At 58.8% G+C, this 57,671-nt stretch carries 42 protein-coding genes (2 of these 42 only partly in view); 28 read left to right on the top strand and 14 right to left on the bottom strand.

Annotated elements, in window-relative coordinates; all coding sequences use genetic code 11:
- From AC07N8_RS05505 to AC07N8_RS05490, 4 genes are all read right to left on the bottom strand, one after another.
- Positions 1 to 596, bottom strand: the 5' portion of a protein-coding gene (locus AC07N8_RS05505) for a phosphatidylinositol-specific phospholipase C domain-containing protein (RefSeq protein WP_493141628.1). Its footprint begins 286 nt before the window's first position; only the first 596 of its 882 coding nucleotides appear in the window; it begins with the start codon at positions 594 to 596; its stop codon lies beyond the left edge, outside the window.
- Positions 597 to 723: 127 nt separating this feature from the next.
- Positions 724 to 1,590, bottom strand: a complete 867-nt coding sequence (locus AC07N8_RS05500) for a phosphatidylinositol-specific phospholipase C domain-containing protein (RefSeq protein ID WP_493141630.1) — start codon at positions 1,588 to 1,590, stop codon at positions 724 to 726.
- A gap of 148 nt (positions 1,591 to 1,738) precedes the next feature.
- The gene (locus AC07N8_RS05495) at positions 1,739 to 3,034 is read right to left on the bottom strand and encodes a glycosyltransferase (protein ID WP_493141632.1); all 1,296 of its coding nucleotides are present in this window, start codon (positions 3,032 to 3,034) and stop codon (positions 1,739 to 1,741) included.
- Between the two features lie 62 nt (positions 3,035 to 3,096).
- A complete protein-coding gene (locus tag AC07N8_RS05490; protein WP_483842034.1) occupies positions 3,097 to 3,456 on the bottom strand; it encodes a response regulator in 360 nt (119 codons plus the stop codon).
- A gap of 260 nt (positions 3,457 to 3,716) precedes the next feature.
- Here AC07N8_RS05490 and AC07N8_RS05485 point away from each other — a divergent pair, with 260 nt between their 5' ends.
- The 5 genes from AC07N8_RS05485 (at position 3,717) to AC07N8_RS05465 (ending at position 10,261) form a co-directional block, all read left to right on the top strand.
- Entirely contained in the window at positions 3,717 to 7,208 is a 3,492-nt protein-coding gene (locus tag AC07N8_RS05485; RefSeq protein ID WP_493141634.1) for a response regulator, read from the top strand.
- Positions 7,208 to 8,041 (top strand): CheR family methyltransferase, encoded by an 834-nt coding sequence (locus AC07N8_RS05480; RefSeq protein WP_483842032.1) that lies wholly within the window; start codon positions 7,208 to 7,210, stop codon positions 8,039 to 8,041. Before AC07N8_RS05485 ends, AC07N8_RS05480 begins: the two co-directional genes overlap by 1 nt.
- Complete coding sequence (locus AC07N8_RS05475) at positions 8,038 to 8,631, top strand: chemotaxis protein CheB (RefSeq protein ID WP_493141637.1); 594 nt, start codon at positions 8,038 to 8,040, stop codon at positions 8,629 to 8,631. Before AC07N8_RS05480 ends, AC07N8_RS05475 begins: the two co-directional genes overlap by 4 nt.
- Positions 8,625 to 9,806, top strand: a complete 1,182-nt coding sequence (locus AC07N8_RS05470) for a hybrid sensor histidine kinase/response regulator (RefSeq protein ID WP_493141639.1) — start codon at positions 8,625 to 8,627, stop codon at positions 9,804 to 9,806. The genes AC07N8_RS05475 and AC07N8_RS05470 overlap by 7 nt, the downstream gene beginning before the upstream one ends.
- Positions 9,807 to 9,883: 77 nt before the next feature.
- Complete coding sequence (locus AC07N8_RS05465) at positions 9,884 to 10,261, top strand: response regulator (protein WP_483842029.1); 378 nt, start codon at positions 9,884 to 9,886, stop codon at positions 10,259 to 10,261.
- Between the two features lie 28 nt (positions 10,262 to 10,289).
- Here the strand turns inward: AC07N8_RS05465 and AC07N8_RS05460 are convergent, their stop codons facing one another.
- From AC07N8_RS05460 to AC07N8_RS05450, 3 genes are all read right to left on the bottom strand, one after another.
- Positions 10,290 to 11,942: an ATP-binding protein gene (locus tag AC07N8_RS05460; protein WP_493141989.1), complete on the bottom strand. Its 1,653-nt coding sequence runs from the start codon at positions 11,940 to 11,942 to the stop codon at positions 10,290 to 10,292.
- Positions 11,943 to 11,956: 14 nt separating this feature from the next.
- Positions 11,957 to 13,459, bottom strand: a complete 1,503-nt coding sequence (locus AC07N8_RS05455) for an ATPase domain-containing protein (protein ID WP_483842028.1) — start codon at positions 13,457 to 13,459, stop codon at positions 11,957 to 11,959.
- Between the two features lie 114 nt (positions 13,460 to 13,573).
- Positions 13,574 to 14,629, bottom strand: a complete 1,056-nt coding sequence (locus tag AC07N8_RS05450) for a tetratricopeptide repeat protein (protein ID WP_493141642.1) — start codon at positions 14,627 to 14,629, stop codon at positions 13,574 to 13,576.
- A 184-nt stretch (positions 14,630 to 14,813) separates the two neighbouring features.
- On the opposite strand from AC07N8_RS05450, the gene AC07N8_RS05445 reads away from it, so the two are divergent.
- The 3 genes from AC07N8_RS05445 to AC07N8_RS05435 are packed head-to-tail and all read left to right on the top strand — an operon-like array spanning position 14,814 to position 18,109.
- Entirely contained in the window at positions 14,814 to 16,949 is a 2,136-nt protein-coding gene (locus tag AC07N8_RS05445; RefSeq protein WP_493141645.1) for an FUSC family protein, read from the top strand.
- On the top strand, positions 16,939 to 17,139 hold the full coding sequence (locus AC07N8_RS05440) for a DUF1656 domain-containing protein (RefSeq protein WP_007949274.1): 201 nt from the start codon (positions 16,939 to 16,941) through the stop codon (positions 17,137 to 17,139). The genes AC07N8_RS05445 and AC07N8_RS05440 overlap by 11 nt, the downstream gene beginning before the upstream one ends.
- A 4-nt stretch (positions 17,140 to 17,143) precedes the next feature.
- Positions 17,144 to 18,109, top strand: a complete 966-nt coding sequence (locus tag AC07N8_RS05435) for an HlyD family secretion protein (RefSeq protein ID WP_483842025.1) — start codon at positions 17,144 to 17,146, stop codon at positions 18,107 to 18,109.
- Between the two features lie 208 nt (positions 18,110 to 18,317).
- Here the strand turns inward: AC07N8_RS05435 and AC07N8_RS05430 are convergent, their stop codons facing one another.
- The 4 genes from AC07N8_RS05430 to AC07N8_RS05415 form a co-directional block, all read right to left on the bottom strand.
- Entirely contained in the window at positions 18,318 to 19,739 is a 1,422-nt protein-coding gene (locus AC07N8_RS05430; RefSeq protein ID WP_483842024.1) for an efflux transporter outer membrane subunit, read from the bottom strand.
- A complete protein-coding gene (locus AC07N8_RS05425) occupies positions 19,736 to 22,930 on the bottom strand; it encodes an efflux RND transporter permease subunit (RefSeq protein WP_493141649.1) in 3,195 nt (1,064 codons plus the stop codon). The genes AC07N8_RS05430 and AC07N8_RS05425 overlap by 4 nt, the downstream gene beginning before the upstream one ends.
- A gap of 15 nt (positions 22,931 to 22,945) precedes the next feature.
- Positions 22,946 to 24,199 (bottom strand): multidrug efflux RND transporter periplasmic adaptor subunit MexE, encoded by a 1,254-nt coding sequence (gene mexE / locus AC07N8_RS05420; RefSeq protein ID WP_059182991.1) that lies wholly within the window; start codon positions 24,197 to 24,199, stop codon positions 22,946 to 22,948.
- 310 nt (positions 24,200 to 24,509) lie between these two features.
- Positions 24,510 to 25,427, bottom strand: coding sequence for a LysR family transcriptional regulator (locus AC07N8_RS05415; RefSeq protein ID WP_059182990.1), 918 nt, complete (start codon positions 25,425 to 25,427; stop codon positions 24,510 to 24,512).
- Between the two features lie 267 nt (positions 25,428 to 25,694).
- Here AC07N8_RS05415 and AC07N8_RS05410 point away from each other — a divergent pair, with 267 nt between their 5' ends.
- The 4 genes from AC07N8_RS05410 to pgm all read left to right on the top strand — a co-directional run bounded on the left by AC07N8_RS05410 (position 25,695) and on the right by pgm (position 31,960).
- Positions 25,695 to 26,717 carry a zinc-dependent alcohol dehydrogenase family protein gene (locus tag AC07N8_RS05410; RefSeq protein ID WP_493141652.1) on the top strand — a complete coding sequence of 341 codons (1,023 nt, stop codon included), beginning with the start codon at positions 25,695 to 25,697 and terminating at the stop codon, positions 26,715 to 26,717.
- Positions 26,718 to 27,274: 557 nt separating this feature from the next.
- On the top strand, positions 27,275 to 28,735 hold the full coding sequence (locus AC07N8_RS05405; RefSeq protein WP_483842021.1) for a hypothetical protein: 1,461 nt from the start codon (positions 27,275 to 27,277) through the stop codon (positions 28,733 to 28,735).
- 67 nt (positions 28,736 to 28,802) lie between these two features.
- Positions 28,803 to 30,203: an aminotransferase-like domain-containing protein gene (locus AC07N8_RS05400; RefSeq protein ID WP_483842020.1), complete on the top strand. Its 1,401-nt coding sequence runs from the start codon at positions 28,803 to 28,805 to the stop codon at positions 30,201 to 30,203.
- Between the two features lie 110 nt (positions 30,204 to 30,313).
- Positions 30,314 to 31,960: a phosphoglucomutase (alpha-D-glucose-1,6-bisphosphate-dependent) gene (gene pgm, locus AC07N8_RS05395; protein ID WP_483842019.1), complete on the top strand. Its 1,647-nt coding sequence runs from the start codon at positions 30,314 to 30,316 to the stop codon at positions 31,958 to 31,960.
- Positions 31,961 to 32,023: 63 nt separating this feature from the next.
- Here pgm and AC07N8_RS05390 read toward each other — a convergent pair whose 3' ends face one another.
- Complete coding sequence (locus tag AC07N8_RS05390; RefSeq protein ID WP_493141655.1) at positions 32,024 to 32,719, bottom strand: pirin family protein; 696 nt, start codon at positions 32,717 to 32,719, stop codon at positions 32,024 to 32,026.
- Positions 32,720 to 32,953: 234 nt separating this feature from the next.
- Between AC07N8_RS05390 and AC07N8_RS05385 the strand changes: the two genes are divergently transcribed.
- A complete protein-coding gene (locus AC07N8_RS05385; RefSeq protein WP_493141657.1) occupies positions 32,954 to 35,428 on the top strand; it encodes a UvrD-helicase domain-containing protein in 2,475 nt (824 codons plus the stop codon).
- Between the two features lie 61 nt (positions 35,429 to 35,489).
- On the opposite strand, the gene AC07N8_RS05380 is transcribed toward AC07N8_RS05385, so the two are convergent.
- Entirely contained in the window at positions 35,490 to 35,765 is a 276-nt protein-coding gene (locus AC07N8_RS05380) for a DUF1652 domain-containing protein (RefSeq protein ID WP_483842016.1), read from the bottom strand.
- Positions 35,766 to 36,029: 264 nt separating this feature from the next.
- On the opposite strand from AC07N8_RS05380, the gene AC07N8_RS05375 reads away from it, so the two are divergent.
- The 12 genes from AC07N8_RS05375 to AC07N8_RS05320 all read left to right on the top strand — a co-directional run bounded on the left by AC07N8_RS05375 (position 36,030) and on the right by AC07N8_RS05320 (position 52,324).
- On the top strand, positions 36,030 to 36,845 hold the full coding sequence (locus AC07N8_RS05375; RefSeq protein WP_493141660.1) for a helix-turn-helix domain-containing protein: 816 nt from the start codon (positions 36,030 to 36,032) through the stop codon (positions 36,843 to 36,845).
- 50 nt (positions 36,846 to 36,895) lie between these two features.
- Entirely contained in the window at positions 36,896 to 38,302 is a 1,407-nt protein-coding gene (locus tag AC07N8_RS05370; protein WP_493141662.1) for an NAD(P)/FAD-dependent oxidoreductase, read from the top strand.
- Positions 38,303 to 38,332: 30 nt separating this feature from the next.
- The gene (locus AC07N8_RS05365) at positions 38,333 to 38,674 is read left to right on the top strand and encodes a cupin domain-containing protein (protein WP_483842013.1); all 342 of its coding nucleotides are present in this window, start codon (positions 38,333 to 38,335) and stop codon (positions 38,672 to 38,674) included.
- Between the two features lie 47 nt (positions 38,675 to 38,721).
- Positions 38,722 to 39,807: a polyamine ABC transporter substrate-binding protein gene (locus tag AC07N8_RS05360; RefSeq protein WP_483842012.1), complete on the top strand. Its 1,086-nt coding sequence runs from the start codon at positions 38,722 to 38,724 to the stop codon at positions 39,805 to 39,807.
- Positions 39,808 to 39,910: 103 nt separating this feature from the next.
- On the top strand, positions 39,911 to 40,162 hold the full coding sequence (locus AC07N8_RS05355) for a hypothetical protein (protein WP_483842011.1): 252 nt from the start codon (positions 39,911 to 39,913) through the stop codon (positions 40,160 to 40,162).
- A gap of 404 nt (positions 40,163 to 40,566) precedes the next feature.
- On the top strand, positions 40,567 to 41,997 hold the full coding sequence (locus AC07N8_RS05350) for a serralysin family metalloprotease (RefSeq protein ID WP_493141664.1): 1,431 nt from the start codon (positions 40,567 to 40,569) through the stop codon (positions 41,995 to 41,997).
- A gap of 98 nt (positions 41,998 to 42,095) precedes the next feature.
- The gene (locus AC07N8_RS05345; protein ID WP_483842009.1) at positions 42,096 to 42,518 is read left to right on the top strand and encodes an AprI/Inh family metalloprotease inhibitor; all 423 of its coding nucleotides are present in this window, start codon (positions 42,096 to 42,098) and stop codon (positions 42,516 to 42,518) included.
- A gap of 211 nt (positions 42,519 to 42,729) precedes the next feature.
- On the top strand, positions 42,730 to 44,505 hold the full coding sequence (locus AC07N8_RS05340; protein WP_483842008.1) for a type I secretion system permease/ATPase: 1,776 nt from the start codon (positions 42,730 to 42,732) through the stop codon (positions 44,503 to 44,505).
- Positions 44,502 to 45,851 carry an HlyD family type I secretion periplasmic adaptor subunit gene (locus AC07N8_RS05335; RefSeq protein ID WP_483842007.1) on the top strand — a complete coding sequence of 450 codons (1,350 nt, stop codon included), beginning with the start codon at positions 44,502 to 44,504 and terminating at the stop codon, positions 45,849 to 45,851. Before AC07N8_RS05340 ends, AC07N8_RS05335 begins: the two co-directional genes overlap by 4 nt.
- A 2-nt stretch (positions 45,852 to 45,853) precedes the next feature.
- Positions 45,854 to 47,218: a TolC family outer membrane protein gene (locus tag AC07N8_RS05330; RefSeq protein ID WP_483842006.1), complete on the top strand. Its 1,365-nt coding sequence runs from the start codon at positions 45,854 to 45,856 to the stop codon at positions 47,216 to 47,218.
- Positions 47,219 to 47,340: 122 nt separating this feature from the next.
- The gene (locus tag AC07N8_RS05325) at positions 47,341 to 50,388 is read left to right on the top strand and encodes an autotransporter domain-containing protein (protein ID WP_493141666.1); all 3,048 of its coding nucleotides are present in this window, start codon (positions 47,341 to 47,343) and stop codon (positions 50,386 to 50,388) included.
- 91 nt (positions 50,389 to 50,479) lie between these two features.
- Positions 50,480 to 52,324, top strand: coding sequence for a polyurethane esterase (locus tag AC07N8_RS05320; protein ID WP_493141668.1), 1,845 nt, complete (start codon positions 50,480 to 50,482; stop codon positions 52,322 to 52,324).
- A 133-nt stretch (positions 52,325 to 52,457) separates the two neighbouring features.
- On the opposite strand, the gene AC07N8_RS05315 is transcribed toward AC07N8_RS05320, so the two are convergent.
- Complete coding sequence (locus AC07N8_RS05315; protein ID WP_483842003.1) at positions 52,458 to 52,682, bottom strand: YgdI/YgdR family lipoprotein; 225 nt, start codon at positions 52,680 to 52,682, stop codon at positions 52,458 to 52,460.
- A 171-nt stretch (positions 52,683 to 52,853) separates the two neighbouring features.
- Between AC07N8_RS05315 and AC07N8_RS05310 the strand changes: the two genes are divergently transcribed.
- The 3 genes from AC07N8_RS05310 to AC07N8_RS05300 all read left to right on the top strand — a co-directional run.
- A complete protein-coding gene (locus tag AC07N8_RS05310) occupies positions 52,854 to 54,521 on the top strand; it encodes a VRR-NUC domain-containing protein (protein ID WP_493141670.1) in 1,668 nt (555 codons plus the stop codon).
- Positions 54,518 to 56,797 carry an ATP-dependent DNA helicase gene (locus AC07N8_RS05305; RefSeq protein WP_493141672.1) on the top strand — a complete coding sequence of 760 codons (2,280 nt, stop codon included), beginning with the start codon at positions 54,518 to 54,520 and terminating at the stop codon, positions 56,795 to 56,797. Before AC07N8_RS05310 ends, AC07N8_RS05305 begins: the two co-directional genes overlap by 4 nt.
- A gap of 128 nt (positions 56,798 to 56,925) precedes the next feature.
- Positions 56,926 to 57,671, top strand: partial view of a zeta toxin family protein gene (locus AC07N8_RS05300; RefSeq protein ID WP_483842000.1) — the 5' portion only. The gene runs 154 nt beyond the window's last position; only the first 746 of its 900 coding nucleotides appear in the window; the start codon lies at positions 56,926 to 56,928; its stop codon lies beyond the right edge, outside the window.

The following is a 57,671-nucleotide window of genomic DNA, read 5'->3' as shown; positions in this document are numbered from 1 at the left end:
GCGCGGCCGTTCCACTTATGAGGAATCTGCGGCCAGAAATAGTCACTGTCCAGTCCGGGTTTCGCCTGTGCCGCCAAGACGATGCGACGCTGGGAGCTGGCGCGCTTGAGCTGTTCCACAGTGCTGAATGCATCGGTAGAGGGGATCAGGCGCGACCCCAGGCGTCGCATCAACACATCGTTGAATTGTTGGTAATCGAAAGGCCTGGACGCATCTCCCAATTGATGGAAGTCGAAGATGATGAACTCATCCGGATTCTGAGTGAGGAATGTCGTCACCGCGTCGATCAGTTCATCCAGAATGCGGTGGGACTGAAAGCCGTTGTGATGAAAGTAGTAAACCGGTGCTTCAGGGCCAGCGGTATAACCGAGCCGGATATCGAATGCCCGTGCGCCGTTGGCCAATTGCCAGGCAAATGAATCGTTCTGGCAGGTTGTCCAGTTGCCGATCACCACCTCATAGTTGGGCGCTTGTTTGTCCATCCCGGCGTTGTGCGTGCCAGGCCACACAATATCGGTCAGCTTCAACTGACCTATATCGAGCACGGTGCTCATCCATTTCTGCTTGTCGAGCGTGACTGTTGTGTTACGGGGCATGACTGTTTCCTTGTCGTTGATTCGCCCCATCCGTGGGGTGACTTTCATGACCCAGCGTAGAAGTGACTGGCAGTATTGCCAGTCACGGAAACACCTGCACAAAAATAGCCATTTAATGGCATCGAAACTAAGGTTTTCGCTGACTGGCTTTTGTCAGATTGACCATTCGGCAATAAGAAACCAGTCGGGACTCGTCAATGAAGTCGACATTAATAATGCTGCACTGCTGCGCCCAGTTGCTTTTCGTTGGGTCAAACCAGGCATCAAGTTTTTCGTGAATATCGACCGGGCCGCCGAGCGCTGTATAACTGGTAGCGGAAAGCGACCAAGGCGCCCAAGTTCCCGGTGGGTATTTCAGTACATCAATAATGTGCTTTTCCAGCTCGGCGGTATTGGTAATGCCGTTGCCAGACCATTTATGTTCTATCTGTTCAAAAAACACGTTTTTATCCAGCGCTCTGTGCCAAGGGGCCGCGACCAGGATTCGCTGTAGCGGACTGATTTTTTTCAGCTGGGCCAGGCTCATGGACCGGTTTTGGGTAGGGATGATGCGCGCGCCGAGAAAGTGCACCACCATGTTGTTGAAGTAAACGAAATCAAACTCATCGCCCTGTAACTCATGAAAGTCGAGGATGACGAATTCGTTGGGGTTCTCTACAAGAAAACTCCTCACGTCAGTGACAAGGTGCCCCAGGGTACGGTCGTTGCGGTAGCCATTGTGATGAATGCGGAATTTCCCCAGGCCCGGTGCGTCGGCGTCGTAGATCAAGCGAATGTCGAGCGCTCGAGCGCCGTGTTTCAACTGGGTATGGAACGAATCGTGTTGGCAGGCCAGCCAGTGCGCCCCCGGAATCAGTGGCCATGAGGCTTTCCAGTCGCTGCCCGCATTATGGCTGCCTGGCAACGTTAATTGACTCATCGACAATGTATCAATCGCCGGCGTAGCGGACATCCAGTTATTAAGTGCGTAGCTGTTTTGAGCAATACTGTCCATTCAATGCATCCTTGCATTAGTTGGTGAGTTGAAAGAGTTGTGCCGAACATAAACTAATCGAGTTGATGTTCGGCTGCGTATTTATAGAGAGCCTGTCTGGCGTGGTCAATACGCCCGGTTGTGCAAAATGTTTATTGTCGAGAAAGCTCTACACTGGGTTGCGGTTCTTCGCTTCAATCCATTGAGCCATATACTGCGTGCTTTTATGGTGGTGGTGACGCAACATGCTGCCTGTGAAGTTAGCCCTTCTAAGTTGCGTCAGATTTTTTTGGCAATACAACAACTTTTCGATCAGCGCCGGACCATGTTCCGACTGTCGATAACGATCGGCCAACAACGTCTGCCCCAGGGATTGGGCGTCTGTCCAAAGTGCCTCATCCTTGTACAGTCGAACCGCGCTGTCGGCGAACGCCTGAGCTGTTTGGGTCACTGCGCCGGGCCATAGATGTTCGCCATGCATCGCTTCAGCTCCGATGGGTGTCGTGACCGTGGGCGTGCCGCACAGCATGGCGTCAACGATCTTGCCTTTGATCCCTGCACCGAACCGCAGCGGCGCCAGGCAAATCCGCGCGGCGGACATGACTTGCAAGGCATCTTCAGCCCAGTTCATCACATGAAAGCCCTGCGCCGGGTTATGAAGCGCGGTGGCCTTGGGTGGCGTGTAAGCGCCATAGATGTGCAATTGCGCCGTGGGCAGTTGCTCGCGAATCAATGGCCAGAGCGTGGTTTTCATCCAGAGCACCGCGTCCCAGTTCGGCGCATGGCGAAAGTTGCCGATACTCAAAAAATGCGCCCTGTCTGCAAACGGCGTTGGCGACGAATTCGGCAGATCGACCATCAGCGGACACCAGTGCAGCAAGTTGCGCGGTAGTTTGAACTGCTCGACCAGCAACTCGATTTCCACTTCGGAGATCATCAGGTTCAAATCGCAGCGGTACAGCGCGGCAATCTCGCGTTTGGCCAGGTCTGTATCGGCCATCAACTCGAACTCTTCACGCAATGCAGGGGCAAACAACTCGCGGAAGTCATTGGCGTCGTCACGGTCTTTCAGTCGGTCTTTCAGTCGTTGATGCCGGGCATGACGCAGACTTTGCAAATCGGAGGTTTCGAGCACGCGCAACGCGTCGGGGCAATGTTTTTCGACGCGCCAGCCAAACTGCTCCTCCATCATGAACTGATCGAACAGCACGATATCCGGTGCCAACTCAGTGATGAATTCATCGAAGCTGCTGTTGTTCAACTCGATGGCGACTTCACGGATACCCAGCGACGTCAGGTCCGCCCGGTGTTCACCGGTGCCGGCCGGGCTGCTGAACGTGATGTCCCAACCTTGCTGCAAGAACGTATCGAGGATTTGCATGACATGCCCGCTGGCCGCTGAAGAGCGGGGCTCGGGCCAAACGTAACCAATAACCAGAACTTTGGTTGCGCGGGGCTGACTCATTAACGGGTATTCCTTGGTGCGGGTAATGGAGAGGGGCAGTACTGAGAAGTAGTACGAAGAAGTCAGGCGAGCATGCCCTTGACCTTGTCCCGCAGCTGATCAATCGAGAACGGTTTGCCGATCACGTGCATGCCGGCAGGTACATCAATGCTTTCGGCATAACCGCTGGCGAACAGGATCGGTAGTTCAGGGCGCAGCATCCGCGCCTGGATGGCCAGTTCCCGGCCGTCCATCACGGGCAGACCGACATCGGTCATCATCAAATCGATGTATTGATCTTCATCGTTGAGAAATTCCAGTGCCTGTTCGCTGCCATCCGCCTCAAGAACTTTGAACTCCAGCTCCTCCAGCACGTCAACGATCAGCATGCGCACGATGGCATCGTCTTCGACTACTAAAATGATGGAGGCCTCGGTGGACATAGTGGTTACTCACAAAGATTGGATTCAGGGTGCCGGTCGATAGAAATCACCGGGCTCTTGCATGAGTAAGTGGCGGATCCCGACAAGTTCCCAGCGTTGTGCAAAAAAGAATAGCTGTACAAGACGGCAAGGATAACCGCTCCCTTCGCGCTCGCGCAGCTAAATGCGGGGAATTACCCTGATACGTGGCAGAAAATTGGATCAACACGCCCTGTTTGGGGCAAACTCCATCATTTCGAACAGTTCGACAAGGCCTCCACATGACCACTGCGTCTTCGGTTGATGAGCAACGATTCCGCAAACTCCTGAGCCGCAACGTCAGCCTTCCATTGGGCGTCGGTGTCATCAGCGCAGTATTTTTTGTTTCGCTGATCACTTATCTGTTGTCGGTAATCCAGTGGGTCGAGCACACCGACCGGGTGATCAATAACGCCAATGAAGCGGCCAAGCTGACCATCGATCTGGAAACCGGCATGCGCGGTTACCTGCTGACCGGCGACGACCACTTTCTTGAACCTTACGAAACAGCCAAGCCGAGAGTAGCGGTCGCGATCAGTACCTTACTCGAACTCACTGCGGACAACCCGACGCAGACCGATCGTTTGCGTCGCCTGCAGGCGTTGCAGACCGAGTGGGCGACTTATGCGCAATCGATGATCGATTTGCAGCGTAGCAGCGGCGATTACCGTGGCGCGGTCAAGGCCGGGCGTGGCAAGCGGCTGACGGATGAAATTCGCAAGCAGTTCGAAGACGTGATCGACATGGAGCAACAGTTGCGCGCCACGCGCAACGATGACGTGCGCCGTACCACGATCTGGAGCATCGCCCTGTACCTGCTGTTCGTCGCCGGCATCAGTGCCTTGCTGGCTTACATTGGCCGTCGCGATCTGCTCAACCTTTCGCAAAACTACAGCGCCAACCTTGCGGCGCAACAAGCCAGCGCCCGGCGCCTGGAGCAGCAGGCGTGGCTGCGTAATGGCCAGACAGAACTCGCCGAACAAGTGTTGGGGCAGTTGAGCCTCAATCTCCTGGGGCGCAACATTCTGCAGTTCTGCGCGCAGTACCTGGGCACCGCCGTCGCCGCCATTTATGTTCGAGAAGAACACGGCGGCCTCAAGCGCATTGCTTCTTATGGTTTCTCCCGTGAGCAGGAGGAGCGCGATCAGCAGATTTACAGCGATGAAGGCATTGTCGGCCAGGTCGCGAGCCAGGCTCGCCTGATTCGTCTGGATCACGTTCCGAGTGATTACTTCAAGGTCAGTTCCGGCCTCGGCGAAGGCCTGCCGCACAGCGTGCTCGTAGTGCCAACCAGTGACGACGACCGGGTCAACGGGGTGATCGAACTGGGCTTCCTGCGCCCGCTGAATGATCGTGACATCGAGTTGCTTGAGTTGATTGCCGGCAACATCGGCACCTCCATCGAAGCTGCGCGCTATCGCCAACGTTTGCAGGAAGTGCTCGGCGAAACCCAGCAGCTCAATGAAGAGCTGCAAGTTCAGCAAGAAGAGCTCAAGACCGCCAACGAAGAACTCGAAGAACAGTCGCGGATTCTCAAGGAGTCTCAGGCGCACCTGGAAACCCAGCAGGTGGAGCTTGAGCAGACCAACGAGCAACTCGCCGAGCAGGCGCAGATCCTCGCAGACCAGCGCGATGCCATGGATCAGAAGAACACCGAGCTGAACCTGGCTCAGGTGCAGCTTGAGGACCGTGCCCTGGAGCTGCAGCGCTCCAGCAAGTACAAATCCGAGTTCCTCGCCAACATGTCTCACGAACTGCGCACGCCGCTGAACAGCTCGTTGATCCTGGCCAAATTGCTCGCCGAAAACCCTCAGGAAAACCTCAGCGCCGAGCAGGTGAAATTCGCCGAGTCGATTTATTCCGCCGGTAATGACTTGCTCAACCTGATCAACGACATCCTCGACATTTCCAAGGTCGAGGCCGGCAAGCTGGAGATGCGTCCGGAGAACGTCAGCGTCGAACGTCTGGTCGACGGCTTGCGCGGGATGTTCGAGCCGATGGCGGCGGACAAGCACCTCGACTTTCACCTTGAGTTGCAACCCGGTGCGCCGAAGATACTTTTCACCGACCGCCAGCGTCTGGAGCAGGTGATCAAGAATCTGCTGTCGAACGCGGTGAAATTCACCGAGAAGGGCTCGGTCAGCTTCACCGTGGCAGGGCAACCGAATGATGGCGTGGCCTTCATCATCCGCGACTCGGGCATCGGCATCGCCGAAGACCAGCAGGAAGGCATTTTCGAAGCGTTCCGCCAGGCTGACGGCACCACCAATCGCCGTTACGGCGGCACCGGCCTGGGCTTGTCGATTTCCCGGGACCTGGCCGCGTTGCTCGGTGGTTCGATCAGCGTCAGCAGTGAGCCGGGGCAGGGCAGTGTGTTCACGCTGGTGTTGCCTCAGCAATACGTCGAACCGGGCGACGAGCCTGTCGAGCCGATGAAGGCGTCACCCGTCGCAATCAGCCACCGCGCGGCACCGGCAGCGTTGGCGCCACTGGTTGCCCCGGTTGATATTCCTCGTTTCAACGACGACCGCGGTCAGGCGCCGTTCAAGACGCGCTGCATTCTGATCGTTGAGGATGAGCCGAATTTTGCCAACATTCTTTTCGACCTCGCGCATGAGCTGGGCTATCAGTGCCTGGTCGCCCACGGGGCCGACGAAGGCTATGACCTGGCCAAGGAATTCATTCCCGACGCCATTCTGCTGGATATGCGCCTTCCGGATCACTCCGGGCTGACCGTGTTGCAGCGTTTGAAAGAGCACGCCGAAACCCGACACATCCCGGTTCACGTGATTTCCGTTGAAGACCGGGTCGAGGCAGCCATGCACATGGGCGCCATCGGTTACGCGGTCAAGCCGACGACTCGCGAAGAACTCAAGGATGTGTTCGCCCGCCTCGAAGCCAAGCTGACCCAGAAGGTCAAGCGCGTGCTGTTGGTGGAAGACGACGATCTGCAGCGCGACAGCATTGCCCGGCTGATTGGCGACGAGGACATCGAAATCACGGCGGTAGGCCTGGCTCAGGACGCGTTGGACCTGCTGCGCACGACGATTTTCGATTGCATGATCATCGACCTGAAACTGCCGGACATGCTCGGCAATGACTTGCTCAAGCGCATGTCCACCGAAGACATCTGCTCGTTCCCGCCGGTGATTGTCTACACCGGGCGCAACCTGACCCGCGATGAAGAGACCGAACTGCGCAAGTATTCGCGCTCGATCATTATCAAAGGCGCGCGCTCGCCTGAGCGTTTGCTGGATGAGGTCACACTTTTTCTGCACAAAGTCGAATCGAAGTTGTCCCATGACCGGCAGAGGATGCTCAAGACCGCGCGCAGCCGCGACAAGGTCTTCGAGGGTCGCAAAGTGCTGCTGGTGGACGACGATGTACGCAACATCTTCGCCCTCACCAGTGCACTGGAGCAAAAGGGCGCAGTCGTGGTCATCGGCCGAAACGGTCGTGAAGCGATTGAAAGGTTGAATGAAGTCGAGGACATCGATCTGGTGTTGATGGACGTGATGATGCCGGAGATGGATGGCTTCGAAGCCACTATCGAGATCCGCAAGGACCCGCGCTGGCGCAAGCTGCCGATCATTGCGGTGACGGCCAAGGCCATGAAGGACGATCAGGAGCGCTGCCTGCAGGCCGGCTCCAATGATTACCTGGCCAAGCCCATCGACCTGGACCGCCTGTTCTCGCTGATTCGTGTGTGGTTACCGAAGATGGAACGCATTTAGTGGAAGGCATTTATTCCGTGGAGCGAAACAGCGACATCGAATTGCGCTTGTTGATCGAGGCGATTTACCTCAAGTACAGCTACGACTTTCGCGACTACTCCGGCGCTTCGATCAAGCGCCGGGTGAATCATGCGCTGGTTCAATTCGAGTGCAATACCATCTCGGCCTTGCAGGAAAAGGTGCTGCACGACCCGACGGCATTCATGCAGTTGCTGCAACTGCTGACGATCCCGGTCAGCGAGATGTTCCGCGACCCTTCGCACTTCCTCGCGATCCGCAACGAAGTGGTGCCGCTGCTCAAGACCTATCCATCGATCAAGATCTGGATTGCCGGGTGCAGTACCGGTGAGGAGGTCTATTCGATGGCGATTCTGCTGCGCGAAGAAGGCTTGCTGGACCGCACCATCATTTATGCCACCGACATCAACCCGCGCTCGCTGGACAAGGCCAGGCAAGGGATTTTCTCCATGGAGAATGTCCGCGCCTACACTGCTAATTACCAGCAGGCAGGTGGCCAGTGCTCTTTCGCCGATTACTACACAGCGGCCTATGGCTACGCCATTTTCGACAAGAGCCTTTGCGAGAACGTGACCTTCGCCGACCACAGTCTGGCGACGGATAGCGTCTTCTCAGAGACTCAATTAATTTCGTGTCGTAACGTTTTGATCTATTTCAATAAAAAACTTCAGGATCGTGCGTTTGGATTGTTTCATGAGTCCCTGTGCCATCGCGGATTCCTGGTGCTCGGCAGTAAGGAAACACCGGATTTTTCGGCCTTTGGCAACCAGTTCGAGCCACTGGTCAAACAAGAACGGATCTACCGTAAATCATGAACGACGCTGCAGCTGTTCCTTCAATTGAAGCCATCGTGATCGGCGCTTCGGCCGGCGGCGTAGAGGCGTTGCTCACGCTTCTCAGCCCTCTGCGCGAAGGCTTCGCGCTGCCGATCATTGTCGTGTTGCACCTGCCCGACGAGCGTCGCAGCCTGTTGGCCGAAGTGTTTGCACGCCGGGTCTCGATGCCTGTTCGGGAAGCGAGCGATAAAACCCGGATTGAAGCCGGCACTTTGTATTTCGCCACCCCCGGTTATCACTTGTCGGTGGAGCATGACCGCAGCTTCTCGTTGAGCCTGGAAGATCGCGTCCACCATTCGCGACCCGCCATCGATTACCTGTTCGAGTCCGCTGCCGATACCTACGGTTCAGCCTTGGCCGCTGTGTTGCTGACCGGGGCCAACCGTGACGGCGCCCGAGGTCTGTCTCACGTTAAAGGTCGCGGTGGAATGACCATCGTGCAGGACCCGAATGAGGCGCAGGTCGCGACCATGCCCCAGGCGGCGCTGGATATTCATGAGCCAGACCATATTCTCCCTATCTGCGGCATCGGCCGTCTGCTTGTCGAGCTGGAACGAATAGCATGCTAAGTAACATCCAAGCCAAACTGCTGATCGTCGACGATCTGCCGGAGAACCTGCTGGCGCTCGAAGCGCTGATCAAGCGTGAAGACCGCATGGTCTACAAAGCCTTGTCCGCCGATGAAGCCTTGTCGTTGCTGCTGCAGCACGAATTCGCCATGGCGATTCTCGACGTACAGATGCCCGGCATGAACGGCTTCGAGCTGGCCGAATTGATGCGCGGCACGGAAAAAACCAAAAACATCCCGATTGTGTTCGTCAGCGCTGCCGGCCGGGAGTTGAACTACGCGTTCAAAGGCTACGAAAGCGGCGCGGTGGACTTCCTGCACAAGCCGTTGGACATTCATGCGGTGAAGAGCAAGGTCAATGTGTTCGTCGACCTGTATCGCCAGAGCAAAGCGATGAAGCAGCAGGTTGAAGCGCTGGAGCAGAGCCGCCGCGAGCAGGAAGCGTTGCTCAAGCAATTGCAGAGTACTCAACTGGAGCTGGAGCAAGCGGTGCGCATGCGCGATGACTTCATGTCGATTGTCGCCCATGAAGTGCGCACGCCGCTCAATGGCCTGATTCTCGAAACCCAGTTGCGCAAGATGCACTTGGCCCGGGATAACGCCTCGGCGTTCACCCTGGACAAGATGCACGCCATGGTCGACCGTGACGAGCGGCAGATCAAAAGCCTGATCCGCCTGATCGAAGACATGCTCGATGTGTCGCGCATTCGCACCGGCAAGCTGTCGATCCGTCCGAGCCGATTTGACCTGGTGCAACTGGTCAGCAACCTGCTGGATAACTTCAAGCCACAAGTCGAGGCCGCCGAGTGTTCCACGCGCTTTACTGCCGAGCAGCCAGTGGTCGGCAACTGGGATGAATTTCGCATCGAGCAAGTGATTTCAAATCTGCTCACCAACGCCTTGCGTTATGGTGGCAAAAGCCAGATTGATGTGCGGGTTTACGTACAGGACGGTCAGGCGCGGGTTGAGGTGCAGGATCAAGGGATCGGCATCAGTGAAGAAAACCAGAAGCGTATTTTTCAACAGTTCGAGCGTGTTTCCGCCAAGACCGTGGTTGCGGGGCTGGGCCTTGGGCTGTTTATTTCCGAGCAAATTATCGCCGCCCATGGCGGTTCCATCGCCGTCGAGAGCAAAATCAACGAAGGCGCTCTATTTCGCGTTTGTCTGCCGCTTTAGGAAATGAGCCAGATAAACGCAACCTCTGAGCGACCCCACGGTCGTATCAGCAGCTATTGACCGAACAAAGGCTTCCCATGAGTGAAGATGCGCAAGATGTAGTACTCATTGTCGAGGATGACCCCTCGATTCTGATGGTGTTGTCCGCTTACTTGTCGGGTGAAGGTTACCGGGTGCTGCAAGCCGAAAACGGCGAGCAGGCCTTTGAAATTCTGGCGAGCAAGCCGCACCTGGACATGATGATCACCGACTTTCGCCTGCCCGGCGGGATTTCCGGCGTGCAGATCGCCGAGCCCGCAGTGAAACTGCGACCGGAACTCAAAGTGATTTTTATCAGCGGCTATGCGCAGGAAGTCCGCGAGACGGACAGCCCTATCACCAAAAAAGCGCCGATCCTGGACAAACCGTTCGACCTGGATGAACTGCAAGAACTCATGCAGCAAATGCTGTCCTGAGCTCTTCGCCATAGGCCCTCGGGGCGCATCAGATACTGATCATCTCCCGCACCTTGGCCGTCAGCAGGTCAAAGGTGAAGGGCTTGGTGATCATCTGCATGCCGGGGTCCAGAAACCCTCCGCGCACAGCCGCGTGTTCGGCATAACCGGTGATGAACAGCACCTTCAGGTCAGGCCGATACTGCCGACCGATTTCCGCCAGTTGCCGGCCGTTCATGCCCGGCAGCCCGACATCGCTGATCAATAGATCAATCCGCTGCGCAGAGTCGAGAATCGGCACCGCGCTGTCAGCGTCACCGGCCTCGACGAAGGCGTAACCCAGCTCACTCAAGACGGCACTGACCAGCACGCGAACTGCCGGGTCGTCTTCGACAATCAGCACGGTTTCACCGTCCTGCGCGTAAGGCGCCTGCTGGATGTCGATCAGGTTTTCCTCGGCCAGGTCGCCACTGTAACGCGGCAAATACACACTCACCGACGTCCCTTGACCCACTTCGCTGTCGATCGTGACGTGACCGTGGGACTGCTTGCTGAACCCGTAAATCATCGACAACCCCAACCCGGTGCCCTGACCAATCGGCTTCGTCGTAAAGAACGGGTCAAAGGCGCGGCTGATGGTGCTTTCCGGCATTCCGCAGCCGGTGTCGGTAACGCGCAGCACCACGTAATCACCGGGCAGTAGATTGCCTTGGGCCGCAACGAACCCCGAGTCGATTTTTTGATTGGACGTGTTGACCACCAGCGTGCCGCCTTCGGGCATGGCATCGCGGGCGTTGAGCACGAGGTTGAGCAGGGCGCTTTCGAGTTGATTGGGGTCGGCCTCGGCCACCCACAAGTCATCGCTCAACTGCATGTCCAGATGAATACTTTCATTGATGCTGCGTTGCAGCAGTTCGCCCATGGACACCACGAGGGTGTTCATTTCCACCGGTTTGGAATCGAGTGACTGACGGCGCGAAAACGCCAGCAGCCGATGAGTCAGGCCGGCGGCGCGGTTGGCCGAGGTCACGCCAAGGTCGATCAAGCCGTCGAGGTCCTCGGTGCGTCCTCTTGCGAGGCGCCGGCGCAGCAACTCAAGGCTGCCGATGATGCCGGTCAGCATGTTATTGAAGTCGTGGGCAATGCCGCCGGTAAGCTGGCCGACCGCTTCCATCTTCTGGGATTGTCTGAGGGCTTCTTCGTTGTGGCGCAACTGTGCGGTGCGTTCCTCGACTTGTTGTTCGAGGGTTTCCAGGGTGTTTTGCAGGCGCAGTTCACTTTGGCTCAGATCGATCAATCGGTCCCTGGCTTCGTACTGTCGTCGACGGCCGCGCAATGCGGTGGTGACGAGGCTGATCAAGGTTACCGGATGGAAAGGGCGCTCAAGGAAGGTGACGTTGCCTAATTGCGGACCCAGTCGCGATGCCGGGTTTTGCTCCGGGCCGCCGTGGTGGGTCAGCAAGACGATCGGCAGGTCGGACCAGGCGGGTTGCTGTTCGATCAGACCCCGTAGAGGGTCAAGATCACAGCCCATCAGGGCTTCCGAAGAAATCAGCAGCAGACCCGCACCTTTGACCAACTCGCCGCACAGTGCCACCAGATCCCGGGTGACAATGCCCTCGAATCCCGCCTCGTTGAGCATCATCAGCGCAATCTGGCTGTCGCGTCCCAAGGGCGCGAGGATGATCGCGCGCTCGGACATCGCCTCGACAATACTCACCGGACATCGTCCTGGAGCAGTGGCTGGCTGGCGCCGAGATAGGTCGGCACGCCGCGTAATACACCCTGGAACGCATCCAAAGGTTCACCGATGGTCATGCCCCGGCTGCCGATGCGGTATTCGCGAATGGTTGATTCATGGCTGCCGGTGCGTTTCTTGATGATCGAGATCGCCCGGCGAACCTTGCCCAGGGCTTCGAAGTAGCGCAACAAAATCACCGTGTCGGCCAAGTACGTGATGTCGACCGGCGCTTGCATGTCACCGACCAGCCCGTGTTGGGCGACCGTCATGAACGTCGCGGCGCCCCGGCGATTGAGGTACAGCAGCAACTCGTGCATGTGCAGCACCAGCGCGTTTTCCTCAGGCATCGCAGCCTGATAGCCGTTGATGCTGTCGATCACCACGGTCTTGATTTGACGCTCATCGACACAGCGACGCACCCGGTGGGAGAACTCGCCGGGGGACAGTTCGGCTGCGTCGACTTGCTCGATCAGCAGGTTGCCGGTGTCTTGCAGGGCCTGCAGGTCGATGCCCATGTTTTTCATGCGTTCGAACAGCAGCCCCAGCTCTTCATCGAAAATGAACAGCGCGGCTTTTTCGCCACGGGCCACGGCGGCAGCGGCGAAGATCATCGAGATCAGCGATTTACCAGTACCGGCCGGCCCCAGGATCAGCGTGCTGGAACCGGTCTCGATACCGCCGCCGAGCAGAGCGTCCATTTCCCTGATGCCGCTGGTCAACTGTTGGCGGATATAGCCACCGCGGTGTTCGGCTGCAACCAGACGCGGGAATACATGCACGCCGTCGCCCATGATGGTGAAGTCGTGAAAGCCGCCGCGATACTTCTGGCCGCGGTATTTCACCACGCGGATGCGTCGGCGTTCGGCGCCATAGTTCGGTGTGAGCTCTTCGAGGCGAATTACGCCATGCGCGACGCTGTGTACGGTTTTATCGAGGGATTCGGTGGTCAGGTCATCCAGCAACAGCACAGTGGCGTCGTAACGCACAAAGTAGTGTTTGATCGCCAGGATCTGCCGCCGATAACGCAGTGAGCTCTGGGCCAACAGGCGGATTTCGGACAGGCTGTCGAGCACCACGCGCGTCGGTTTGACCCGCTCGACCACTTCGAAAATCTGTTTGGTAGCTTCACCCAGTTCCAGGTCCGAGGAGTACAGCAGGCTTTGCTGGTGTTCGGCGTTGAGCAGGCTCTCTGGCGGGGTCAGCTCGAAGATGTGGATGTTCTCATCCAGCTCCCAGCCGTGGGACAGCGCGCCTTGACGCAGCTCACGCTCGGTTTCTGACAAGGTGATGTACAACGAGCGTTCGCCGGCTCGAGCGCCGGCCAACAGGAAATGCAAAGCAACGGTGGTTTTGCCGGTACCGGGTTCGCCCTCCAGCAAAAATACATGTCCACGAGACAAGCCTCCGGCCAGGATGTCATCCAGACCTTCGATGCCGGTGGCGGCTTTTGCACTGAACAGCTCGGTTGATGTAGACAAGAAAAACCCTCTCATGACCAGGGGAAGCGAGACAGCAGGCTTGAGGTGCCTGTTTGGACTGCCTTTTCTCTTGACCCTTGGCCGTGCCGACGGTTCAACGAAATTTCGTGGTGATTAAAGCCCTTGCTGCAACGCGGGGTCATCCGGGTTGAGCTGTTCCAGTTGCGCCAACAGGATCTGCACGTTCTGCAACTGTCCGCTTTCTTTCCAGTAATTGATCAGCAGCACGCGCGCCTTGCGGTCGGACGGGTGGCGCTGGACGATCTCTTGCAGCTGTTTCTGTGCGGCTTCCAGCTCCTGTTCAAGGTGCAGGGTGGTCGCCAGGTCGTAGCGATAATCCTTGTTGTCGGGCTCCAGCTCCACGGCTTTGGAAAGCCCGAGCACCGCAAACTCACTTTGCCCGTGGTGCAGCAACCAGAGCCCCAGGGCATGTTGCAGGTAGGCCGAGTCGGGTTGCGCTTTCAGCTGTTTCGCCAGCAATTGGCGGGCGGCATCGCTTTGACCTTGCCGGTCGAGCACATCGATCTGCATCACCAGCGCCGGCAGATTGTTGGGGTCCAGTTGCAATGTGCGCTCCAGCGCCGCCTGCGCCTCTTTCAATTCAGCGTTGTGCAGGTGCAGACGCGCCAATTGGTACTGGTTTTGCGCGCTCGGCGGCTGACTTTTCAGGGCCAGTTCCCAGGCGTCAATGGCTTGCTCCAGCGGCGCGAAATACAGGCCCAGGTCATCCGGCGACAGTCCCAGCAGTGTATTGACCGCTGCAAATCGCACGCTTTCTACGCTGTCGTCGAGCAACGGGCCGATCAACAGGCTGCGCTGCCCGGAGGCCACCAGGCCGCTGATGCTTTTGATCGCAGCGATTCGTACGTTTTCATCGGGATGTTGCAGGTCCGCGTCCGCCAGTTTCAGCGCCAGCGGGCTAGGGTAGTTGGGGAGTTCGGCATGCAGCCAGATGCGCCGCTTGGGCGACAGATCAGGGCGAGCCAATTGCTGGTACAGCACCCGTGCGGCCCCCGGCTGACCGGAGCGTGCCTGGGTCAACGCTTCGCTGTAACCGCGTTTGATCGCTTCGGGCACCTCAGGCGTTGTGCTGCGCAGGAGCAACCAGGCAATAACGAGGGCAAACAGCACACAGAGACTGATGAGCAAGTAGCGGCGGGACTGGGGCATGCAGGAATCCGGGAGCTGGCAAGCTTTTGCAAAGGTCGTCAGCTTCGGTCAGGTGGGGCTGTGAGTCAAATCCTGAGGTGGCTCGATGTCGACGATTTTGCCTACGGGCTCCGTCGACATTGAAACCTGTCGAGGCCTTGAAGCAGTGACTACGCTTGCTGAAGGTGAATCGAAGAGTGCTCCCATGCAACCGCTGCTTCAATACTTCAAGGCAATCCTGAACCCCGGGCCCGGTGTGCTGCTGTTTGCCTTGAGAACCATTGTGGCCGGGTTGCTGACCCTGTACCTGGCCTTCCTGTTCGACCTCGATCAACCCAAGTGGTCGATCATGGCGGTGGTCATCGTCAGCCAGCCGTTGGGCGGCATGGCACTGGCCCGCAGTCTCGGCCAGGTCATCGGCACCACCCTGGGCGCTGTCGCGGCGGTCGTGATCATGGCGATCTTCCCCCAGGCGCCGTTGCCTTTCATCATCACCCTGGCGCTGTGGCTGGCACTGTGCACCGCCGGTGGCACCCTGTTGCGCTACACCAGTTCCCAGGCGTTTGTGCTCAGCGGATACACGGCGGTGGTGATTGCACTATTGGCCGTGCCTGATCAGGACGGCACCTTCCTGCTGGCGGTGACGCGCTTGACCGAGACGCTGCTGGCAGTGGCATGTGTCTGCGTCGTCAGCCTGCTGACCGCACGCCCCGAGACCGTGGCCCGGAGCTACTTCGCCAAGATCGATCAGGTCATCAAGTTGCTGGCGACCCACGCCGCGGCGGTCATTCGAACCGAAGAGAGCGAGGCCGATTTTCATCGCCGGCAAATGCAGCTGTTAGGCGAAATCAGCGTCCTTGAAGGATTGCGCCGGCATCTTTATTACGATGCCCCCCGATTACGTAGCGCCGATGGCCTGGTGCAACTGCTGGGCAACCAACTGGTGTTGCTGACGTCCCGGCTGACGGCGCTGCGCCACCAGCGTGAGTTGCTGGCCGAGCGCTGGAAGGGTGATCTACCTCTGGAAATACAACTTTTACGCGCCGAAGAACTTACGTTTCTGGATGAACTGGCCGAAAAGGGTCGCTCGCTGTCGGCCGATGCTCGTCATCATTTTTCGGCGTTGCAACAACGATTTGATGATCAGGCTTACAAGGCAGAACAACTGACCGAAACAATGCCGGCCACATTGCGCTCGCTGGCGTGGGCCCTGCGCTGGGAGCAGGCGCGGTTGTTACAGCAACTGGAACAGATTCTGGAACTGAGCGACGCCATTCAGGAGGAACGCCAGGCCAGCTGCGTCTACCGGGGGCAGGAGAATCCGCTGCATCTGGATTTCACCCTGGCGGGGATGAACGCCATCCGGGCCTTCACTGCGTTGCTGGTCGCCGGGCTGATCTGGGTCGAGACCGGCTGGGACGGAGCGCGAGCCGGGATGGTGCTGGTCGGGATTCTTTGTTCGCTGATGGCAACGTTCCCCAGACCGCTGCTGGCGGCGCAAAGCTATGCAAGGGGGCTATTCCTGGCGTTGATTGTGTCGGCGCTTTATCAATTCATGCTGGTGCCCATGATCAGCGATTTCGAGCTGATGGCCTTGTTGTTGGCGCCGTTGCTGTATGCGGTCGCGGTAGGTCTCTCCGCGCCTGCGACCACCGGGACAGGCATCGGTCTTGGGTTGTCGACCTTTCTACTGTTGGGGCCACAGAACGTGGGTATCGGGCAGAACACCGCGTCTCAGTGGTTCGAATTTGCCGGTGGCTATATCAGCGCAACGGTCCTGGCATTGAGCGTCTTCGCCTTGATCTTCCCGTTCCGGCCCGTTCTGCGGATTCGCCGGCTGTTCAAGGAAAACGCTGAGCAGGTCTACGCCTTGATGAAGACGCCGGCCACCGATGAACAGCAATTTGCCTTCGAAAGCCGCATGGTCGATCGACTGACCATGATGCTGGGGTTACTGCCGGCGACCAGCGACAAGCAGTCCGGCGAATTATTTCAGGTCAGCCTCGGGTGCATGGCCCTGGGCGTTGCATTGAACCAGCTCAGGCAACAGGGGCAGGGCAATACCTTGTTGAGCTCGGAGCAACAGCAACGTTTGTTGGCTGCGGTCCGCGATTGCGCAAGATGGGCAGCCGGGCGGCCCGGGACAGACGCCGATCGGCTGCTGGGGGAATTGCGCGTCCTGGGCGACGAATTGGACGATTTGCACCTGATGGTTCACGAACACCTGTGGTCGGTGTTCCGAATGCGCGTGGCGCTGCTGATCGTGGAGTCGTTCGTGCGGCGATATCGCGAATATTTTCAACCCGTCGTCGCAACAGGAGTGCCGGCCCTTGCCCATTGATTTTGAACTGGGTGGCGTGTACTTGCCGCCCATCGCCCAGGCTCTGTTGTTGGCGCTGCCGATTTTTCTGGCACTGGATTGGGGATTGCGCCGCCTCGGCGTGCTGCGTTTCGTCTGGCATGAAGCTTTGTTCGAGGGCGCATTGTATGCCTGCGTGTGCGCGACGCTGATTCTGGTAATGGGAGCTTGATGCCTTGAAGAAATACCTTCCCCGACTCGCCACACTGGTCGTTGTGTTGCTGGCGTTCATTCTTGGCTGGTTTGCCTGGGAGCATTACACCCGGGCCCCATGGACCCGGGATGCACGGGTTCGCGCTGACGTGGTGACGCTGTCTGCCGATGTCTCGGGGCGCATCGTCAAACTGGGTGTACAAGACAACCAGCATGTTGAGAAAGGCCAGTTGCTGCTGGAAATCGACCCGGCCCGCTACACCCTGGCAGTGGATCGTTCCAAACGCTCGGTGGAAGTGGCGAAAGCTTCACTCGGGCAGTCGCAGGCGTCGATTGTGGCCAGCGAAGCATTGCTCAAACAGCGGCAGAGCGAGGAACAACGCCGGCGCACGCTGAAAGAACGCTCGGCCGTCTCTGGCGAGGAATGGGAAAAAGCCAGCACGGAGGTGTCTGTGGCTCAGGCCGATCTGCTGCGTAACCAGGCCATCCTGGTATTGGCCGAGGCCAACGTGCAACTGGCCATCGCGGCATTGACCCAATCCGAACTGGACTTGCAACGCACGCGCGTCGAATCGCCCGTCACCGGTTTTGTCACCAACCTGCTGACCCGTCAGGGCGACTACGCCACCGCCGGCGGCCCGTTGTTGGCACTGGTGGACAGCGATTCGTTTTATGTCAGCGGTTACTTTGAAGAGACCAAGTTGCCGCGAATCGCAGAAGGCGACCGGGTCGACATCGAATTGATGAGCGGCGAAAGCTTTGGCGGCACCGTGCAAAGCATCGCTTTCGCGATCGCCGACCGGGAAAACCTGCCCGGTGGCCGCTTGCTGGCCAACATCAACCCCAGCTACACCTGGGTCAAACTGGCGCAACGGGTGCCGGTACGGATAAAGATTGATGATGACTATGCCGGCAAAAACCTCTTGCGCGCCGGCACAACCGCCACCGTAACCGTCCGCGAAAACCGCAATGACAAGGCAACCCACTAAGCCATGTGGGAGCGAGCCTGCTCGCGAAAGCAGAGTCTCTGGCGACATTGATGTTGAATGTGCCGGCGTCTTCGCGAGCAGGCTCGCTCCCACAGGGGAATTGTGGTGGGTTGGAGGATCAGCAGGCGAAAAAAAGCCCCGCGACCGAATGAGACGCGGGGCTAAAAAACTGGTTGGTTGCGACCAACCAAAGGAGCTCTTTAACAACTTACTTGCTGGCGACTGTTTCCGGTTGCCAGCCACCGCCAAGGGCTTTGTAAATCGCGACAATGCCGCTATACAGCTCGGTTTCGGCCTGTGCCTGGGTGTCTTCCGCCGCCAGTCGCTCGCGCTGAGCGTCCAGCAGAACGAGGAAGTCGGTACCGCCTTCGCGATAGCGAATTTCGGCCAGGTCGGCGGCGGCGCGGCTCGACTCGCTCTGACGAATCAGTGAGATCAAGCGTTGCTGACGCTTGCCGTAATCGCTGAACGCGTTTTCCGACTCTTCCAGTGCCAACAGCACTTGCTGCTCGTAGCTGGCCAGCGCGCCTTCCGCATCCGCATCCGCACCGCGAATACGGGCCTTTACACTGCCCAGGTCAAACGCGGCCCAGGTGATGCTTGGGCCCAGTGCCCAGGCATTGGCGGCCGAGGAACCGATTTGCGAACCGCGTCCTGCCGTAAAACCGAGGAAGCCGCTGAGGCTGACCTGTGGGAACAAATCAGCCGTGGCCACGCCGACACGGGCGGTGGCAGACGCCAGTTTGCGCTCGGCGCTGAGGATGTCCGGACGACGTTGCAGCAGTTGACCGGGATCACCAATTGGCAGCGCTTTGGCGATTGCCGGAAGGTTCTTGGGACTCAGGTCGACCGTCAGCTTGTCCGGGCGCTCACCCAGCAGGGTGGCGATACGGTTTTTCTGCCGAACCTGTTCGGCCTGCAATTGCGGCACGCTGGCTTCGACGGACGCCAGGCGCGCGTCGGCGCGCTCCACATCCAGCTGATCGCCCACGCCGGCATCACGCAGGCTGATGGTGATCTTGCGCGACTCCTGTTGGTTCTCCAGGTTCGCCAGGGCGATTTTTTCGCGCAGTTGGGCACCGCGCAACTGACCGTAGGAATCCACCAGTTCGGCAATCATGGTGACTTGCAGTTGGTACAGGTCGGCCTCGATGGCTTGCTGTTCGGCGTTGGCCGATTCCAGGTTGCGCTGGATACGGCCAAACAGGTCGATTTCCCACGCCATGTCCAGGCCCAGGTCATAGCGTTCGCTGTTGACCCGTTTGGTGGTCTGGCCTGGGATTTGCCCCTTGCCCAGGTCGCTGCTGGCCCGGCTGGTGATGGTTGGCATGGCGTCATTGCTGATGTCGTCGCGAATCGCCCGAGCCGCTTTCCAGCGGGCGAAGGCCACGCGCAAATCACGGTTGCCTTGCAGGGATTGAGTCACCAACTGATTAAGGGTCGGGTCTTCGAACTGCTGCCACCAGATGCCTTCGAAGTGCGAACGGTCGAAGTTTTTCTGGCCGGCAGCGCCATCGGTAGCGGTGGTGATATGGGCTGGTTCAGTCGCAGGGGTCTTGTAGTCCGGGCCGACGGCACAGGCACTCAGGGCCAGTACCAGCAGGCTCGGAAGAAAGGCTTTCAAGCTCATTGTTGCGACTCCAGTTGCTTTTGAAGATTCAGCGCCTTGGCCGCTTTGCGCTTATCACCGCGCTCCACAAAGTTGCGAATCAATACGTAGAACACCGGCGTCAGCAACAGACCGAAGAAGGTCACCCCGAGCATCCCGGAGAACACCGCCACACCCATGGCATGACGCATTTCGGCACCGGCACCGCTGGAGAACACCAGAGGCACGACACCCATGATGAACGCGAAGGAGGTCATCAGGATCGGCCGCAGACGCAGTCGGCAAGCTTCCAGCACCGCAGCGAGCGGGCTCATGCCTTCGTCCTGCTGTTTGTCCTTGGCAAACTCGACGATCAGGATCGCGTTCTTACACGCAAGTCCCACCAGTACGATCAAGCCGATCTGGGTGAAGATGTTGTTGTCACCACCCGAAGCAATCACACCGGTAATGGCCGACAGCAAGGTCATCGGTACGATCAGGATCACCGCCAGTGGCAGGCTCCAGCTTTCGTACTGAGCCGCGAGTACCAGGAACGCCAGCAGCACGCAGAGCGGGAACACGAACAGCGCAGTGTTGCCGGACAGAATCTGCTGGTAGGTCAGGTCGGTCCATTCGTAGGTCATGCCGTTCGGAAGTTCATCCTTGAGCAGTTTCTCGATGGCTTTTTCGGCCTGGCCAGAGCTGTAGCCTGGGGCGGCGGCGCCGTTGATTTCAGCGGTGATGAAGCCGTTGTAGTGCATTACGCGGTCCGGCCCCGAGGTGTCGCTGACCTTGATGAAGGTCGCCAGCGGGATCATCTCGCCTTTGTTGTTGCGCACTTTCAGCTGACCGATCTGGTCCGGTTCAAGACGGAACTGTTGTTCAGCCTGAACGTTGACCTGGTAGGTACGACCGAAGCGGTTGAAGTCGTTGGCATACAGCGAACCCAGGTAGATCTGCAGGGTGTCGAAGATGTCACTGACAGCCACGCCATGAGTCTTGGCTTTTTCCCGGTCGATGGCGGCATCGACCTGCGGCACGTTCACGGTGTAGCTGGTGAACAGGCCGGCCAGTTCCGGCACATTGTGGCTTTTGTTGATGATGTTCATGGTTTCTTTGTACAGCTCGTCGTAGCCGAGGTTGCCCTTGTCTTCGATCTGCAGGCGGAAACCACCGATGGTGCCCAGACCCTGTACTGGCGGCGGCGGGAAGATCGCCATGTAAGCTTCCTGAATCCCGGCGTACTGACCGTTCAAGGCACCGGCAATTGCACCGGCCGACATGCTCGGGTCTTTACGCTCGTCGAACGGCTTCAGGGTCACGAACACGATGCCGGCGTTAGGACTGTTGGTGAAGCCGTTGATCGACAGGCCCGGGAAGGCCACGGCGCTTTCCACGCCTGGCTGTTTCAGGGCCAGGTCGGACATGCGTTTGATCACGTCTTCGGTACGGTCCAGGCTCGAAGCGTCCGGCAGTTGCGCGAAGGCCACCAAGTATTGTTTGTCCTGGCCGGGTACGAAACCTGTCGGGGTGTGGGCGAAACCGAAGAAGGTCAGCACCATCAGGCCTGCGTACAACAGCAGGGCAATACCGCTGCTGCGGATAACCCGGGCTACGGTGCCGACATAGCCATGGCTGGCGCGTTCGAAGAACCGGTTGAACGGACGGAACAGCCAACCGCCCAATAGTTTATCAAGCACTTTGGTAAAGCGATCTTTCGGCGCATCGTGGCTCTTGAGCAGCACAGCGGCCAGGGCAGGGGACAGTGTCAGCGAGTTGAACGCCGAGATCACGGTCGAGATGGCAATGGTCAGGGCAAACTGTTTGTAGAACTGGCCGGTGAGTCCGGAAATGAACGCCGCCGGGATAAATACCGCACACAGCACCAGCGCCGTCGCGATGATCGGCCCGGTCACCTCTCGCATAGCTTTCTTGGTGGCTTCTACGGGCGTTTCTCCCAGCTCGATGTGCCTCTCCACGTTCTCCACCACCACAATGGCGTCGTCCACCACGATACCGATCGCCAGTACCAACCCGAACAGCGACAGGGCGTTCAACGAGAAGCCGAACAAGTGCATCACCGCGAACGTGCCGATCAGCGACACCGGCACGGCTACCAATGGAATGATCGAGGCGCGCCAGGTTTGCAGGAACAGAATCACCACCAACACAACGAGAATCAGTGCTTCGAAGAGGGTGTGAACAACGGCTTCGATGGAGCCGCGAACGAAGATCGTCGGGTCATAGACGATGCTGAAGTCCATGCCTTCCGGGAAGTTCTTCTTCAGCTCGGCCATCTTGTCGCGCACTTCGTTGGAGATTTCGATCGCGTTGGAACCAGGGCGCTGGAAGATCGGGATCGCCACCGCCGGTTGGTTGTTCAGCAACGAACGCAGGGCGTATTGGCTGGAACCCAGTTCAACGCGGGCAATGTCTTTCAGGCGAGTGATTTCACCGTTATCGCCGGAGCGAATGATGATGTTCTCGAACTCTTCTTCAGAAACCAGACGACCTTGAGTGTTGACCGACAGCTGGAAAGCGGTGGCGTTCGGCGCCGGTGGAGCACCCAGTGCACCGGCTGCCACTTGACGGTTCTGCTCACGAATCGCGCTCACCACGTCGGTGGCGGTCAGGTTGCGTGAAGCGGTCTTGTTCGGATCGAGCCAGACGCGCAGCGAATAATCGCCCATGCCGAACAACTGCACATCACCAACACCGCCCAGACGCGCCAGCTCATCCTTGATGTTGAGCAGGGCGTAGTTGGAGAGGTAGAGCATGTCGTAGCGTTTGTCCGGCGAGGTCAAGTGCACAACCATGGTCAGGTCGGGCGAAGCCTTGTCGACGGTGATACCGATGCGCGTCACTTCTTCTGGAAGTTTCGGCTCGGTACGGGTTACCCGGTTCTGTACCTGCACCTGCGCGTTGTCCAGGTCAGTGCCCAGTGCGAAGGTGATGGTCAGGGTGATCTTGCCGTCAGCGGTGGACTGCGAGGACATGTACAGCATGTTCTCGACGCCGGTGATGGCTTGCTCCAAAGGAGCGGCCACGGTTTCACCGATGACTTTAGGGTTGGCACCCGGGAAGTTGGCGCGGACCACAACGGTCGGCGGCACGACTTCCGGGTATTCGCTGATTGGCAACTGGAACAGTGAGATGGCGCCGGCGATCAGGATCAGCAGCGACAGCACCGCTGCGAAGATCGGCCGTGAAATGAAGAATTGGGAAAAATTCATCGGAGTCGTTGTCCCTTAACCGCGTGGAGTCGCAGCAGCCAGTTTCACAACCTCACCCGGCGCAACCTTGGCAGGTGCGACTTGGGGCAGGTTGCTGGCTTCCAGCGCTTGTCGTTGTTGAGCCAGGGCCGCGAGGGTTTGTTCGCTGGCCATCGGGATCACTTCAGGGGTAACCGGCGAGCCTGGGCGAACCCGTTGCAGACCCTTGACGATGACGGTGTCATCCTTGTTCAGGCCGTTGCGCACGATACGCAAACCTTCGATCTTCGGTCCCAGTTCGACGGCGCGGTAGGCCGTCTTGTTGTCGGCGTCCATCACCAGTACGAATTTTTTACCCAGATCGGTACCGACGGCTTCATCGTTGATCAGAACGGCGGAGTAGGTGCCGCTGCCGACCAGTTTCAGGCGAGCATAAAGGCCCGGGGTGTAGCTGCCGTCGGCGTTGTCGAAGACTGCACGACCACGGATGGTGCCGGTTTTCGGATTGACCTGGTTGTCGACGAAGTTCATCACGCCCTGGTGCGGGTTGCCGTCTTCGTTGGACAGACCCATGTAAACCGGGGTGGTGGCGCCGCGTTTGCCCTGGCGAGCGAGTTGGGTGTACTTGAGGAATACGCGTTCGTCAGCGTCGAAGTAAGCGTAGACCTTATCGGTGGAAACGACGCTGGTCAGCGGCGTGGTGTCGGCGGTCACCAGGTTGCCCGCGGTGATTTCCGCACGGCTGACACGACCACTGATGGGTGCGGTAACACGGGTGAAGCTCAGGTTCAGTTTGGCCAGGTCCAGTTGCGCCTGCAAGGCACCGACAGCGGCGCGGGCTTCTTGAGCGGCGCTGGTGCGCGAATCGGCCAGTTCGGCAGAGATCGCGTTGCTGGTGCGAAGACGTTCGCCACGCTGGGCTTCGTTTTCACTGCGAGTGGCGTTGGCGCGGGACTGGGCAACCAGGGCTTCGAGGCGGCGAACCTCAGCCTGGAACGGGCGTGGGTCGATCTGGAACAGCAAGTCGCCTTTCTTGACCAGTGCGCCTTCAGTGAAGGCCACGTCATCAATCTGACCAGAGACCCGTGGACGAATTTCTACGGTTTCCGGCGCTTCAAGGCGCCCGGTGAATTCGTCCCACTCGTTGATCGGTTGTTCCAGCACCTTGGCGACGCTGACCTTCGCCGCGGGCATGGTCGCGGCAGACTCCGGCGCCTTGCCGCAGGCGCTCATCACCAGTACGGCCAACATGGCCAATGGGAAGCGCAAATGTTTGAGTGACTGTTCCATGGATGCATCCGCCAATGTATTGAGAATGGACGGATGATGAGCGGCGAGGGTGTATCTCACGAATCGAATGAAGCGAAGGTAACTATCATTCGGAATGATATGAGGCTCGGGCGAGCTCTCTAGCATGCACCTTTGGCTAAACAGTGATCAATTGAATTGATGACAATTCAGTGTTGCAGGGAATGCAAAGGACGGACTTGAAACTGTGTGATGGCTTTCGCGAGCAGGCTCGCTCCCACAGGGAAATGCATTCCAATGTGGGAGCGAGCCTGCTCGCGAAGAGGCCAGAAGCCTCAACTCAAACTCAGGATCAGGCGAGACTATCCGGATCGCCAAAGAACATCTGAATCCGCGACCGCAACCAGCGCTCACCCGGATCATTATCCTGCGACCCGCGCCAGGCCATGTGCAGTTCAAAACTGCGCACCGGCAGCGGCGGGTCTTCAGCCCGGACTCCGCCAGCCGCGGTCAACGCTTCGGCGGTGTAATCCGGCACAGTCGCCACAATGTCGGTCCCACTGATGAGCGTGCTCAACCCGTTGAACTGTGGCACCGCCAGCACGACATGCCGTTTGCGCCCGAGCTTTTCCAGTTCGTCATCTATAAAGCCGCTCAGGTCACCGGCGAACGACACCAATGCATGCGGCCGGGCACAGAAATCATCCAGGCTCAACGGCCCCGGCACGGTGTCGGCGCGCAATAGCTTCGGCATGCTGCGGCGCAGCACTTTGCGCTTGGCGTTGGCCGGCAGATCGGCGGTGTAGCTGACGCCGATGGAAATCTCGCCCGACGCCAGCAGGCTCGGCATGAGGATGTAGTTGGCGCGACGCACCACCAGCACGATCCCGGGCGATTCGGCACGCAGGCGCTTGAGCAGCATCGGCAGCAGGGCGAACTCGACATCGTCCGACAGGCCAATGCGGAATACCGCCGTGCTGGTGGCCGGATCGAATTCCGCCGCACGGCTGACGGCCGTGGAAATGGAGTCCAGCGCGGGAGAGAGCAGGGCAAAGATTTCAATCGCCCGGGCGGACGGCTCCATGCTGCGACCGGTGCGCACGAACAGCGGATCATCAAACAGCCCGCGCAGGCGTGAAAGCGCCGCACTGATGGCCGGCTGGCCGAGAAACAGCTTCTCTGCAGCGCGGGTCACGCTGCGTTCGTGCATCAATGTTTCGAAAACGATTAACAGGTTCAGGTCGACACGACGCAGGTCATTACGATTCATCTGGAGTCCTGGCAGAGTCATCAAGCTTGACGAGAGCGGCCATATGAGAACAATGGCCGGCATGAATCTTACGGGGAAAGGCTGCTACTCTGCACCGTGTAATTCAGTTTTCCTTAAAGGCCGCTTCGATTTTCACGACATTTGATGATGTCGCCGGTGCTGCGGAATCAATGACAGGCATGTCGACTATTAATAGCCACTGATAGTCTTGGGTAGAAAGCCCAGATAGAGTTCATGGCATTAGAGGTTACTTTGACGAGGTTTGCGATGTCCCGCACGATCCGTTTTCACAAGTTTGGTCCAGCCGAGGTGCTCAAATGCGAAGAGCATGCGGCCGCACTTCCTGCTCCGGGCGAAGTGCAGGTACGCGTCGAGGCGATTGGCATCAGCTGGTATGACACGCTTTGGCGCCAGAACCTGGCGTCGTCTCACGCTCGTCTGCCTGCCGGCCTTGGCCAGGAAATGTCCGGCGTCGTGACGGCGCTCGGCGAGGGTGTCGATGACCTGGCAGTCGGTGACAAGGTCGCCAGCTTCCCGTCCCAAAGCCCGAACGACTATCCCGTGTACGGCGAGCAGATTGTTCTGCCGCGCTCGGCACTGACCCGGTATCCAGACGTGCTGAATCCGATCGAAGCGGCCGTGCATTACACGCCGTTGTTGATCGCTTACTTTGCTTATGTCGATCTGGCACGGATCAAACCCGGGCAGTTCGTACTGGTGACTGACGCCAGCCATTGTGCCGGACCTTCGTTCGTACAACTGGGCAAAGCCTTGGGTGTACGTGTGATTGCCGCCACCAAAACGGCGGAAGAACGCGACAACCTGTTGGCACTGGGTGCCGAGAAAGTCATCGTCACCGAAGAAGAAGATCTGCTGATGCGGATCAACAAAATCACCGATAACCGCGGTGTGGATGTGGTGTTCGACGGGTTGGGCGGGCCACAGATGTCACTGCTGGGCGATGTGCTCGCGCCACGTGGCAGCCTGGTGTTGTACGGCCTGCAAGGCGGCAACCAGACGCCGTTCCCGGCGTGTGCAGCGTTCCAGAAGAACATTCAGTTCTTTGTGCACTGTATCGGCAACTTCACCGGCAAGCCGGAATTGGGCATCATCCAGGACGAGGTCGCATTGCAACGTGCGTTGCGTGACATCAACCAGATGACCGCTGACCGCGTCCTGCTGCCGCTCAAGACTCGGGTCTTCCCGTTTTCCGAGTTTGTCGAAGCACACCGCTACATGGACGAATGCCCATGCCGCGAACGGGTGGCCCTCCAGGTCGAACCTGCGTAAAACGCCCCAAAAAAGTCCGTGCCTGCACGGACTTTTTCGTTTTCCCTCCGAAAATATGAGGCTCCCGTCAATTCGTGACGGGTCAGTTCAGCAACTGAACTGGTTTTTGCCCTCAATCTGTATCTTCTAATCATCATATAAGCCCCGATAATTGAATGATTACTTTCATCTCAAGGAATGAGCTATGGCCAGGTATCGGGCAGATACTTTTCAATGCGCTCCAGCAATACCAACTCAACAATTAATGAGTTATCGGTCAGTTGCCGAAAAAACACAGGTAACTTCTTTCTTTATTTGTCGTGCTACTTGTCTGTGGGACGCTGTCAGATATTTCCTAGGACGCCTCGAGCCAGCGCCAGGCGCCCGCGCTGCTTGGGCTGGCGGGCCATGGCTGACAGAAGGATTAACGGTCAGTTCGAATCATTTCAAATAATGACTAAAAACTAAGTGTTAGCATTTGATATCAGGCACAACACTTTCATCATGACAGCAACCGATTGCGCAATGCATAGCGTTGTTTGCGTGACATCGAACCTATGAGTAACAGGTAAACAATGATGACCAATACCCATGATCAGGCAATGAACTATGTTTATCAGCAAGTACTGCAGCGACTACTGAGTTTCTTTTCACGAGCCGAGCGAACGGCGTTGCAGCTGATGATTCAGCGCGTGGTGGTCGCCGCCGGGGGCATGGAACGTATTGGCGAGTTCAAGGTGCTGACGATCCAGTCCGGGACCCGCGACAGTTGTTACACCCTTGCGCTGCTGCGTGCCGCGCAGTTGAGCATTGCCGGCCGGGCGCCGGCGACATTCCAGCTGCGGGTGGCGACCTTGCGCTCGAACGGCGCCTCTTCGGCGGCGCTTGAAAACATCCATCGCAGCTGCAGTGCGTTATTTCTCTATGATGATCCTCGGGTTGAGGTACTGATGGTCGATAACCGCGAGGTCTTGCCGTTCAATCATGCGGCGGCGGTCTCTGAAGCCGGTCACGAGTCAAATCGCCTGAACCTGTTGATGGTCGGCCACCGCCGAACCTGGGACGACCCCCTCGACCTGTGGGATGACGGCTACCTGACATCCGGCGAATTCCATGGCCAGATTGCCCGTTGGGACCGCGGCGTCGATGCCTTGCTCAGCAGCGATTCACCACGCCAGCAAAAACAGTTCATGGATGGATTGAACCGTGCAGCGGTCAAGGCCGGTTTCACCCTGCCGGATCAGCCTCAAACCGGCTATGAGCAGCTCTTCGCGCGGCTCGATGAACTGGGCAGCGATTGCTTTCGTGAGTTTTATGTCGGTCATGAACAGCCGGCGTGGCGTCCCGCAGAACGTTTTGAGGCGTGTCGCCGCGCGACATTCATCGACATTCACGACATGCTGGTGAGCAACCTGGAGGAGCGCTGGCCGCTGCTCACGGAGTTCCTCAAGTTTCAACCGGATGGGTGGGCGCCCCAGCTCAGCGATAACGAATACGTGAGCCCGGCGATTTGCGCCCACCTGCGGGGGTTGCAAGCCAGCTTCGTACAGGGTCGGACCTATGAAGCCGGCATTGCCGATTACCTGCAGCGGGTTTTGGTGATGATGCGCCGCAAGCAACTCCCGGAGCATGTGTGCGAGTTGGCGTTGCAGACGTTCGGCGCTCCGGCAACCCCGTCAGACCAACGCGAACTGGCGGCAGCCGAGGCGCAAAAGAAACTCGGCCTGAACGAAGCTCAACTGGTGTGCTTGCTGTTCGCGCCCTTTGTCGAGAACGGCGCATCGCTTGAACGTTTTCTGCGCCAGTGCCATCCCGGGATGCTCGTGGCGCTACCCGAACTGCATCGCGCAATGCAGGGCAAGCCTGCGCCCGAACAGGTGTTGCAATGGATGGTCGACGTCAGCGGATTGCCTGTCAGCCTGATCGGTACGCTGTATCGCATGGGGCCGGTGGCCGGCGGCGTGACAATGGACGCGGGGCTGCAAGCCAATGCAATGGCCATTGACGCCGTGACGGGCGAACGGTCAATGGGGCGTTGAAAGTGCGTCGTTTTATAACGCCCACCCGAATGCATCGGGCTGCGCCCAGCGTGTCCGGTCCTTGCCCATGAAAGGCCCCCGGGAAACCGACTTCGCTTATCAGGCGGTGTACCGCTACCTGACCCATCTGATCAGCGAACCGGTCAGCGACACCCGCGTGCGACTCCCTTCGTTACGGCAGTTGGCGGAGCGCCTGAGCGTGTCGATCTCGACGATTCAGTACGCGTATTCGCTTCTGGAAAAAGAAGGGCGCGTCTATTCGGTGGCCAAATCCGGTTATTACGCATTGCCCGTGTCGTTTATACGGCCAGCGTGCATCGGCAATGACTTGCTGGAGACGGTCTATGTGAACGCCAGGCGTCCGGGAATGCTGGTGTTGAGCGCCGATGAGCCCGCGCTGCTGCAGCCGTTGGACAGCCCACTGTTGCTGCTTGAAAGAGAACTGTTGCGCCAGTATCCGCGCCAGCCGCAACCGGCGTCTCAACCCTGTGGCGAAAGGGAGCTGCGCGCAGCCCTGGCGGCTCGCTATACCTCATCCCCGGCACGCTGTTGGCATGCCGACGACGTCTACATTGGCGCCGACCTGCGTGGCGTGCTGGAAATATTGATCGCGGTGCTTTGCCTCAAAGACGCCGTGGTCGTGGTGGAGTCGCCCTGCGACTGGACTATTTTGCGGTTGTTTCAGGATAGCGACGTGCAGGTCATCGAGTTGTCTTTGCAAGCGGATGGCGGCCTGGACCTCGACCATCTGCAAGCGCTGCTGGAAACCGAACCCGTGAGGCTGGTGATGCTGTCATCCGGCCTGAACATGCCGCGCGGCAGTGTGGCCGGTGCAAGCAACAGGCTTTCAACCGCGCAGTTGCTGGCACGGCACGGCTGTTGGGTGCTGGAGAACGACTGTTACGGCGAACTCGAATTTGAACCCGATGGCCCACGGTTCCGCGATTTGCTGGACCCGGACCGGCTGATCGTATTTTCCACATTCGAGAAGGTCATCGGGCCTGAAGCGCCTTACGGCTACCTGCTTTCACGGCAACTGCGGGGCGAACTTCAGCGGCACTTTCTGCTGCGCTCGTTCCGGTTGTCGCCGATCCGCCAGAAAGCCATCGCACGCCTGTACAACAATGGGCGCATCGATCAGCACTTGTTGGTGCTGCGCCGGCTGCTCAAGGAGCGCAAAGTGCAGATGACCCAATTGCTGGAGGAGCGACTGGCAGACGCGTTGCACTTCGTCGATCCCCAGGGCGGCGCAACGGTCTGGGTGCGCTCGTTGCGTCCGGTCAATGTACGCGGCGTGTTCCACCGTCTGCTAAAGCAGCAGGTGGTGGTGGCACCCGGGGAATTATTCAGCTTGCGCGGGCTGCATGCGCAACATTTGCGGCTGAGCCATACCTTCGGTGGCGAGCATGACCTCGGCGGTGCACTGGGCTTGCTGGGGGATGCCTTGCGTCTGGAAGCGATCGATTGAGAGACGCGGGACAACATCCTCGGCCCTCATGGATCTATAACATCGCGTTGCGGTCGAACTGCCAGTAAACTGCCTTCAATTCCTGAACCACTCAATTTCAGAGGTTTTGCATGACACTCAGTCCTTTTGCGGGCAAACCGGCACCGGCAGAATTGTTGGTCGATATCCCGCGACTGGTAACGGCCTATTACACTGGCCAGCCTGACGCCGCCATCTCAACCCAGCGTGTAGCCTTTGGCACTTCCGGTCACCGGGGCAGCTCGTTCGACCTGAGTTTCAACGAGTGGCACGTCCTGGCGATCAGCCAGGCGATCTGCCTGTACCGAGAAGCCCAAGGCATTGACGGACCGCTGTTCGTCGGGATCGACACTCACGCCTTGTCTACGCCAGCGGGTGCCAGCGCCCTGGAAGTGTTGGCTGCCAACGGCGTCACCGTGATGATTGCCGAAGGGGACGAATACACGCCGACCCCGGCCATTTCCCACGCGATCCTTTGCTACAACCGTGGCCGTACTTCCGGTCTGGCGGACGGTATCGTCATCACGCCGTCGCACAACCCGCCGCAAAGCGGTGGTTACAAGTACAACCCTACCAACGGTGGTCCGGCCGATACCCACATCACCAAGTGGATCGAAGCCAAGGCCAACGAATTGCTGGCCGCCAAACTCGCTGGCGTCAAACGCATCAGCTATGAGCAGGCGCTGAAAGCCAGCACGACCCATCGTCACGATTACCTCAACACCTACGTGGCCGATTTGATCAACGTGATCGACTTCGACGCCATCCGTGATGCCAAGCTGCGTCTGGGCGTTGATCCATTGGGCGGAGCAGGGGTGCGCTACTGGTCGGCGATTGCCGAGCATTACCGTCTGGACCTCGACGTGGTCAACACACAGGTCGATCCGACCTTCCGCTTCATGACCGTCGACTGGGACGGTCAGATCCGCATGGACCCATCGTCCACCCACGCGATGCAAGGCTTGATCGGTCTGAAAGATCGCTACGACGTTGCGTTTGGCTGCGACCCGGATCACGACCGCCACGGCATCGTTACGCCGTCCGGTGGTTTGTTGGCACCTAACAACTACCTCGCGGTATCGATCGATTACCTGTTTCAGAACCGTCCGCAATGGCGCGCCGACGCTGCCGTGGGCAAAACCGTGGTCAGCAGCGGCTTGATTGATCGCGTGGCCAAGCGTCTGGGCCGTCGTTTGTATGAAGTGCCGGTGGGTTTCAAATGGTTTGCCGACGGCTTGTTCGACGGTTCCCTGGGCTTTGGCGGTGAAGAAAGCGCCGGTGCCTCGTTCCTGCGCAAGGACGGCGGCGTCTGGAGCACTGACAAGGATGGCTTGATCCCGGCATTGTTGGCCGCAGAAATGACCGCTCGCACCGGCCGCGATCCAAGCCAGGCCTATCGCGCGTTGACCGATGAACTCGGCGAGCCGTTCTCGGTGCGTGTGGATGCCAAGGCCAACCCTGAGCAGAAAGCCTTGCTGAGCAAGCTGTCGCCGGATCAGGTCACCTCGACTCAACTGGCGGGCGAAGCAATCCAGAGCATCCTCAGCCATGCGCCGGGCAATGACCAGGCGATTGGCGGCTTGAAGGTCATGACCGAAAATGGCTGGTTCGCGGCACGTCCGTCGGGCACTGAAGACATCTACAAGATCTACGCTGAAAGCTTTGTGAGCGATGACCACCTCAAGCAGTTGGTGGCCGAAGCTCAAACGCTGGTGGATGGCGCAATCGCCGCCAAGTAATCCAGGCAGTAAAAAGGGGCGACCATTATGGTCGCCCCTTTTTTTGCCCGGTGTTTTACCGAATCACGCGAGATCAACCAGGACGATTTCGCTGTCCTCGATCGCCGTCACTCGCAACACCTGCTCATCGGCCACCGCAACTCCGTCTCGAGCTTGTGCGCGTAAGCCATTGACTTCAATCACACCCGTGGCCGGAACCAGGTAGGCGCGACGACCGCTGTCCAGAGGATACTCGGCAGTTTCGCCGGCCTTCAGGTTCGCCGCCACCAACCGCGCATCAGCACGGATGCGCAGGCTCTGATCATCGCCGGACTTGCCGCTGGCCAACGTCACGAAGCCTTCACGATCGCCTTTGGGGAACGGTTTGGCGCCCCAGGACGGAGCAAGTCCGGATTCGTTGGGGATGATCCAGATCTGGAAGATCTTGGTCGGCGTCGCTTCCAGGTTGTACTCGCTGTGGGCGATGCCGGTGCCGGCACTCATGACCTGAACGTCGCCAGCTTCGGTGCGGCCCTTGTTGCCCAGGTTGTCTTCGTGAGTAATCGCGCCTTCACGGACGTAGGTAATGATTTCCATGTCCCGGTGCGGGTGTTTTGGAAACCCGGTGCCGGAAGCAATCACGTCATCGTTCCAGACCCGCAGATTGCCCCAGTTCATGCGCTTGGGGTCATGGTACTCGGCGAACGAAAAGTGGTGATGAGCATCCAACCAGCCATGATGGGCGCCGCCCAGGGAGTTGAAGGGTCTGAGTTCGAGCATGATCGTCTCCTGAAAGGGGTTAATGGCGAGCATCATCTATCAGGCACTGATCGATAAAAAGCGTAAAAAATGCTGCATTACCATCGAAATGCTCGATGTTATATAACCTCGAAACGTTCTTATCCAGCCTTCACTTCATCGCATAAGCCAATGACCTGTAAGCATTTCACTAGAACTCATGGGCAAATGCAGACACCATAGCCGCAACAGCCTCACACCCTGGAGTCAGCCCGCGTGCCGCAACACACCCCCGATCTTCCGCCCGAACTTCGTCCCCTGGCCGAGATGCCGTTACTCAAGCGCCTGGCCGCCCGGTTCTTCGGTCATGGCTTGACCCGACTGCGTGCGCAACACCGAGCTTCCTGGCTGCACGGGCAAGCCGACGGTTTTCGCAGCGGTCACAGCGCGGGGTTTGAGTACGGCTTTAAGGAAGGCAAGGACGAAGGGCTGGAGCAAGGCCGGCAAGTGCTGCTGATCCGTGATTCGCGATCGACCGAGCATCGGCCGCCCAATGTCGATGACAATCTGTTTGACGATTGGCGCCTGCCATTGAGCGCTGAACTGAAGAAGCGCATGAAGGCCGATGTGGCCCGGCTGCTGCCACCCCATGCCCAGCCAAGCGTTGCGCAGTGGAAGATGATCTTCAGCGACACGCCGTCGACGTCGGTGATTGCCGGGGCGGGCGCCGGCAAGTCGACTACGCTGGTGCTGCGTATCCTGTTGCTGACCCACTATCTGGGCTTCGAACTGGATTCGATGACCGTCGTGACCTTTACCCGCGAATCACGCAAGGACTTCATTAACAAGCTGATCGAACTGTTCGCCGTGTGGGGCCGGCCGCTGAGCCTCAAGGATGCGCGTGATCTGGTGCGCACCTTCCACTCACGAATTCTGCCGATGGTTCGCAGCCTTCCGGGGTTCGAGCGCCTGCAGGCTTTCGAAAACCTCAGCAACCGCGTACAAAACGCCGACGAAGACGTCGACAGCAATCCGTTCGACCTGCGAATCAATGACGCTCAGCGCCAGCAGCTCAACGCCTGTTATCACCAACTGCATACCCGCGATGAACGCTTTCGCGAGCTGATCAAGCCATTGTCCCGGCATGCCTTGCAGCTCAAGGAGCTGGAGCGCGACCATCCCGATGTACAAAAACGCGTGGCGGTGACCGAGCTGGCTGCCAAGCGCGATGAAGAACTCTGCGACGCCATTGAAGACCTGTGGTTTCGCGCGGGTGCCTGGCCGATCAAGGGCATCGAACCCAACCGGCAATCCTTCGATATCAACGGTGCGAGGTTCCATTGCCACGGCTACATCCCAAGCCTCGATGCGTGGGTCGTACTGGGGTTTGATCCGCGGGAAAACCCGCAGGTCTGCCGTCCGAATGCGAAGCTGAGCGTGCGGGCGGAATGGGCGGTAAAGCGCACCCTGTTTCAAGCTTTCTGTCGTAAGCCATTGATATGGCTGGATAGTTACGAGTCGTCAAAGCGCGTTTTGGCTTCGCTGGCAGGTGATGCCAGCGCCGGGCCGGGCTTTGATTACAAGGTCAAAGGTGAACTGGCTTCCGCGCCGTTGCTCGACTGTTTTGTCGCAGCAGCCGGATTTATAGAAAACCTCGGCCTGGATGTTCCGGACGCCGTTGGCCAGATGAGTTTCGCCAAGGACGACCCCGACCGGTTCTTCTTCGAAGCCTTGAGCCTTTTCTGGCGAGCGCTGGAAGATCATCTGCTCGATCAGAAACCACCGGTGATGACCTACAACCGGATGTTCGCCTTGTTCAGCGAGCACTCCCCGGAAAACCTCAAGCTGCTCAGCGATGAACTGCTGCGGCCACTTTCACACCTGATGATCGACGAATTTCAGGACGTGTCGCCACAAATCGTCTCCTGGATTCGCGCCAGCCTGACCGAGATCCGCAGTCGAGGCCCGGCGATGCACGTTGGGCGAGGGGCGCAACGCTCATCTCTGCTGTGTGTGGGGGATGACTGGCAGTCCATTTACGGCTGGCGCGGCAGTTCGCCGTCGTACTTCATGGAATTCAACAAGGAGTTCCCGTCGCCAAGCGCCACCAAAGTGATGCTCAGCGACAACTATCGCAGTCATCAGCACATCATCGACGCCGCCGAGCATATCGTCCGCGCGGCTCCGGCCATTGCCGGCAAGAAAGCCAAAGCCAGCGGCGAGCCTAAAACGCTGTTGCCGGTGAACGTTCTGGACCGGGACGATCAGGGCATGGCCCAGCGTCTGATGGAGCATTACCGAAAGGGTGATTCAATCTTGATGCTTTATCGAAAAAGCAGCGATAAGTTATTGATTGAACAGCATATTCAGCCTGTAGTTAATGTTGATTCGAGCTTGCCTTATGAAGCGCGACGACTGAAACAACTGACCTATCACAGCGCTAAAGGCTTGCAGGCTGACGCGGTGTTCCTGCTCGGCGATTGTCAGCATCTGACCAGCTCACCGTACAAGAACCAGGTGTACCGGATGGCGAGACTCGGCAAGGCCGGGGACAGCGAGCCCTATGACAGCGCGCAAAAGGACGAGATCCTGCGATTGGCTTACGTCGGCATTACCCGGGCGGTCAGTCATTGCTACTGGTATGTCGACGGTCAGGATAAATCGGCGGCGAACATGCCCAAGGCGTCAGACCGGATCGGCAGCGACAAAGCGTTTTTCGCCGATCATCGGGCCGGGCAGAAACTGGCGTAACCCTGTTCAACGCTCACTAAAAAGCCCACATCAAGTGGGCTTTTTAGTGGGTGACCAGCCTTCAGGCATAGCTTCTGAGGGCCTCAGGTGGAACGAATGCCTCAAGTTCATCCTCGACGGCTTCAATGATTCGCTCGACATCCGCCGCATTCATGACGGTTGCACAAGGGATACCGGCAATGGCAATCATGGTCTCGCCACTGGCGCGATCAAACAGCCGGGCGATCATGCTGCCCGGTGCGTCCATGCTCGCCTCAAATCCCATGGGATGAAAATGCCAGCGCATCAGCTGGCAGGCGTTTGGAAACGTGACTTTGCTGAAAGACCCTTTATTCATATGTTGCCCGCCTTCTTCATCGAGCGCTTCCTTTAGCTCATGTTAGGAGGGAAGAGCCTTCAATGGCTCAACCGGTGACTGCCTTTAAAAGTAGCATCGGTATGTGAAAACCATGTGATTTTTTTCAGGCCGTTGGGCGGTTAGTCGGGTTTTCATGATCGAGGTCATGTCCTCGCACGCACGGGGGCTTGCCGGGCCAGTATTTCAGCCATTGAACCCGCTGCAGAACTTCGGCAAGCTCGGTGTTTTCCCGTCGAGACCTTTATGCACCCCGATGATGATGGGCCGCAGCAAACCCGGGCCACGGGCGAGACGGTCATGCGCTACCACTTGTGCTGGAAGCACCGCGAGCTGGACGGTGTCATGGCGCTTTATCACCCTGACATCCAGTACCACGATTTCTTCCAGAACCGCGTGATGGGGCTCGACGAGCTGCGCGAGTACGTGCGCGTCAGCATGCCGCGCAACCCAGACGAAGCGCTGGAACACTCGGACCGTATTCGCCTGGACGGCAATACCGCGTTTATCCAGTACCGAATGACGTTGCGTGGCGGCGAAGGGTTGGTGTCCTTCCACACCAGCGAGGCGATCACGGTTCGTGACGGGTTGATCTGGCGGGTCAATGAATACGCCACGCTGGTCCATGAGCAACCGTCCAGTACCGCGACTAAAACCCTGCGCCCAGCCGTCAGTCGACTCGGGCTGTCCCCGCGCCAGTTGAGTTTCATGGCCGACGACTTGCAGCAGTATTTTCAGCGTCAGCAGCCGTATCTGGACCCCGAACTCGACCTGCAACGGGTGGCGAAGGAGTGCGGTTACAGTCGCAATCAAATTTCCTATCTGTTGAATCAAGTGCTGGGCCAGAGTTTCTATCGCTACGTGAACCAGGCGCGCCTGCAACATCTGCTCGGCACGCTGGACACCGCGACGCCACCGCTGCGTATCGACGAACTGGCGTTTGCCGCGGGATTCAATTCGCTGTCGGCGTTTTACAACTGTTTTCGCCAGCACACCGGCCTGTCGCCCAAGGCCTATGCCAAACAAATTTCCTTGCGTGCCCGCGCGCAAGACAGCCGCTGAGTCCACGCACTAGGATCGACGCCATCGAAGTTTGAGTGGCGGAGTCTTGCATGTCGGCGTGGCGCACTATCAGTTTATGGATGGATCAACTCGACGAGCCGTTAGCGGCGCGTGCGGCGCTGGAACACGATCTGGACGTCGACGTGGCCATCATCGGTGCCGGGTATACCGGGCTTTGGACCGCGTATTACCTCAAGCGCCAGGCGCCCGGCCTGAACATTGCCATTGTCGAAGCGCAAACCGCCGGTTTTGGTGCCTCGGGTCGTAACGGCGGCTGGTTGATGGGCAATATCCTCGGTGAGGACCGTCTACTCGCTGGCCTGTCCCCCGAACAACGTCGAGCTTCATTCGACCTGCTGCACAGCATCCCTGATGAAGTAGAACTTGTCATCGAACGTGAAGGCATCGCCTGCGATTACCGCAAAGGCGGGGTGCTTTACTGCGCCGCTCGCTATCCCGAGCAGGAAGCCAGCCTGCGGCGCTATCTGGACGATCTCTACCATCAGGGCCTGACTGAAAGTGACTACCGCTGGCTCAGCCCCGAACAACTGGCGCAACAGATCAGAGTTGCGAAGCCTTATGGCGGTATCTATGCACCGCACGTCGCGACCATTCACCCGGCAAAGTTGGTGCGAGGTTTGGCACGCACGGTGGAGAACATGGGGGTCAAGATCTATGAAAACAGCCCGGTCACGCAGTGGCAGTCGGGTAGTTTGCGTACAGCCAAGGCGTCGGTTCGCTGTCGCTGGATCGTCCCGGCGGTAGAAGGTTACGCAACGACGTTGCCGCCGCTGGGTCGCTATCAACTGCCGGTGCAAAGCCTGATCGTTGCTACCGAGCCGCTGTCCGCTGCGACCTGGGACGAAATCGGCCTGAATCGCGGCCAGGCCTTCAGCGAAAGCAGTCGTCAGGTGACCTACGGCCAGCGTACCGCCGACAACCGTTTGGTTTTCGGTGCGCGGGGCGGCTACCAGTTTGCCGGCAAGCTACGCCATGACTTCGACCTGACCACCAACGAAGTGGAGCTACGGCGCTATCTGTTCGGCGAGCTCTTCCCGCAGCTGAAGAATGTGCGGATCACCCACGCCTGGGGCGGCAACCTGGGCATGTCGCGACGCTTCAAGCCGCACATGCTCTGTGATCACACCAGCGGCATCGCCTTGTCCGGCGGTTATGGCGGGGAGGGTGTCGGGGCCAGCAACCTGGGTGGCAGAACCCTCGCCGATCTGATTCTCGAGCGCGATACCGAATTGGTCCACCAGCCATGGGTCATGCCGCAGGGCGGGCTCGACTCGCTCAAGGCCTGGGAGCCTGAACCCTGCCGTTGGCTCGGTTACAACGCGATCATTCGCAGCTTCGTCCACGAGGACCAGACCCTGGCCAACCCGGCCACCTCGCCTTGGCGCCGAAAACTGGCCAGCGGGGTCGCGGGGTTCATGGAAGGTTTCATGCATTAAACAGCGATTTATCCATCGACAGGTACGCCCATGAGCATCACGCAATTCAAGAACACCGTCACCCTGAAACTCGAAGAGTCCAACCCGGTGGCCGTGCCACTGGGAGCACCGGTGGCCGTGACCTCGACCACCAGCGTCGAACGCGACGATGGCGTCGAAACCGGTGTCTGGGAATGCACGCCCGGACGCTGGCGGCGGCAGATCGTCGCCCAGGAATTTTGCCACTTCATCCAGGGCCGCTGCACCTTCACCCCGGACGACGGTGAAACCCTCCACATAGAAGCCGGCGATGCACTGATGTTGCCGGCCAACAGCCTCGGCATCTGGGATATCCAGGAAACCGTGCGCAAGACCTACGTTTTGATTTTTTGATCTTCTGATTGCCTGCCAATAACAAAAGCCCCTACAGGAATCGACTCATGATCCGAAAGACTCTGACACTGGCGCCACTCGCACTCGTCGCAACCCTTGGCCACGCGGCCGAGACGGTCAAAATCTACAACTGGTCGGACTACATCGCCCCGGACACCACGAAAAATTTCCAGAAAGAAACCGGTATCGCCTTTACCTACGACGTCTACGACAGTAACGAAACCCTCGACGGCAAGTTGATGACTGGCAAATCCGGCTACGACGTGGTGTTCCCGTCCAACCACTTCATGGCGCGGCAGATTGAAGGGGGTGCGCTGAAGAAACTCGACAAGGCTCAATTGCCAAACTGGAAGAACCTCAACCCGGTGTTGCTCACGGCGTTGCAAGCCAACGATCCGGGCAACGAACATGGCTTTCCGTACCTGTGGGGCAGCACCGGCATCGGCTACAACATCGCCAAGGTCAAGGCCGTACTGGGCGACAACGCGCCCGTGGATTCCTGGGACCTGATCTTCAAACCAGAGAACATGCAAAAGCTGCAGAAGTGCGGCGTTGCCATCCTCGACAACGGCCCGGAATTGTTGCCCGCCGCTCTGAACTACCTGGGTCTGCCGCACCACAGTAAAAACCCGGAAGACTACAAAAAGGCCGAAGCGCTGCTGCTCAAGGTCCGGCCGTATGTCAGCTACTTCCATTCATCCAAGTACACCAGCGACCTGGCCAACGGTGATATCTGCGTGGCCGTCGGCTTCTCCGGCGACATCCTGCAAGCCGAGAACCGCGCCAAGGAAGCCAACAATGGCATCGACATCGGCTACTCGATTCCCAAGGAAGGCGCCGCGATCTGGTTCGACATGGTTGCCATGCCCGCCGACGCACCGGACGAGAAGGCCGGCTACGCCTTCATGAACTACCTGTTGCGCCCGGACGTCATGGCCGGTGTCAGCAACTACGTGCACTACGCCAACGGCAACCAACAGGCCGACAGCCTGGTCGACCCAACGATCAAGAACGACACCAAGATTTATCCGAGCGCCGAGATGATGGGCAAACTGTTCGCGCTGGAAGCGATGCCACTGAACATTGACCGGGTGCGTACGCGGGTTTGGAACAAGATTCGGACGGGGAGTTGATCGCCCTTTGCTGACTCATACCTGTAATTTCTGACAGTAGATGACTGTCGGAGCAGATCGTAGAGTGAAGCCCGTAGGCATGGAGCCTGCAGGAGAGCACCCAATGAAAAAGTCAGCATTCAAAGCGTTTATCGAAGATGAAATTAACGTCGCAGCCGGAAAAATTATCGTAAAAGACACCACTTCCGATGACGTAGCGTTAGGGCGACTGAATGTGTTGCAGAGCCTTCGTCGTACGCTGGACAACAAGTCGACAGCCGAAGACGTCGGAACGTGGGGGGCTATCAACGATATTCTCCAGCAGTTGGGGGTGCTCGATAGCAGGGAGACGATTTTCTCCGGAATTGAAGCTTGACGGCTGATTTGCCGTGCAGTGGCGGGGAAGGCAAGCTTCCTCGTCACTGTTATTTGCGTTCACGCCTGGATTGATATCAATGCGCTGGCACTCATATTAATAAGTCCAATAAATTGAGACGCTGTAGACAAAAAACAAACTTACCCCTATTTAATATTTAAATATCAAATCGTCAGACAATTTGCGCAAACGCACATACGCAAAAACAAACTTTCGACACCTCAGGCATTGTTTCCGGGCATTTGCTGGAACAGCACAATTTGACGTCAAAAAAACACTAGACGTTTCATTTCGAATTGTGTCAGTTTTCTTTCGCCTTCATTGGGCGAGTGATAGGACGATCTCGCCAGAGATTGTCGTTATCTGACAAAAACTGTTCCATAGCTAAACAAGGAAGTGTGTTTATGTCGAAAGTAGAAAAAAGCGCTATTGATCAAGCATTGGCTGCACCGAGTTCGGCCTACAGCCAGATCGACAGCTTCAGCCATCAATATGACCGCGGCGGCAATCTCACGGTCAATGGCAAACCTTCTTACTCCGTCGACCAGGCAGCGACCCAATTGCTGCGCGACGGTGCTGTCTACCAGGACAAGGACGGCAGCGGCAAAATCGAACTGACCTACACGTTCCTGACCTCGGCGTCGTCGAGCACCATGAACAAACACGGGATTACCGGCTTCAGTCAGTTCAGCACTCAGCAAAAAGCCCAAGCAGTGCTTGCCATGCAATCCTGGGCCGATGTTGCCAACGTCACCTTCACCGAGAAGTCCACGGGCGGCGACGGTCACATGACCTTCGGCAACTACAGCGGTGGCCAGGACGGTGCAGCGGCATTCGCTTATCTGCCGGGCACGGGCGCGGGTTACGACGGGACTTCCTGGTACCTGACCAACAGCAGCTACACGCCGAACAAGACCCCGGACCTGAACAACTACGGTCGTCAAACCCTGACCCATGAAATCGGCCACACTCTGGGCCTGGCCCATCCTGGCGACTACAACGCCGGTGAAGGCGCGCCGACTTACAACGACGCCACCTACGGGCAAGACACCCGCGGTTACAGCGTCATGAGCTACTGGAGTGAAAGCAATACCAACCAGAACTTCAGCAAGGGTGGTGTCGAAGCGTATTCGTCCGGCCCGCTGATGGACGACATTGCCGCCATCCAGAAACTCTACGGTGCCAACACCACCACACGTACCGGTGATACCACCTACGGCTTCAACTCCAACGCCGGTCGCGACTTCCTGAGCGCGTCTTCGTCGTCGGACAAGGTCGTGTTTTCGGTGTGGGATGCGGGCGGCAAGGACACCCTGGACTTCTCCGGCTTCATCCAGAACCAGAAGATCAACCTCAATGAGGCCTCGTTCTCCGATGTTGGCGGCCTGGTGGGCAACGTTTCCATTGCCAAGGGCGCGATCATCGAGAACGCGATCGGCGGTTCGGGCAACGACCTGCTGATCGGCAATGGCGTGTCCAACGAGCTGAAGGGCGGTGCCGGCAACGACATCCTCTACGGTGCCGGCGGTGCGGACAAACTGTGGGGCGGTGCCGGCTCGGACACGTTTGTGTTCGCCGCCAGCAGTGACTCCAAACCTGGTGTTGCCGATCAGATCCTCGACTTTGTCAGCGGCCTGGACAAGATCGACCTGACCGGCATCACCAAAGGCGCGGGCCTGCACTTCGTGAGTTCGTTCACCGGTACGGTCGGCGATGCCGTGTTGACCACTTCGGGCGGCAGCAGCCTGTTGTCGGTGGACTTCTCCGGGCATGGCGTGGCGGATTTCCTCGTCAGCACCGTAGGCCAGGCGGCGTTCTCGGACGTCGTAGCCTGATACAAGGCTGAAAAGGAGCGCGGTGCACGTTGCGCCGCGCTCTGTCCTTGCATCGATGCGCGCAGTGCGTAAGGCTACGCGCCGGAGTGAAACGCCCTATGGCCCCTGACGCCTTTACCTACAGAATGACCGCGTGGCTATTGGCGACGCTGATGATGTTTCTCGGAGATGTAGCCATGGCAAGCAGCCTGAAATTAGCCGACCCCTCAGAACTCGCCGGACAATGGCAAGCGACTTTGATGGCCAAAGAGGATGCGTCCGAGTCCCGCACTTTGCAGGACAAACCATCGAACGTTTGCCTGATTGACCTTCAACCCAATCAGACCCTGGGCGAGGGCGCCGAGTGCCTTGGGGCCTGGCTCCAAGCGTCGGCCATTGGCTGGTTCACAGAGCCGGACGGGATTGCGATCACCGGCAAGGAAGGCTCAAGAATTTTCTTTTTCAGCCGACAGCATGATGGGCTTTATCAAGGCAATTTGAAGTCAGGTCTGATCATCACGCTTGAGCGCGCTGCGCGTTAGAGCAAATAGTTGGCGGAACTGTGCAGATTTAAATATAGAGCCCGCTGTTGTAGTCATAAGTAGCAAAACAAAACGCCAACTCTTTATCGAGCATGGAAGTGGGTTGTTAATGTGTAAGCGATTGCCGATAAAGAATGTCTGGAACCGCGCGCACACAGTTAATTAAAGCCTCGCCAGATCAGGGCGGGGAATATCATCTCGGGAAAAATCAATGAAGATGGCTAAGGCCCCAGCCACCGCTCCGTTATTCAAAGCACTGGGCGACTATAAAAGTATCTTGATCAGCGTCGGTTGTTTTACCGCATTGATCAACGTACTGATGCTGGTCCCGTCGATTTATATGCTGCAAGTCTATGACCGTGTGTTGTCTTCGCAGAACGAAACGACCTTGGCCATGTTGTCGCTGATGGTGGTCGGCTTCTTTGCCTTCATCGGTTTGCTTGAGATCGTGCGCAGCTTCATCGTGATCCGTATCGGCAGCCAACTGGAACGACGCTTCAACCTGCGGGTGTATCAAGCCGCGTTCGAGCGCAACCTGCTCAAAGGCGAGGGCAATGCCGGGCAGTCCCTGGGGGACCTGACGCACATCCGCCAGTTTGTCACCGGCCCCGCGCTGTTTGCCTTCTTCGACGCGCCGTGGTTTCCGGTCTATCTGTTCGTGATCTATTTGTTCAACGTCTGGCTGGGTGTTTTCGCGACGGTGGGCGCTGTGGTCCTGATCGGCCTCGCGTTCCTCAACGAAACGATGACCAAAAAGCCCTTGGGCGAAGCCGCCGGTTTTTCCCAGAAGTCCAGCCAGTTGGCCACCAGCCACTTGCACAACGCCGAGACCATCCAGGCGATGGGCATGCTGGGTGTGTTGCGCAAACGCTGGTTTCAAGTGCATTCGCGCTTTCTCAGTTTGCAGAATCAGGCCAGCGACACCGGTGCAGTCATCAGTTCCGTGAGCAAGACCTTGCGTCTGTGCTTGCAATCCCTGGTCCTGGGACTGGGTGCGTTGCTGGTGATCAAGGGCGAGATGACTGCCGGGATGATGATCGCCGGTTCGATCCTGATGGGCCGCGTCCTGAGTCCCATCGATCAGCTGATAGCGGTCTGGAAACAGTGGAGCGGCGCAAAGCTGGCCTACCGTCGCCTGGATGCGTTGCTGCAAGCCTTTCCACCGACTGACGAAGCCATGGCGTTGCCGGCACCGAAAGGGCAGATCACTTTCGAACAAGTCAGCGCCGGCCCGCCTGGCCAACGCACTGCGACACTGCACATGGTCAACTTCAACCTCGGTGCAGGTGAGGTGATGGGCGTGCTCGGTGCCTCTGGCTCAGGCAAATCGACACTGGCCCGGGTACTCGTTGGCGTCTGGCCGACCCTCGGCGGCACGGTTCGGCTCGACGGCGCGGACATTCATCGCTGGAACCGCGACGACCTCGGGCCCTACATCGGGTATCTGCCGCAAGACATCGAATTGTTCAGCGGCAGCATCGCCGAAAACATCGCCCGGTTTCGCGAAACAGATCCGCAGAAAGTCGTCGAGGCTGCGCAACAGGCTGGCGTGCATGAACTGATCCTGCGCATGCCGCAAGGCTACGACACGGTGCTCGGCGAAGACGGCAGCGGCTTGTCCGGTGGCCAGAAACAACGCGTGGCATTGGCCCGTGCGTTGTACGGCAACCCGAGCCTGGTGGTGCTGGACGAACCCAACTCCAACCTCGACACCGTGGGCGAAGCCGCGCTGGCCAGTGCCATCGCGCACATGAAAGCCCAAGGCACCAGCGTGATCCTGGTCACCCATCGGTCTTCGGCCTTGGCCCAGGCCGATAAATTGCTGGTGCTCAACGAAGGGCGCTTGCAGGCCTTCGGCCCGAGCCAGGACGTGCTCAAGGCACTGTCCGGCGCTCAGGAACAACACCGTGAAAAAGCCGCGCAGGCACCGGGCGGGCTCAGCATGAGCCGGCAGTATCAGCCCACGACAAGGAATTCGGGTGTATGAGCAGCGCACGTATGAACTCTGAAAGCGAAGCCACGATGGAACACGATTACATCGCCGAACGCCCCGAACGCGATGCGCGATTCTTCGCGCGCATGGGCTGGATTCTGGCCATCGTCGGCGCCGGCAGTTTCTTCACCTGGGCCAGCCTCGCGCCGCTCGATCAAGGCATTCCGGTGCAAGGTACGGTCGTGGTGTCGGGTAAACGCAAAGCCGTGCAATCGATGAGCCCCGGCGTGGTCAGCCGGATTCTGGTCCGTGAGGGTCAAGTGGTGAAGCTCGGCCAGCCGCTGTTCCAGCTCGACCAGACTCAGGTCGCGGCCGACGTCGATTCGCTGCAGGCGCAGTACCGCATGGCCTGGGCCAGTGTCGCGCGCTGGGAAAGTGAACGGGACAACCTCAAACAAGTGAATTTCCCGGCCGAGTTGAGCAAGGATGCCGACCCGCGACTGGCGTTGGTGCTTGAAGGCCAGCGGCAATTGTTCAGTAGCCGTCGCGAGGCGTTCTTCCGCGAACAGGGCGGGCTGCGCGCCAACATGGAAGGCGCCAGCGCGCAATTGGCCGGCATGCGTCGTGCGCGCACCGACCTGACGGCCCAGGCCAACTCGTTGCAACAACAACTGAGCAACCTTCAGCCCTTGGCGGACAACGGCTACATTCCGCGCAACCGCTTGATGGAATACCAGCGTCAACTGTCGCAAGTGCAGCAGCAATTGGCCGAGAACACCGGCGAAAGTGGGCGGGTGGAGCAGGGCATCCTCGAAGCGAAGCTCAAGCTGCAACAGCACATCGAGGAATATCAAAAAGAGGTCCGTACCCAACTGGCCGACGCGCAACTCAAGAGCGTGACCCTCAAGGAACAACTGACTTCCGCCGGTTTCAACCTGCAACACAGTGAAATCGTCGCCACGGCTGATGGCATCGCGGTCAACCTCGGAGTGCATACCGAAGGCGCGGTGGTGCGCCAAGGCGATACTTTGCTGGAAATCGTGCCGCAGGGCACTCGCCTGGAAGTGGAAGGGCACCTGCCGATCAACCTGATCGACAAAGTCGGCACTCACTTGCCGGTGGACATCCTGTTCACCGCGTTCAACCAGAGCCGCACGCCGCGTGTGCCCGGCGAAGTCAGCCTGATTTCCGCCGACCAGATGGTCGACGAGAAAACCGGCGCTCCGTACTACGTGCTGCGCAGCAGCGTCAGCGATCAGGCCATGGAAAAGCTCAATGGCCTGGTGATCAAGCCGGGCATGCCGGCGGAAATGTTCGTGCGTACCGGTGAACGTTCACTCCTCAACTATTTGTTCAAACCGCTGCTCGACCGGGCAGGCTCCGCGTTGACCGAGGAATAAGGATGTTCGGCTGTATGAATAAGCTTTCCCTGCTCGCAGCGACCCTGGCGTTGCTGACATGCAATAGTGTGATGGCCATGGGGCCGTTCGACATTTACGAGCAAGCGTTGCGCAATGATCCGGTGTTCCTCGGTGCGCTCAAGGAACGCGATGCCGGCATGGAAAACCGCATCATTGGCCGGGCCGGCTTGCTGCCGAAGGTGGGTTACAACTACAACAAGGGGCGTAACTCATCCAAGGCCACGTACCTCAATGACCGCGGCCAAAACCAGACCGATGACCGCAACTACAGCAGTTACGGCTCGACCCTGACCCTGCAACAGCCTTTGATCGATTACGAAGCCTACGCGGCGTACCGCAAAGGCGTGGCGCAGTCGTTGTTTGCCGATGAAGCCTTTCGCGGCAAAAGTCAGGAACTGCTGGTGCGGGTGCTGGAGAACTACACCAAGGCGCTGTTCGCTCAGGATCAGATCGACATCGCGCTGGCCAAGAAGAAAGCCTTCGAGCAACAATTCCAGCAGAACGAGCAGATGTTTCGCCAAGGCGAGGGCACGCGCACCGATACCCTTGAGTCCGAGTCCCGTTACGAGCTGGCGACCGCCGAGGAAATCGAGGCTCGCAACGAGCAGGACGCGTCCTTGCGTGAACTGGGCGCGCTGATTGGCGTACCGACGATCGACATCGCCGACCTGGCGCCGCTGGACCAGAACTTCCAGACCTTCAGCCTGCAACCGGCCAATTACGACACCTGGCACGAGATGGCCGTAGCCAATAACCCGAACCTGGCCTCTCAGCGCCATGCGGTGGACGTCGCGCGTTACGAAGTTGAACGCAACCGTGCCGGGCATCTGCCGAAAGTCAGTGCCTACGCCTCGGTGCGCCAGAACGAATCGGAAAGCGGCAACACCTATAACCAGCGTTACGACACCAACACCATCGGTATCGAAGTCAACGTGCCGCTGTATGCCGGTGGCGGGGTGTCGGCGTCCACCCGTCAGGCCAGCCGCACCATGGAACAGGCCGAGTACGAACTGGACGGCAAGACCCGCGAAACCATGATCGAGCTGCGCCGACAGTTCAGCGCCTGCCTGTCGGGCGTGAACAAGTTGCGCGCCTATCAAAAAGCCCTGGTGTCAGCCGAAGCGCTGGTGGTGTCGACCAAGCAAAGCATTTTGGGCGGTGAACGCGTCAACCTGGACGCACTGAACGCAGAACAACAACTATTTACCACCCGCCGTGATCTGGCACAGGCACGCTATGACTACTTGATGGCCTGGACCAAGCTGCACTTCTACGCCGGAACCTTGAGCGAGCAGGACCTTGCCAAGGTAGACGAAGCGTTCGGCCAGGGCCCAAAGACTCAGTAAGTTGAACGTGTTGCAGCTGCCGAAGGTGCGCCAGCTACTACATAGGAACAGGACGTGTGAATTTGTATAGGCCTTTCGAGGCAAAAAGGGATTTTGGCAACACAACTAAGGACGGTAGCTGGATGAATAACAAGCACAACACATTGGCCGTGCTCTGCGCGCTGGCAACACTCGGTCAGGCGCACGCCGCGCCCTACGTGGAAAGCGGCCGCACCGGCGACCCCAACAGCTGGCGCAGCACCGAATTCAATGCCGATTGGGGCGTGGGCGCGATCAATGCCCAAGACGCCTATGCCGCCGGTTACAGCGGCAAAGGCGTGAAACTGGGGATCTTCGACCAACCGGTCTACGCCCAACACCCGGAGTTCTCCGGCGCCAATAAAGTCGTCACTCTGGTCACCAGCGGAATCCGCGAATACACCGACCCGTACATCCCGGTCAAAGCCGGGGATGCGTTTCGCTATGACGGCGCGCCCACGGTTGGCTACGACGGCAAGCTCGGTTCCCACGGCACCCACGTTGGCGGGATCGCTGCCGGCAGCCGCGATGGCGGATCTATGCACGGCGTGGCGTACAACGCGCAAATCATCAGCGCCGATAACGGCGACCCGGGCCCGGAGGACGGCATCATTCGTGGCAACGACGGCGCGGTGTACAAGGCCGGTTGGGATGCCTTGATCGCCAGCGGCGCGCGGATCATCAACAACAGCTGGGGCATCGGCATCACCGATCGCTTCGACCTCGGCGGACGCAACCCGGCGTACCCACACTTCACCGTGCAGGATGCGCAGTTGCAGTTCAACGAGATCCAGCCACTGCTCGGGACCAAACCGGGCGGTGCCTATGACGGCGCAATCGCCGCCGCCCGCAGCGGCATCGTCACGATCTTCGCGGCCGGCAACGACTACAACCTGAACAACCCGGACGCCATCGCCGGCCTCGGCTATTTCGTTCCTGAGATTGCGCCAAACTGGGTGACCGTCGCGGCGTTGCAGAAGAACCCGGACCTCACCAGCCCGGACCTCTACAACATCAGTACCTTCTCGTCACGCTGCGGCTATACCGCCAGTTTTTGCGTGTCGGCGCCCGGCAGCAAAATCTACAGCTCGATTATCGGCGGCACCAGCGCCGATAACCTCACCACCGGTTACGCCAACTACAACGGCACTTCAATGGCCGCGCCGCATGTTGCAGGCTCCATGGCGGAGCTGATGGAACGCTTCCCGTACATGACCGGCGCACAGGTCGCCAGCGTACTGCGCACCACGGCCACCGACCTCGGGGCACCGGGTGTCGACGCGTTGTACGGCTGGGGCATGATCAACCTGCGCAAAGGCATCGATGGCCCGGGGATGTTCGTCACCGAGCAGGACATTCCCGAAGAGTTCCGCATTCAGGGCGCCTACGGCTCCAGCCAGTTTGTGGCCGATTTGCCAGGCATCGGCGCGATCATCGACGCCGGCAAACCGACCGAACGTGTGTGCACGGACGTGCACTGCGGACTCGACATCTGGCGCAACGACATTTCTGGCCATGGAGGCCTGACCAAGCAGGGCATCGGCACGCTGGTCCTGACCGGCGCCAATACCTACGCCGGCCCGACGCTGGTCAACCAGGGCCGGTTGGCCATCAATGGTTCGCTGGCTTCGACGGTCACCGTCAACGACAGCGGGATTCTCGGCGGTAACGGTCGCATCGGCGGGTTGAGCGCCAAAAGCGGCGGCACCGTGGCGCCGGGCAATTCCATCGGGACCTTGCAAGTGGCGGGCGACGTGACATTCGAGCGCGGCTCGACGTACGCCGTGGAATTGTCACCGACTAGCAGTGACGAGATCGTCGCCGGCGGCAAAGCCGTCATCGACAACGCCACGGTCAGCCTGTCCCTGGAAAACAGCCCGACGTTGCTGACCACCCGCGAAGTGAAATCCCTGCTCGGCCATCAATACAACATTCTGCAAGCGGCCGGCGGGATAGAAGGGCGCTTCGGGGCGGTGGTGCCGAACTACCTGTTCCTCGGGGGCACCCTTGATTACTCGGCCACTGGCATTCAACTGGCGGTAGAACGCAACGCCACCTCGTTCAGCAGCGTCGGCCAGACGCCGAACCAACGTGCGGTCGCCGCGGCTGCCGAGCAGCTCGGCGCAGGCAACGCACTGTACGAAACCTTGCTGCTGTCGCCCACCGCCGCCGTGGCTCAGCAAGCCTTCCAGCAATTGTCCGGCGAGATTCATCCGGCCATCGGCACGCTGCTGATCAACGACAGCCGTTACCTGCGCGATGCCGTTGGCGAACGCCTGCGTGAGCGTGACCTGTTCAACGCCGCCGCACCCACCGATGACCGCAGCAACGCCTGGCTCAAAGTGCTCGGCGCCTGGGGCAAGAGCGATGGCGGGCATGACAACGCCAGTTCCAATAGCTCCATCGGCGGTTTGCTGGCCGGGGTCGACGGTCTGATCACTGACAACACGCGACTGGGTTTCGTCACCGGTTACAGCGACAGCTCGTTGAGCATGGGCGATGGCACACATTCGTCGGCCTCGGTCGACAGCTATCACCTGGGCGCGTACCTGGGCCATGAAATCGACGCCCTGCGCTTGAGCGTCGGCGGCGCCTACAGCTGGCATCGCATCGATGTGAAACGTGACCTGCAATTCGGCGACGTCAGCGGCAAACAGAAATCCAAACGCGATGCGACCACCGCGCAACTGTTCACCGAAGCGGCGTATCGCCTGGACGTGCAACCGTTGGCGCTGGAGCCGTTCGCCAACCTGGCTTACGTGCACCTGAACAGCGACAGCTTTACCGAAAAAGGCGATGCCGCTGCGCTCAAGGGTGGTGAAGACAACCGTGATGCCGTGCTTTCAACCCTGGGCCTGCGGGCGAGCAAAGCGCTTGCGCTGTCGGACAAACAGCAGCTGGAACTCTCCGGCACGCTGGGCTGGCAACACAACCTGAGCAGCACTCAGTCTGAAGATCACCTGGCGTTTGCCAACGGCAATACCGCGTTCAGCGTGCAAAGCGTGTCGCTGGATCGCAACGCCGCCGTGATCGGCGCCCGTGCCGGTTTGGCGGTGGCGCAGGATGTTCGCGTGAGCCTGGATTACAACGGGCTGGTCGGTTCCAACGAGAAAGACCACGGTGTGAGCTTGACGCTGGACTGGCAGTTCTGATCAAGCACTAAAGGCTCCGGGGCGCTTCGTGATCGAGGCGTCCTGGTTGTGAGCCATCTCTGACAATTCCAACAAAAGAGAGGCAATACCAATGGGTGTGTACGACTACAAAAACCTCAGTACAACGGATTCCAAAGCGTTGTTTACCGACGCCATGGCGATCACGCTGTATTCCTATCACAACCTCGACAACGGCTTTGCCACCGGCTATCAGCACAACGGTTTTGGCCTGGGCTTGCCCGCGACACTGGTCACCGCGCTGCTCGGTGGCACCGATTCCCAGGGCGTCATTCCCGGCATCCCCTGGAATCCCGATTCGGAAAAAGCTGCACTGGATGCCGTGCAAAAAGCCGGCTGGACACCCATCACTGCCTCGCAACTGGGCTATGACGGCAAGGTCGATGCGCACGGAACCTTCTTCGGCGAGAAGGCCGGCTACACCACGGCGCAAGTCGAGATCCTCGGCAAGTACGACGCCCAGGGACACCTGACCGAAATCGGCATCGCCTTTCGCGGCACCAGCGGTCCGCGGGAAACCCTGATCGGCGACTCGATTGGCGACGTGATCAACGATCTGTTGGCGGCACTGGGCCCCAAGGATTACGCAAAAAACTACGTCGGCGAAGCTTTCGGCAACCTGCTCGGCGACGTTGTGGCGTTTGCCCAGGCGAATGGCCTGTCGGGTCAAAACGTCCTGGTCAGCGGCCACAGCCTCGGTGGGCTGGCGGTCAACAGCCTGGCCGACTTGAGCACGGCCACGTGGGGCGGGTTCTTCAAGGATTCCAATTACATCGCCTACGCGTCGCCCACACAAAGCGCCACCGACAAAGTGCTCAACGTCGGCTATGAAAACGATCCGGTGTTTCGTGCGCTCGACGGTTCATCGTTCAACCTGTCGTCGGTGGGCGTGCACGATGCGCCAAAGGAGTCGGCGACCGATAACATCGTCAGCTTCAACGATCACTACGCGTCGACGGCGTGGAATGTGCTGCCGTACTCCATCCTCAACATTCCGACCTGGATCTCGCATCTGCCCACGGCGTACGGCGACGGCATGAACCGGGTGATCGAATCGAAATTCTACGACCTCACCAGCAAGGACTCGACGATCATCGTCGCCAATCTGTCCGCCCCGGCACGGGCCAACACCTGGGTGCAGGACCTTAACCGCAACGCTGAAACCCACAAGGGCAGCACGTTCATCATCGGCAGCGACGCCAACGACCTGATTCAGGGCGGCAAAGGCAACGACTACCTGGAGGGGCGTGACGGTAACGATACGTTCCGTGATGGCGGTGGCTACAACATCCTGTTGGGCGGCAAGGGCAACAATGTGCTGGAGTTGCAGCAGTCGGTGAAAGCCGTCGAGTTTGCCAATGACGGCGCTGGCACCCTGTACCTTCGCGACGCCAATGGCGGCATCAGCATTACCCGTGACATCGGCAGCATTGTCAGCAAGGAACCGGGATTTCTCTGGGGGATGTTCAACGATGACGTGACGCACAGCGTGACGGCGAATGGCCTGACGGTCGGCAACAATTTGACCGCGTACACCTCATCGGTGAAGGGTGGTGCCGGGGCGGATACGCTCAAGGCTCAAGCGACGGGCGACTGGTTGTTTGGCCTGGACGGCAATGACCATTTGATCGGCGGAAAGGGCAACGATGTGTTTGTTGGCGGGGCCGGGAATGACGTGATGGAATCGGGTGGCGGGGTCGATACGTTCCTGTTCAGCGGTTCGTTTGGTCAGGATCGGGTCGTGGGTTATCAGGCGCACGATAAGCTGGTGTTTCTCGGGGTTCAGGGGAGTGATGACTTTCGCACGCATGCCACCATGGTCGGGCATGACACCGTGCTGACGTTTGGTGGGGATTCGGTGACGTTGGTGGGGGTTGGGCTGGACAGTCTGGCTGGAACAGGAATTGTGATTGCCTGATGGTTTTGGGGCGCCGGTAAGGGCCCCTTCGCGAGCAGGCTCGCTCCCACAGGGGATTTGTGAACGGCGCAAATCCAGTGTGGGAGCGAGCCGGCTCCGGGCGGCGTTCCGACGAAGAACGATAACGCGGTCCTCAGTCTTCCTCGCGAACCGTGGCCACATCCTTGGCATTGACCTTCACTTTCGTCCCGGAAATATCCTCGAACTCATAGAAACCGTCCTTGGTCTTGGTTTTCGGCATGTCCTTGGTCAAGTACTGGGTGCCGTTCTGCAGGGTTACCACCGTTGGCGTCGAGCAACCGGCCAGTACCAACAAGGCCGCTGCGGCCAGCGGTAAACCCAGGGATTTGATGTTCATGTCCACCTCTCACAATGCTGAAAAAAACCTCTATGCCGGTTGGTGCCATCGTTTGGCAGAAAGTTCGATGGCCACCCGAAAATGACCGAATAACGCCGCCGCTTATCTTTTTCCGTTTGCACCGCACGGCGGGTAGCTGTTATCTGTACGCATAACCAGTACTCGCTTGCCATGGCGCTTTTCCCTGTGACTGCAAATCCCCTCGACGACCCGTTCTATTACCTCAACAACTTCATGCAAGTGCTTGATTGGCTTGAACATCGTTATGCCGATGTATTAAGTGTAGAAGAACAAGCGTTCATCCGCGCCTTCACCCGCCTGCCCAAGGAGTCGCGGGCGCTGCTGGTCAGGATGGTGATGCGCAAGGGCGTACATTTCAGGGCCGGCAAACTGAATTACGTCGAAATCGGGGATATCGTCAGCGCGGCCGAACCTTTGCTGGCGGCAGGCTGGATCTCTGATGTGTCGCCGTTGCACATCGAGGAACTGTTCGACGTGTTGCTCAAGGCCGAGATTGTTCACTGCCTTGGGGCTGCGATTGATCAGCCAAAAGGCAAGAAAAGTGATTGGCTGCCGCTGCTGAGCGAGCAGTTTCCAGAACCAAAATGCTTTGCCCAATGGTGCCCGGCATTGAACGACCGGCTGTTCACCCTGACGATCATGGACCTGTGTGACCGGTTTCGACTGATGTTCTTCGGCAACCTTTATCAGGACTGGTCCGAGTTCGTGCTGGCCGACCTCGGGATCTTTACCTATGAAAAAGTCGAATTCAGTGCCGAATCCCGGGGCTTGCGCAGCCGTGAGGACGTGGACGCCTGCCTGTTCCTCCATCAGTGCCAGCAGCATTTCGAAGCAGGTGAGCCACTGGCGCCCATCGTCGAGCAGGTCAACGGGCTGACACTTGGCAATCCGTGGTTGCAGCGTCGTCGTGGCAAGTTGCTGTTCCAGATCGGCCAGCACTGTGAGCGTATCGCCGACTTCTCCAGTGCGCTGACGATTTACCGCGACTGCGCCTATCCCGGCGCACGGGTGCGGCTGATTCGTGTGCTGGAGCGCTGTGGTGAGTATCAGCTCGCCCTGGACCTGGCGAACCATGCGCAGCAGTTGCCGGAAAGTGCCACCGAGCATCAGCATTTACTGCGTGTGCTGCCCAGGCTGCGGCGCAAACTCGGCGGTCCGGCGCTCAAGCGAGCCGCCCCAAGGCCCATGCAACGCCTGGATCTGCATTTGCCCAGAACCGATCTGGCGCTGTCGGTGGAATATTACGTACAGGCGCATCTGGAGGAGGAACAGGCACCGGTGCATTACGTCGAGAACAGCCTGATCAATTCGCTGTTCGGGTTGTTGTGCTGGCCGGCCATTTTCGCGCCGCTGCCGGGGGCGTTCTTTCACCCGTTCCAGCGTGGGCCGGTCGACCTGTTGAATGAAGACTTTTGCGCGCGTCGTGCCGAGCTGTTCGAGGCATGCCTGACCGAGCTTGATGACGGTCGTTACCGGCAGACGATTCGTGAGCGTTTTGCCGCCAAGTGGGGCGTGCAGTCACCGTTCGTGTTTTGGGGCGTCCTGAATGAAACGTTGCTGGATCAGGCGCTCGATTGCCTGCCGGCGGAACACCTCAAGCACTGGTTCAGCCGCTTGCTGCTGGACATCAAGGCCAACCGCGCTGGCATGCCCGACCTGATCCAGTTCTGGCCGCAGCAAAAAACCTACCGCATGATCGAAGTCAAAGGCCCGGGCGATCGCCTGCAAGATAACCAATTGCGCTGGCTGGAATTCTGTCATGAGCATCAGATGCCCATCGCGGTCTGCTACGTGCAATGGGCGGAGCAGAGCGCTTGAGCTACAGCATTGCGGTACGGGCCCTGTGTGAATTCACCGCCAAGGTCGGCGACCTGGACCTGCGGTTCACCCCCTCACCGACGGCGCTGGAAGGCATCGTCGGGCACCGCACGGTCGCGTCCCGGCGCAGTGACGGTTATCAAAGTGAAGTGGCCCTCGAAGGCGAGTACAAAACCTTGCGGGTCAAGGGCAGGGCGGATGGCTATGACCCCGCGCAAAACTGCCTGGAAGAAGTAAAAACCTATCGCGGCGACCTGAGCAAGCAACCAGCCAACCACCGTCAGCTGCACTGGGCGCAGGCTAAGATCTATGGCTGGTTGATGTGTCGCAAGCTGGACCTGGCGCAGATCAACCTGGCGCTAGTGTACTTCGACATCGTCAGCGAAAAGGAAACCTGTCTGGTCGAGGCGTTCAGTGCGGCGCAACTGCAGCAGTTCTTCGAACATCATTGCGCGCTGTTTCTGCACTGGGCCGAGCAGGAAATGGCCCATCGCGACGCACGCAATCAGGCGGCGCAGCAACTGGCGTTTCCCCATGCGGGTTTTCGTCCGGGTCAGCGTCATTTGGCCGAATCGGTGTTCAAAGCCGTCAGTACCGGTCGGTGTCTGATGGCGCAGGCACCGACCGGCATTGGTAAAACCGTGGGCACGCTGTTTCCGATGCTCAAGGCTCTGGTGCCGCAGAAACTCGACAAGGTGTTCTTTCTCACCGCCAAGACGCCGGGGCGAAAACTCGCGCTGGATGCGGCGCAGGTGATCCTGAAAAGCGCCGATGCGCCGCCACTTCGGGTGTTGGAGATGATCGCCCGGGACAAGGCCTGCGAGCATCCGGACAAAGCCTGTCACGGCGATTCCTGCCCGTTGGCGCGGGGGTTCTATGATCGTTTGCCCGCCGCTCGGCAGGCCGCCAGCACACTGAGCCTGTTGAATCAGGCGGCCTTGCGCGAGGTGGCGCTGGCACATGAGATCTGCCCTTATTACCTGAGCCAGGAAATGGCCCGTTGGGCCGATGTGGTGGTCGCTGACTACAACTATTACTTCGATTTCAGTGCGCTGCTGTTCGGGCTCGCCCAAGCCAACAACTGGACCGTCGCGGTGCTGGTCGACGAGGCCCACAACCTGGTGGAGCGCGGCCGGCAGATGTACAGCGCCAGTCTCGACCAGTCGACGCTCAACGGTGTGCGCAAAACCGCGCCTGAAGCGCTTAAAAAGTCCTTGCAGCGGGTCAACCGCGAATGGAACGCCCTGCATAACCAGCAACCCGGTGCTTATCAGGCGTACGACAAGGCGCCGGAAAAACTGCTCCAGGCCTTGTTTTCGTGCAGCGCGAGCATCGGTGACTACCTGAACGATCACCCGCAGGGGCTGGACAGCACACTGCAAAGTTTCTACTTCGAGATGCTGCAATTCTGTCGGGTCGCCGAGCTTTTTGATGAACAGTTCCTGTTCGACATCAGCAAGCGCGACCTCGACCGCCAGCGCCCGCTGTCGCAACTGTGCTTGCGCAACGTGGTGCCGGCCGGTTTTGTCCGTCCACGTCTGACCGCCGCGCGCAGCACCGTGCTGTTTTCGGCGACGCTGAGCCCGCGGCGTTACTACGCGGACCTGCTGGGCACCCCGGCGAACACGGTCTGGATCGACGTGGAATCACCGTTTCAAGCCGACCAGTTGCAGGTGCACATCGTCAGCCAGATCTCCACACGCTTCGTCCACCGGCAGGCATCGCTTGAGCCGATTGTCGAACTCATCGCCCGGCAGTTCGGCGAACGCCCCGGCAACTACCTGGCGTTCTTCAGCAGCTTCGATTACTTGCAGCAAGTCTTGCAGGTGCTGGCCGAGCGTCATCCGCATATCACGCTGTGGTCACAATCCCGGGGAATGGGTGAAGCGCAACGCCAGGACTTTCTCGACCAGTTCACCGCGCACAGCCAGGGCATCGGCTTCGCGGTGTTGGGCGGCGCGTTTGGTGAGGGCATCGATTTGCCGGGCGCACGCTTGATCGGCGCGTTCATCGCCACACTGGGTCTGGCACAACTCAACCCGGTCAACGAACAGATTAAACACCGTATGGCCGCCATTTTCGGTGCCGGTTATGACTACACCTACCTGTTTCCAGGCGTGCAGAAAGTGGTGCAGGCCGCCGGGCGGGTGATCCGTACCCAGCAAGACCAAGGGGTGGTGATGCTCATCGATGACCGGTTTGGCGAGAGCAAGGTTAAACAGTTATTGCCACGTTGGTGGTCGGTTGAACCGACGCATTTTCGCGTTACCGAGTAGGAATATTCGCCTTTAAAAACAGTGACATATCCTGAAAGACACGCTGATTTGAACAAACACCGAATCAGCGCTTTATTCAAAGGGCAGGCAATCACTTCCCAGCGAATCTTTGATAAGGAAATCAAGGTATGTCAGTCACGCCGCAATACGCCTACACCCCGGAGCAGGTCACTGCCGCATTCAATGAAATCAAAGCGACGTTGTTTCGTGGCATCACCGCCCAGGCCATTCCAAAAGTCCTCATCGTTGCCGGGCTCCAAGGCTCGGGAAAAACCTATCTGCTGGAAAAAACCCTACTGCCCTCCAAGCGCTATGAGCAGTATGTTCGCCTTTACTTACCCGAATACCGACAAAAACACCCCCAGTACGCCGAGATGATCAAGCGTGGAGTCCTGCATGCGTATAAGCATACGGAAGCCTTTGTCCGGGAAGTCAGCACCAAGATTTTCACCGAAGCCTTCACCCTCAAATACAACATCATCATGGAATGTGCGTTCGACAGCCTCGATTTCGCGGCTTTTCCACCCCTGGCAACCGCCGCCGGTTATCAGTTCGAGACGCATATCGTGGGCTGCAATCAAGCGTTCGCTCACCTGTCGAGCATCAAAAGAGCCCTGAACAGCCTGGAAAATAGAGAACTGGAAAGGTTTGTCACGTGCACAGCGCTGCAAGCCAGCATGAGTAACGCGCAGGCGATCATCCTGGCCTTTGAAACAGCCTCCAAAGCGGTCAGCGGCTCACAGATCACGGTGTATGAACGGGGTCTCGGCGGGTTGAAAGAGCGGGTATCGCGTTTCCAGAAGACCTACGCAACGATCGCCAACGAAGTCATTCCCCCAGAGGCACCGACCGCGTGCAGCGCCTATGCCTGCAT

Source organism: Pseudomonas sp. GW821-FHT10C09 (assembly GCF_059415465.1).
This window is presented reverse-complemented; position numbering and strand designations above follow the sequence as displayed.

What these genes read in the sequence shown, in the direction of transcription:
- AC07N8_RS05460 (WP_493141989.1), bottom strand. Translation starts at nt 11,942, where the DNA reads ATGTCCGAGCGCGCGATCATCCTCGCGCCCTTGGGACGCGACAGCCAG.
- AC07N8_RS05335 (WP_483842007.1), top strand. Translation starts at nt 44,502, where the DNA reads ATGAGCAGCGCACGTATGAACTCTGAAAGCGAAGCCACGATGGAACAC.
- AC07N8_RS05315 (WP_483842003.1), bottom strand. Translation starts at nt 52,682, where the DNA reads ATGAACATCAAATCCCTGGGTTTACCGCTGGCCGCAGCGGCCTTGTTG.
- AC07N8_RS05475 (WP_493141637.1), top strand. Translation starts at nt 8,038, where the DNA reads ATGAACGACGCTGCAGCTGTTCCTTCAATTGAAGCCATCGTGATCGGC.
- AC07N8_RS05450 (WP_493141642.1), bottom strand. Translation starts at nt 14,629, where the DNA reads ATGCCCCAGTCCCGCCGCTACTTGCTCATCAGTCTCTGTGTGCTGTTT.
- AC07N8_RS05430 (WP_483842024.1), bottom strand. Translation starts at nt 19,739, where the DNA reads ATGAGCTTGAAAGCCTTTCTTCCGAGCCTGCTGGTACTGGCCCTGAGT.
- AC07N8_RS05310 (WP_493141670.1), top strand. Translation starts at nt 52,854, where the DNA reads ATGGCGCTTTTCCCTGTGACTGCAAATCCCCTCGACGACCCGTTCTAT.
- AC07N8_RS05495 (WP_493141632.1), bottom strand. Translation starts at nt 3,034, where the DNA reads ATGAGTCAGCCCCGCGCAACCAAAGTTCTGGTTATTGGTTACGTTTGG.
- AC07N8_RS05360 (WP_483842012.1), top strand. Translation starts at nt 38,722, where the DNA reads ATGATCCGAAAGACTCTGACACTGGCGCCACTCGCACTCGTCGCAACC.
- AC07N8_RS05465 (WP_483842029.1), top strand. Translation starts at nt 9,884, where the DNA reads ATGAGTGAAGATGCGCAAGATGTAGTACTCATTGTCGAGGATGACCCC.
- AC07N8_RS05415 (WP_059182990.1), bottom strand. Translation starts at nt 25,427, where the DNA reads ATGAATCGTAATGACCTGCGTCGTGTCGACCTGAACCTGTTAATCGTT.
- AC07N8_RS05365 (WP_483842013.1), top strand. Translation starts at nt 38,333, where the DNA reads ATGAGCATCACGCAATTCAAGAACACCGTCACCCTGAAACTCGAAGAG.
- AC07N8_RS05400 (WP_483842020.1), top strand. Translation starts at nt 28,803, where the DNA reads ATGAAAGGCCCCCGGGAAACCGACTTCGCTTATCAGGCGGTGTACCGC.
- AC07N8_RS05425 (WP_493141649.1), bottom strand. Translation starts at nt 22,930, where the DNA reads ATGAATTTTTCCCAATTCTTCATTTCACGGCCGATCTTCGCAGCGGTG.
- AC07N8_RS05485 (WP_493141634.1), top strand. Translation starts at nt 3,717, where the DNA reads ATGACCACTGCGTCTTCGGTTGATGAGCAACGATTCCGCAAACTCCTG.
- AC07N8_RS05355 (WP_483842011.1), top strand. Translation starts at nt 39,911, where the DNA reads ATGAAAAAGTCAGCATTCAAAGCGTTTATCGAAGATGAAATTAACGTC.
- AC07N8_RS05470 (WP_493141639.1), top strand. Translation starts at nt 8,625, where the DNA reads ATGCTAAGTAACATCCAAGCCAAACTGCTGATCGTCGACGATCTGCCG.
- mexE (WP_059182991.1), bottom strand. Translation starts at nt 24,199, where the DNA reads ATGGAACAGTCACTCAAACATTTGCGCTTCCCATTGGCCATGTTGGCC.
- AC07N8_RS05320 (WP_493141668.1), top strand. Translation starts at nt 50,480, where the DNA reads ATGGGTGTGTACGACTACAAAAACCTCAGTACAACGGATTCCAAAGCG.
- AC07N8_RS05390 (WP_493141655.1), bottom strand. Translation starts at nt 32,719, where the DNA reads ATGCTCGAACTCAGACCCTTCAACTCCCTGGGCGGCGCCCATCATGGC.
- AC07N8_RS05350 (WP_493141664.1), top strand. Translation starts at nt 40,567, where the DNA reads ATGTCGAAAGTAGAAAAAAGCGCTATTGATCAAGCATTGGCTGCACCG.
- AC07N8_RS05490 (WP_483842034.1), bottom strand. Translation starts at nt 3,456, where the DNA reads ATGTCCACCGAGGCCTCCATCATTTTAGTAGTCGAAGACGATGCCATC.
- AC07N8_RS05345 (WP_483842009.1), top strand. Translation starts at nt 42,096, where the DNA reads ATGGCCCCTGACGCCTTTACCTACAGAATGACCGCGTGGCTATTGGCG.
- AC07N8_RS05445 (WP_493141645.1), top strand. Translation starts at nt 14,814, where the DNA reads ATGCAACCGCTGCTTCAATACTTCAAGGCAATCCTGAACCCCGGGCCC.
- AC07N8_RS05375 (WP_493141660.1), top strand. Translation starts at nt 36,030, where the DNA reads ATGCACCCCGATGATGATGGGCCGCAGCAAACCCGGGCCACGGGCGAG.
- AC07N8_RS05370 (WP_493141662.1), top strand. Translation starts at nt 36,896, where the DNA reads ATGTCGGCGTGGCGCACTATCAGTTTATGGATGGATCAACTCGACGAG.
- AC07N8_RS05500 (WP_493141630.1), bottom strand. Translation starts at nt 1,590, where the DNA reads ATGGACAGTATTGCTCAAAACAGCTACGCACTTAATAACTGGATGTCC.
- pgm (WP_483842019.1), top strand. Translation starts at nt 30,314, where the DNA reads ATGACACTCAGTCCTTTTGCGGGCAAACCGGCACCGGCAGAATTGTTG.
- AC07N8_RS05325 (WP_493141666.1), top strand. Translation starts at nt 47,341, where the DNA reads ATGAATAACAAGCACAACACATTGGCCGTGCTCTGCGCGCTGGCAACA.
- AC07N8_RS05380 (WP_483842016.1), bottom strand. Translation starts at nt 35,765, where the DNA reads ATGAATAAAGGGTCTTTCAGCAAAGTCACGTTTCCAAACGCCTGCCAG.
- AC07N8_RS05340 (WP_483842008.1), top strand. Translation starts at nt 42,730, where the DNA reads ATGAAGATGGCTAAGGCCCCAGCCACCGCTCCGTTATTCAAAGCACTG.
- AC07N8_RS05330 (WP_483842006.1), top strand. Translation starts at nt 45,854, where the DNA reads ATGTTCGGCTGTATGAATAAGCTTTCCCTGCTCGCAGCGACCCTGGCG.
- AC07N8_RS05405 (WP_483842021.1), top strand. Translation starts at nt 27,275, where the DNA reads ATGACCAATACCCATGATCAGGCAATGAACTATGTTTATCAGCAAGTA.
- AC07N8_RS05410 (WP_493141652.1), top strand. Translation starts at nt 25,695, where the DNA reads ATGTCCCGCACGATCCGTTTTCACAAGTTTGGTCCAGCCGAGGTGCTC.